The organism is Paenibacillus praedii (genome assembly GCF_049725345.1).
Classification (GTDB): Bacteria; Bacillota; Bacilli; order Paenibacillales; family Paenibacillaceae; genus Pristimantibacillus.
Genome location: NZ_JBMWAM010000008.1, coordinates 57,672 through 115,342, shown reverse-complemented (window position 1 = coordinate 115,342; position 57,671 = coordinate 57,672). Strand labels below are relative to the sequence as shown.

General features: G+C 48.3%; 47 protein-coding genes and 1 pseudogene (2 of these 48 cut by a window edge). 37 read left to right on the top strand and 11 right to left on the bottom strand.

Going from position 1 to position 57,671, the window contains the following annotated elements; genetic code table 11:
* Positions 1 to 224, bottom strand: partial view of a YtxH domain-containing protein gene (locus tag ACO9K6_RS09925; protein ID WP_424767402.1) — the 5' portion only. The gene continues 142 nt to the left of window position 1, outside the view; 224 of the gene's 366 nt are visible here — the first part of the coding sequence; it begins with the start codon at positions 222 to 224; its stop codon lies off the left edge, out of view.
* A 219-nt stretch (positions 225 to 443) separates the two neighbouring features.
* Here ACO9K6_RS09925 and ACO9K6_RS09920 point away from each other — a divergent pair, with 219 nt between their 5' ends.
* The 18 genes and pseudogenes from ACO9K6_RS09920 (at position 444) to ACO9K6_RS09835 (ending at position 25,150) form a co-directional block, all read left to right on the top strand.
* Complete coding sequence (locus tag ACO9K6_RS09920) at positions 444 to 938, top strand: sensor histidine kinase (RefSeq protein ID WP_424767401.1); 495 nt, start codon at positions 444 to 446, stop codon at positions 936 to 938.
* 201 nt (positions 939 to 1,139) lie between these two features.
* Positions 1,140 to 1,407, top strand: a pseudogene (locus ACO9K6_RS09915) (hypothetical protein); the annotation flags it as partial.
* 95 nt (positions 1,408 to 1,502) lie between these two features.
* Positions 1,503 to 3,614, top strand: a complete 2,112-nt coding sequence (locus ACO9K6_RS09910; protein ID WP_424767473.1) for an alpha-glucuronidase family glycosyl hydrolase — start codon at positions 1,503 to 1,505, stop codon at positions 3,612 to 3,614.
* A gap of 171 nt (positions 3,615 to 3,785) precedes the next feature.
* Positions 3,786 to 4,799, top strand: coding sequence for an endo-1,4-beta-xylanase (locus tag ACO9K6_RS09905; protein WP_424767400.1), 1,014 nt, complete (start codon positions 3,786 to 3,788; stop codon positions 4,797 to 4,799).
* Positions 4,800 to 4,803: 4 nt separating this feature from the next.
* Positions 4,804 to 6,921: a glycoside hydrolase family 52 protein gene (locus ACO9K6_RS09900; RefSeq protein WP_424767399.1), complete on the top strand. Its 2,118-nt coding sequence runs from the start codon at positions 4,804 to 4,806 to the stop codon at positions 6,919 to 6,921.
* Positions 6,922 to 7,177: 256 nt separating this feature from the next.
* Positions 7,178 to 8,932 carry an ABC transporter ATP-binding protein gene (locus ACO9K6_RS09895; RefSeq protein WP_424767398.1) on the top strand — a complete coding sequence of 585 codons (1,755 nt, stop codon included), beginning with the start codon at positions 7,178 to 7,180 and terminating at the stop codon, positions 8,930 to 8,932.
* Entirely contained in the window at positions 8,916 to 10,742 is a 1,827-nt protein-coding gene (locus ACO9K6_RS09890; protein WP_424767397.1) for an ABC transporter ATP-binding protein, read from the top strand. The genes ACO9K6_RS09895 and ACO9K6_RS09890 overlap by 17 nt, the downstream gene beginning before the upstream one ends.
* A gap of 159 nt (positions 10,743 to 10,901) precedes the next feature.
* Positions 10,902 to 11,834: an AEC family transporter gene (locus ACO9K6_RS09885; RefSeq protein WP_424767396.1), complete on the top strand. Its 933-nt coding sequence runs from the start codon at positions 10,902 to 10,904 to the stop codon at positions 11,832 to 11,834.
* 622 nt (positions 11,835 to 12,456) lie between these two features.
* Positions 12,457 to 14,043, top strand: a complete 1,587-nt coding sequence (locus ACO9K6_RS09880) for a spore germination protein (RefSeq protein WP_424767395.1) — start codon at positions 12,457 to 12,459, stop codon at positions 14,041 to 14,043.
* Between the two features lie 39 nt (positions 14,044 to 14,082).
* Entirely contained in the window at positions 14,083 to 15,294 is a 1,212-nt protein-coding gene (locus tag ACO9K6_RS09875; RefSeq protein WP_424767394.1) for a Ger(x)C family spore germination protein, read from the top strand.
* 5 nt (positions 15,295 to 15,299) lie between these two features.
* On the top strand, positions 15,300 to 15,521 hold the full coding sequence (locus ACO9K6_RS09870; protein WP_424767393.1) for a hypothetical protein: 222 nt from the start codon (positions 15,300 to 15,302) through the stop codon (positions 15,519 to 15,521).
* A gap of 42 nt (positions 15,522 to 15,563) precedes the next feature.
* The gene (locus ACO9K6_RS09865; protein WP_424767392.1) at positions 15,564 to 16,670 is read left to right on the top strand and encodes a GerAB/ArcD/ProY family transporter; all 1,107 of its coding nucleotides are present in this window, start codon (positions 15,564 to 15,566) and stop codon (positions 16,668 to 16,670) included.
* Between the two features lie 171 nt (positions 16,671 to 16,841).
* Positions 16,842 to 17,534: an ABC transporter ATP-binding protein gene (locus ACO9K6_RS09860; RefSeq protein ID WP_424767391.1), complete on the top strand. Its 693-nt coding sequence runs from the start codon at positions 16,842 to 16,844 to the stop codon at positions 17,532 to 17,534.
* The gene (locus tag ACO9K6_RS09855) at positions 17,518 to 18,543 is read left to right on the top strand and encodes an efflux RND transporter periplasmic adaptor subunit (RefSeq protein ID WP_424767390.1); all 1,026 of its coding nucleotides are present in this window, start codon (positions 17,518 to 17,520) and stop codon (positions 18,541 to 18,543) included. Before ACO9K6_RS09860 ends, ACO9K6_RS09855 begins: the two co-directional genes overlap by 17 nt.
* Before the next feature lie 62 nt (positions 18,544 to 18,605).
* Positions 18,606 to 21,488, top strand: coding sequence for an ABC transporter permease (locus ACO9K6_RS09850; RefSeq protein WP_424767389.1), 2,883 nt, complete (start codon positions 18,606 to 18,608; stop codon positions 21,486 to 21,488).
* Between the two features lie 3 nt (positions 21,489 to 21,491).
* A complete protein-coding gene (locus ACO9K6_RS09845) occupies positions 21,492 to 22,376 on the top strand; it encodes an ABC transporter ATP-binding protein (protein ID WP_424767388.1) in 885 nt (294 codons plus the stop codon).
* A gap of 172 nt (positions 22,377 to 22,548) precedes the next feature.
* Positions 22,549 to 23,757, top strand: coding sequence for an MFS transporter (locus ACO9K6_RS09840; protein WP_424767387.1), 1,209 nt, complete (start codon positions 22,549 to 22,551; stop codon positions 23,755 to 23,757).
* A gap of 316 nt (positions 23,758 to 24,073) precedes the next feature.
* Positions 24,074 to 25,150: a LacI family DNA-binding transcriptional regulator gene (locus tag ACO9K6_RS09835; RefSeq protein ID WP_424767386.1), complete on the top strand. Its 1,077-nt coding sequence runs from the start codon at positions 24,074 to 24,076 to the stop codon at positions 25,148 to 25,150.
* 82 nt (positions 25,151 to 25,232) lie between these two features.
* Here the strand turns inward: ACO9K6_RS09835 and ACO9K6_RS09830 are convergent, their stop codons facing one another.
* From ACO9K6_RS09830 to ACO9K6_RS09820, 3 genes are all read right to left on the bottom strand, one after another.
* Positions 25,233 to 26,402, bottom strand: coding sequence for a glycoside hydrolase family 130 protein (locus ACO9K6_RS09830; protein WP_424767385.1), 1,170 nt, complete (start codon positions 26,400 to 26,402; stop codon positions 25,233 to 25,235).
* 72 nt (positions 26,403 to 26,474) lie between these two features.
* Complete coding sequence (locus ACO9K6_RS09825; RefSeq protein WP_424767384.1) at positions 26,475 to 27,692, bottom strand: AGE family epimerase/isomerase; 1,218 nt, start codon at positions 27,690 to 27,692, stop codon at positions 26,475 to 26,477.
* A gap of 307 nt (positions 27,693 to 27,999) precedes the next feature.
* Positions 28,000 to 28,128, bottom strand: coding sequence for a hypothetical protein (locus ACO9K6_RS09820; protein ID WP_424767383.1), 129 nt, complete (start codon positions 28,126 to 28,128; stop codon positions 28,000 to 28,002).
* 65 nt (positions 28,129 to 28,193) lie between these two features.
* Between ACO9K6_RS09820 and ACO9K6_RS09815 the strand changes: the two genes are divergently transcribed.
* A complete protein-coding gene (locus ACO9K6_RS09815) occupies positions 28,194 to 28,679 on the top strand; it encodes a beta-galactosidase small subunit-related protein (protein ID WP_424767382.1) in 486 nt (161 codons plus the stop codon).
* Between the two features lie 57 nt (positions 28,680 to 28,736).
* Here ACO9K6_RS09815 and ACO9K6_RS09810 read toward each other — a convergent pair whose 3' ends face one another.
* The 4 genes from ACO9K6_RS09810 to ACO9K6_RS09795 form a co-directional block, all read right to left on the bottom strand.
* Complete coding sequence (locus ACO9K6_RS09810) at positions 28,737 to 29,468, bottom strand: AIM24 family protein (RefSeq protein ID WP_424767381.1); 732 nt, start codon at positions 29,466 to 29,468, stop codon at positions 28,737 to 28,739.
* Complete coding sequence (locus tag ACO9K6_RS09805) at positions 29,423 to 29,929, bottom strand: hypothetical protein (RefSeq protein ID WP_424767380.1); 507 nt, start codon at positions 29,927 to 29,929, stop codon at positions 29,423 to 29,425. Before ACO9K6_RS09805 ends, ACO9K6_RS09810 begins: the two co-directional genes overlap by 46 nt.
* A 342-nt stretch (positions 29,930 to 30,271) precedes the next feature.
* Positions 30,272 to 31,276 carry an aldose 1-epimerase gene (locus ACO9K6_RS09800; protein ID WP_424767379.1) on the bottom strand — a complete coding sequence of 335 codons (1,005 nt, stop codon included), beginning with the start codon at positions 31,274 to 31,276 and terminating at the stop codon, positions 30,272 to 30,274.
* Positions 31,277 to 31,420: 144 nt separating this feature from the next.
* Positions 31,421 to 31,783, bottom strand: a complete 363-nt coding sequence (locus tag ACO9K6_RS09795) for a LytTR family transcriptional regulator DNA-binding domain-containing protein (protein ID WP_424767378.1) — start codon at positions 31,781 to 31,783, stop codon at positions 31,421 to 31,423.
* 165 nt (positions 31,784 to 31,948) lie between these two features.
* Between ACO9K6_RS09795 and ACO9K6_RS09790 the strand changes: the two genes are divergently transcribed.
* From ACO9K6_RS09790 to ACO9K6_RS09770, 5 genes are all read left to right on the top strand, one after another.
* A complete protein-coding gene (locus tag ACO9K6_RS09790; RefSeq protein WP_424767377.1) occupies positions 31,949 to 33,091 on the top strand; it encodes a lactonase family protein in 1,143 nt (380 codons plus the stop codon).
* Positions 33,092 to 33,126: 35 nt separating this feature from the next.
* Positions 33,127 to 34,356 (top strand): MFS transporter, encoded by a 1,230-nt coding sequence (locus tag ACO9K6_RS09785; RefSeq protein WP_424767376.1) that lies wholly within the window; start codon positions 33,127 to 33,129, stop codon positions 34,354 to 34,356.
* A gap of 399 nt (positions 34,357 to 34,755) precedes the next feature.
* Entirely contained in the window at positions 34,756 to 36,033 is a 1,278-nt protein-coding gene (locus ACO9K6_RS09780) for an MFS transporter (RefSeq protein WP_424767375.1), read from the top strand.
* 276 nt (positions 36,034 to 36,309) lie between these two features.
* Positions 36,310 to 37,287, top strand: coding sequence for an S-layer homology domain-containing protein (locus ACO9K6_RS09775; protein ID WP_424767374.1), 978 nt, complete (start codon positions 36,310 to 36,312; stop codon positions 37,285 to 37,287).
* A 17-nt stretch (positions 37,288 to 37,304) separates the two neighbouring features.
* Positions 37,305 to 43,763 (top strand): Athe_2463 domain-containing protein, encoded by a 6,459-nt coding sequence (locus tag ACO9K6_RS09770; RefSeq protein WP_424767373.1) that lies wholly within the window; start codon positions 37,305 to 37,307, stop codon positions 43,761 to 43,763.
* A 150-nt stretch (positions 43,764 to 43,913) separates the two neighbouring features.
* Here the strand turns inward: ACO9K6_RS09770 and ACO9K6_RS09765 are convergent, their stop codons facing one another.
* Positions 43,914 to 45,104, bottom strand: a complete 1,191-nt coding sequence (locus ACO9K6_RS09765; protein WP_424767372.1) for an ROK family protein — start codon at positions 45,102 to 45,104, stop codon at positions 43,914 to 43,916.
* A gap of 178 nt (positions 45,105 to 45,282) precedes the next feature.
* Here ACO9K6_RS09765 and xylA point away from each other — a divergent pair, with 178 nt between their 5' ends.
* The 3 genes from xylA (at position 45,283) to ACO9K6_RS09750 (ending at position 48,667) form a co-directional block, all read left to right on the top strand.
* Complete coding sequence (gene xylA, locus ACO9K6_RS09760; protein ID WP_424767371.1) at positions 45,283 to 46,596, top strand: xylose isomerase; 1,314 nt, start codon at positions 45,283 to 45,285, stop codon at positions 46,594 to 46,596.
* Positions 46,597 to 46,616: 20 nt separating this feature from the next.
* Positions 46,617 to 48,113 carry a xylulokinase gene (xylB, locus tag ACO9K6_RS09755; protein WP_424767370.1) on the top strand — a complete coding sequence of 499 codons (1,497 nt, stop codon included), beginning with the start codon at positions 46,617 to 46,619 and terminating at the stop codon, positions 48,111 to 48,113.
* Positions 48,114 to 48,256: 143 nt separating this feature from the next.
* Positions 48,257 to 48,667 carry a hypothetical protein gene (locus tag ACO9K6_RS09750; protein WP_424767369.1) on the top strand — a complete coding sequence of 137 codons (411 nt, stop codon included), beginning with the start codon at positions 48,257 to 48,259 and terminating at the stop codon, positions 48,665 to 48,667.
* Between the two features lie 66 nt (positions 48,668 to 48,733).
* On the opposite strand, the gene ACO9K6_RS09745 is transcribed toward ACO9K6_RS09750, so the two are convergent.
* A complete protein-coding gene (locus ACO9K6_RS09745) occupies positions 48,734 to 49,990 on the bottom strand; it encodes a BaiN/RdsA family NAD(P)/FAD-dependent oxidoreductase (protein ID WP_424767368.1) in 1,257 nt (418 codons plus the stop codon).
* Positions 49,991 to 50,057: 67 nt separating this feature from the next.
* Here ACO9K6_RS09745 and ACO9K6_RS09740 point away from each other — a divergent pair, with 67 nt between their 5' ends.
* The 9 genes from ACO9K6_RS09740 to ACO9K6_RS09700 all read left to right on the top strand — a co-directional run bounded on the left by ACO9K6_RS09740 (position 50,058) and on the right by ACO9K6_RS09700 (position 56,460).
* Positions 50,058 to 50,900, top strand: a complete 843-nt coding sequence (locus tag ACO9K6_RS09740; RefSeq protein WP_424767367.1) for an alpha/beta hydrolase — start codon at positions 50,058 to 50,060, stop codon at positions 50,898 to 50,900.
* 122 nt (positions 50,901 to 51,022) lie between these two features.
* Positions 51,023 to 52,699 (top strand): ATP-binding protein, encoded by a 1,677-nt coding sequence (locus ACO9K6_RS09735; protein WP_424767366.1) that lies wholly within the window; start codon positions 51,023 to 51,025, stop codon positions 52,697 to 52,699.
* Positions 52,700 to 53,005: 306 nt separating this feature from the next.
* Positions 53,006 to 53,320, top strand: coding sequence for a hypothetical protein (locus ACO9K6_RS09730; protein ID WP_424767365.1), 315 nt, complete (start codon positions 53,006 to 53,008; stop codon positions 53,318 to 53,320).
* 19 nt (positions 53,321 to 53,339) lie between these two features.
* A complete protein-coding gene (locus ACO9K6_RS09725; protein ID WP_424767364.1) occupies positions 53,340 to 53,480 on the top strand; it encodes a hypothetical protein in 141 nt (46 codons plus the stop codon).
* 18 nt (positions 53,481 to 53,498) lie between these two features.
* Positions 53,499 to 53,891: a DUF3905 domain-containing protein gene (locus tag ACO9K6_RS09720; RefSeq protein WP_424767363.1), complete on the top strand. Its 393-nt coding sequence runs from the start codon at positions 53,499 to 53,501 to the stop codon at positions 53,889 to 53,891.
* A gap of 107 nt (positions 53,892 to 53,998) precedes the next feature.
* The gene (locus ACO9K6_RS09715) at positions 53,999 to 54,433 is read left to right on the top strand and encodes a BrxA/BrxB family bacilliredoxin (protein WP_424767362.1); all 435 of its coding nucleotides are present in this window, start codon (positions 53,999 to 54,001) and stop codon (positions 54,431 to 54,433) included.
* A gap of 15 nt (positions 54,434 to 54,448) precedes the next feature.
* Positions 54,449 to 55,258, top strand: coding sequence for an ammonia-dependent NAD(+) synthetase (nadE, locus tag ACO9K6_RS09710; RefSeq protein ID WP_424767361.1), 810 nt, complete (start codon positions 54,449 to 54,451; stop codon positions 55,256 to 55,258).
* A 521-nt stretch (positions 55,259 to 55,779) separates the two neighbouring features.
* Positions 55,780 to 56,178: a holo-ACP synthase gene (acpS, locus tag ACO9K6_RS09705; RefSeq protein WP_424767360.1), complete on the top strand. Its 399-nt coding sequence runs from the start codon at positions 55,780 to 55,782 to the stop codon at positions 56,176 to 56,178.
* A gap of 51 nt (positions 56,179 to 56,229) precedes the next feature.
* Positions 56,230 to 56,460, top strand: coding sequence for a hypothetical protein (locus ACO9K6_RS09700; RefSeq protein ID WP_424767359.1), 231 nt, complete (start codon positions 56,230 to 56,232; stop codon positions 56,458 to 56,460).
* A gap of 53 nt (positions 56,461 to 56,513) precedes the next feature.
* Here ACO9K6_RS09700 and ACO9K6_RS09695 read toward each other — a convergent pair whose 3' ends face one another.
* Positions 56,514 to 56,879, bottom strand: coding sequence for a c-type cytochrome (locus ACO9K6_RS09695; RefSeq protein WP_424767358.1), 366 nt, complete (start codon positions 56,877 to 56,879; stop codon positions 56,514 to 56,516).
* Positions 56,880 to 57,023: 144 nt separating this feature from the next.
* On the opposite strand from ACO9K6_RS09695, the gene ACO9K6_RS09690 reads away from it, so the two are divergent.
* Positions 57,024 to 57,671 carry the 5' portion of a helix-turn-helix domain-containing protein gene (locus ACO9K6_RS09690; protein WP_424767357.1) on the top strand. Its footprint extends 234 nt past the window's final position, so the window shows 648 of its 882 coding nt (coding positions 1–648); the start codon lies at positions 57,024 to 57,026; its stop codon lies beyond the right edge, outside the window.

Here is a 57,671-nt window from a genome sequence, read left to right as displayed (position 1 = left end):
TTGTTTGTAGTTTGACCAATGGTTGAAGCGATATCTTTTGTATTTTGGCCTATAGTGCAGGCGATTTCCTTCGTTTTTTGGGTGAGGGTTTGGCAGGTTGATGCCAGATCCTCCCTCAGAGCTGAACCGGATTTTGGAGCTAGCAGGAGTGCGGTCACTGCGCCAATGGCACCTCCTACAATTGCTCCCAGCAGAATGCCGTTACTTGATTGTTGCTCAGACATTTGACATCTCTCCTTTTCGATTTTCTTAGTTATAAATAAACGTTTTTTCTTTTTTTGAAACAAGAAGGAGAGAGGCAAGCAGGATAAGCGAAGGCGTGACCTTTAATTTTTTGGATAAAATATTAAATTATTTGGGTAAGCTTCGATTTGACTTCAAAGCTATAATCATTATGAAAGCGATTGTAAAAAAAGCACTTGTGAAATAGAGGAGGGCGGGACATGTATAAGGTGTTCCGCAATTCGATTTCCTGGAAGCGAAGCTGGGTCACCGTGCGGGAGGAGCTGGAGCTGATCGAGTGCTTCCTTGAAATTCAAAAATACCGATTCGGCGATAAGCTGGAGTATCAGCTTACGGTGGATGAAACGGTCTATGAGCATATGATTCCGAAAATGACGCTGCTCCCGTTCGTGGAAAACGCTAGCATACATGGCATCGAGAGCACGCCGGGTATTGGGCTCATTGCGATTCAAATTAGGTGCGCGGACAACCGTATTGTATTCCGACTGTCGGATAATGGCAAGGGAATGTCTCCTGACAAGCTGAGGGAGCTGCTTCATTCTTTGCAGGGAGATGACATGATTGGCGACAACGTCGGTATGAAAAATGTATATATCCGTCTAAAGCTACGCTACAAGGATGACTTCAGCTTCGATATTCGAAGCGAGGAGGGTAAGGGAACCGTCGTTGAGCTCCGGCTTCCACTGCAAGAGTAGGGCGCATAAGAGGATGTACGAAAGAAACACCGTGAACAAGCGTCAACGATGTTTCTATGCTTTTTAAAGTAGGAACTAAAGTTTGAGGGGTAAACAATGAACCATTTTCGTTTTATGATGAAAGTGCTTACAAATAGAGCGAGCGATAAGGATTAAGAGGGGATTACCAAGCATGTTTAAAAAGAGGATTTTGTCTATCGGACGATGTATTTCAGCGGGGGTCTAATTCCAGGCTACTTCCTTATTAAAGAGCTTCACCTTAGTAACTCTTTCTGGGTGTATATTATCCCCGCCATTATCGGCGTATTCAATATGATCGTCATTCGCTCCTTTATCGAGGGGCTGCCGGATGGCATTATGGATCCGCGCGACGATGGCGATTGTAGCCAGTCTGCAGATCATTATGACTTACCCGTTCCTTCAGAAGTATTTTGTCAAAGGGATGACGGTAGGCGGCGTGAAGGGCTAATGGAGACGTACGGAACAAAAACTAAGCAACTATAGATGCCGAGCCGCGTCCCTTGCGATGATTCTAGCAATCGGGCGGGAGCGTTTTCGCATTTGATGGGAGGATTTGATGTGGGCGATAACGGATATAAGAGCTGGCTGCGATGCGACAAGGTAACGGATGATGCTTTAAGCAAGGAATACGCGAGCTGGACGATGGAAATCATGGCTCCATCCGTTGTGCGGCAGGAGAGCGGGCAAGCGGCGCCGCTGAAGACCGCGGTTCGAGAGCTGGCGAAAGGCATCGGTTTACTGCTCGGCATGGAGCCGGCCATCGTAGAGGAAGCCAAGCAGGAGGGATATGTGGCTGTTGGTGTCATCGGGGAGTTCGGGCTTTTTGATCGAGAATTTCGTTCAAGAGAAGCGGAGTCGCTGACCGAGGAAGGTTATTTGATTAGAGCAGTCCGTCAGTCTGGTCAAAAACATTTGATCGTTGCAGGCAAATCGGAGAAAGGAGCGCTTTATGGCGTATTTCATTTGCTGCGATTGATGCAGATGGGCGCTTCCTTCGAGGGGCTGGAGCTAATGGAATCGCCAAAATACGGACTGCGAATGATCAATCATTGGGACAACCTCGATGGCAGCGTGGAACGAGGTTATGCAGGACGATCGATTTTTTTCAAAGATCATCAGCTCTTATCCGACTCGGAGCGAGTGCGGGACTACGCAAGGCTTATGGCTTCTATCGGAATTAATGGCATTGTGATCAACAATGTGAACGTGCATCGTCCGGAGACGTTTCTTATGACCGATTTACTGCTTCCTGAGGTATCGGCGATTGCCGGGGTATTCCGCGAGTACGGCATCAAACTGTATTTAAGCGTCAATTATGCGGGGCCGATTGAGCTTGGCGATTTGGATACAGCCGACCCTCTTGATCCAAGGGTAGGTCGGTGGTGGAAGGAGAAGGCGGCCGAGGTGTACCAGCACATGCCTGACTTTGGAGGCTTCCTAGTAAAAGCTGATTCGGAGAACCGTCCAGGACCGTTCACCTACGGACGCGATCATGCTGACGGCGCGAACATGCTGGCAGAAGCGCTGGAGCCTTACGGCGGCCTTGTGCTGTGGAGATGCTTCGTGTACAACTGCCATCAGGATTGGCGCGACCGCTCGACAGATCGGGCGCGCGCCGCGTTTGACCATTTTAAGCCGCTTGACGGACGCTTTAGGGACAATGTCATTTTGCAAATTAAGAATGGGCCGATGGATTTCCAGGTACGCGAGCCGGTATCGCCGCTGTTCGGGGCGATGAAGCAGACGAACCAAATGCTGGAGTTCCAGATTACGCAAGAATATACGGGCCAGCAGCGGCATGTGTGCTATTTGGTCCCGCAATGGAAGGAGGTACTGGAGTTCGAGACCGGCCATAAGGGAAAGGGGAACACCGTCTCAGGCAGTTCAATCAAAGAGATCGTTGCGGGTAATGTGCATCCTTATTCGCACTGCGGCATTACCGCGGTAAGCAATATTGGCGACGACAGCAATTGGACGGGACATCATTTGGCGCAGGCCAATCTGTATGGCTACGGTAGATTGATTTGGAACCCGGAATTGTCGGCTGAGGAGATCGCCAGCGAATGGGCAAGCCAGACTTTTGGCGGCAGCGGGAACGTCCGAGAGACGATCGTTGACCTGCTGCTGGAGTCGTGGCCGATTTATGAAAGCTATACGGCACCGCTCGGCGTGGGCTGGATGGTAAAGCCCCATTATCACTACGGACCCGACGTGGACGGTTATGAATATTCCAAATGGGGGACCTATCACTTTGCGGACCTGCACGGGATCGGCGTAGACCGGACACAAGCAACAGGTACCGGATACGCGAGCCAATATGAGGCGGAGAACGCGACTTTGTATGAGAGCCTGGACACTTGTCCAGACGAGCTGCTGCTATTTTTCCATCATGTTCCGTATACGCACCGCTTGAAATCCGGCCGTACGGTCATTCAGCACATTTACGATACTCATTTCGAGGGCGTGGAGCGCGTCGAATATGGGATCGCGCGCTGGACTGAACTAAAGGGCTTGATCGATGAGGAACGGTTCGAGCACGTATCGGCGAGATTGAACGAGCAATTAGAGAATGCGAAGCAGTGGCGCGATATCATTAATACTTATTTTTACCGCAAATCCGGCATCGCGGACGAGAAAGCGCGAGTGATCTATTAAGAGGCGGAGCATAACCGTTATTTCAATCGATTTTTGCCTAATTATTCGGCAATTTGATTTGAAATGAGGGCGATTAAGTTGATTTGCCCCAATTAATCGCACGTTTCTACTGTAGGGAATGAAAAGCCGGCAAATATGTTTTGTGAAATCGAACGAAAAAGGAGAATAACGATGACCTCTGAAACGAGAAACATGACGCCTAGACTTGGCGAGCAGTACCGCGATTATTTTGATATCGGCGCAGCCGTTAACCTGACGACGATCGAGACGCAGAAGGATGTGCTTTCTGCCCATTACAACAGTATTACAGCCGAAAATGATATGAAGTTTGAACGCATTCACCCGCAGGAGGGTGTATACACCTTTGAGGCGGCGGATAAGCTGGCGGCATTTGCCGGGCAGCATGGCATGAAGATGCGCGGCCACACGCTCGTCTGGCATAATCAAACGCCTGACTGGGTGTTTGAGGGCAGCGGAGGGGCGACTGTGGACCGGGAAACGCTGCTTTCCCGCATGAAGTCGCACATCGATACTGTAGCGGGCCGCTACAAAGGACGCATTTACGGCTGGGATGTCGTAAATGAGGCGATTGAGGACAAGAGCGGCGTATGGCTGCGGGATTCCCGTTGGCTGCAAATTATCGGCGAGGACTTTATCGCCAAGGCGTTTGAGTACGCTCATGAAGCGGACCCAGAGGCGGTGCTTTTCTATAATGACTATAATGAATGTTTTCCTGAGAAGCGCGACAAGATCATTCGTTTAGTACAATCGCTCAAGGACAAGGGGGCTCCGATCCACGGGATCGGCTTGCAGGGCCATTGGAATCTGAATGGGCCAAGCCTCGCGGATATCCGTGAGGCGATCGAGCGGTACGCGGCACTTGGCCTGCAGCTTCAGGTAACCGAGCTAGACATCTCGGTCTTTGATTTCGAGGATCGCCGCACAGACCTCAAGCAGCCGACTTCCGAGATGCTGGAGCTGCAAGCAGAGCGTTACGAGCAGGTATTCCGCCTATTCCGCGAATATAAGGAGGTCATCACGGCCGTTACGTTCTGGGGGGCAGCGGACGATTATACTTGGCTGGACGATTTTCCGGTGAGGGGCAGAAAAAATTGGCCGCTTGTTTTCGATGAGAAGCATCAGCCGAAGCCGTCATTTTTGAAAATAGCGAATTGGAGGGACTAATCCTATGCCAAAAAATATCTTTTTTAACGCGCATCACTCGCCGATCGGCGCATTCGCAAGCTTTACGCTTGGATTTCCGGGCAGCGGCGGCGGTCTGGATCTTGAGCTTGGCCGTCCCCCTCGCGAGAACGTATTCATAGGCGTCGAATCGGCTGATCGAGAGGGTATGTATGACACGCTGCCCTTCTTCGACGTTGTCGATGATGAAAGCAAACGCTATGATATCGAAAACCCGGATCCTGATCAGAACAAGCCGCGCATTTTGTTCCACTATGACAAGGCCGATATCGAACGAGACTTTCGTTTGTCGACGGATAAATGGACAGCAGGCGATTTGACATTCCAGATTTATTCCCCGGTTCACTCGGTACCCGATCCGGTAGCCTCGTCATCGTCGGAGCAGGAGCTGAAGCTGGCGCTCGTGCCTGCCGTTCTGGCAGAGCTGACGATCGATAATACGAAGGGCAGCCGGACACGCCGCGCTTTTTTCGGGTATCAAGGCGCAGATCCGTACAGCTCAATGAGGCGGATGGACGACACGCTGGATAGCATAGCCGGTGTTGGCCAAGGAAGGCTGACGGCAATCGTATCCAACGATCCGGACGTTCAATCGGCACAGCACTTCAGTATGGAAAACATTTTGACCAATCCGCTTAAGGAAAATTGGACATTCGGTCTAGGTCCGGTCGGCGCACTGATTATGGACGTGCCGGCAGGGGAGCGGCGAACCTACCGATTCGCGGTTTGCTTCCATCGCTCGGGCCTCGTCACAGCGGGCATGGACACGTCGTATTATTATACGCGTTACTTCCGGAGCATCGAGCAAGTTGCTGCATTTGCCTTGGACCATTACGAGGAGCTGGTTAGCCGGTCACTCGAGGCGAACCGGATCGTCGACGATGCCGCGCTGTCGGATGACCAGAAGTTTATGCTGGCGCATGCGATTCGCAGCTATTATGGCTCGACGCAGCTGCTCGATGCGGCGGGAGAGCCGTTTTGGGTCGTCAATGAAGGTGAGTACCGCATGATGAATACGTTCGATCTAACGGTGGATCAGCTGTTTTTCGAGCTGAAGCTGAACCCTTGGACCGTTCGTAATGAGCTGGACATGTTCGTGAAGCGGTACAGCTATGAGGATAAAGTGCGCTTTCCTAATGACGGGACGGAATATCCGGGCGGGATCAGCTTCACGCATGATATGGGCGTGGCCAATACGCTGTCGCGACCGCATTATTCATCCTACGAATTGTACGGCATCGACGGCTGCTTCTCCCATATGACGCATGAGCAGCTTATTAACTGGGTGCTGTGCGCATCTGTTTATGTCGAACAGACAGGCGATCGGGCATGGCTCCGCACTAACTTAGACGTGATGGAAGGCTGTCTAGACAGTATGCTGAATCGCGATCATCCTGATCCTGCGAAGCGCAATGGCATCATGGGGCTGGACAGCTCTCGCACGATGGGCGGGGCGGAGATTACAACCTACGACAGCCTCGACGTATCGCTCGGACAGGCGCGCAACAATATATATTTGGCGGGTAAAAGCTGGGCCGCTTATCTGGCCATGGAGAAGCTGCTTCGCGAAGAAGGCAAGACGGAACTTGCGGCAACGGCCGGCTCGCAAGCAGACAAATGCGCACGGACGATTGTCAGCCATGTAACCGAGGAAGGTTATATACCGGCTGTTATTGGAGAAGGTAATGATTCGCGAATCATTCCGGCAATTGAAGGACTCATTTTTCCTTATTACACGAATTTGAAGGAAGCGCTTGACCCGGAAGGCCGATTTGGATTTTATATTGAAGCTTTGCGCAAGCATTTGGATACGGTGCTTGTCGAGGGAAGCTGCTTGTTCCCAGACGGCGGTTGGAAAATTTCTTCTACGAGCAATAACTCGTGGCTAAGCAAAATTTATTTAAGCCAGTTTATTGCCCGCCAACTATTAGGCTGGGAATGGGATGAGAAGGGCGCGGCAGCTGATGCGGCGCATGTGGAGTGGCTCACTCACGAGACGTTGTCCATTTGGAGCTGGAGCGATCAGATCATTTCCGGCGAAATCACCGGCAGCAAATATTATCCGCGCGGCGTGACGAGCATCCTTTGGCTGGATGAGCATTAGCAATGGCTTAGCAATATATTCCACGCGGAAGGACAATCAAGTATTTTCCTATAAAGGCGCATGTCAATCGAAGCTCATTTCGATTGACGTGCGCCTGTTTGTCATTGCTAGATGCGTGTGCTTTATTCAGAATTGCGCGGATTTAACATTATTTTGCCAAAATTGTTGTATAATTTTACACAAAAGAAGTTAGCTGGAAGGAAGCGTTGGTCAAGGATGCTTGCGAATAATCGACTGAATAGGAAGTGATTATCTTTTGAAGTCAAAACGGTTATTGGTCGATTTCTTTAAAGAGACATGGCATATTTACTTTTTTTCGATTTTGTTTCATTTGATTGCAAACATTATTCATGTCCAATTTCCGAGGGTGCTGCGCGACTTTACGGATGAACTCCAGGCGGGGCATCTAACGCAGGAGGCAGTCGTAAACTACAGCTGGCTATTGCTCGGTATTGGAGCAGGTTTTGCGCTGATCGGCGGGTTGGCTCAGTACTTGGTTATGTATGTCGGGCGTCTGTTTGAATTTTTGACTCGGCGCAAGCTGTTTAATCATTTTACCGGATTAAGCGAGAGCTTTTATTCGAAGAATGGCGTAGGCAAGCTGTTGAGCTATTTTATGAACGATGTGACGGCTGTTCGTGAATCGATTTCGATGGGGGTCAATCAGACAGCCGGTGCGACAATCCTGTTAATTTCGGTCATTACGATGCTGGTATTAAGCGATATTCCGTACGACCTCATTATTGCTTGTATGCTGCCGCTTATTTTGATTCCCTTCATCGTTGTCAAACTTGGGCCAGTCATTCGCAAGCGTTCGCTTAAAGTACAAGAATCGCTTGCCCAGATGACTGAATCGGCGGAGGAGCAGTTTGGCGGCATTCGCGTGACGAAAAAGTTTGCGGTGGAGCCCATCATGAATCGCCGCTTCGGGGAGACGGTAGATCGGATTAGAGACAATCAGCTTAATCTCGTTCGCGTATCCTCCTTCTTCCAGGCTCTTATCCCATTTCTAGGAGCGTTGTCGCTTATCATCGCGCTTGCGCTTGGCGGCTATTTGACGATTGCGAAGGAGATTACGCTTGGCGGCTTTGTTGCTTTAACGTTATACATTCGAATGCTGATGAACCCCTTGCAGCAAATTGGCAACGTCATCAACACGATGCAGCGGTCACGCGCTTCACTGGAGAGACTGAACGATTTGCTCAGTAAGCAGCCGGATATCAAGCAGTTTAAGGATGCGCTGTCGCTAGACTTTCAACATGCTGGCATTCACATTCATCATTTATCCTTTTCCTATGAGGAGTCTTCCAAGGAGGCGCTTCGCAATATTAATTTGGATATTAAACCGGGGACGATGCTGGGGATTGTCGGAAGGACGGGCAGCGGCAAGACGACGCTCATGAAGCTGCTGCTGCGGACGTATGATCCTCCGGCAGGGACGATTTGGTTTAACGAGACGGATATCCGGGATTTGACGCTTGAGAGTCTTCGTCGTCAGATTGCTTATGTCCCGCAGGATGGCTTCCTGTTCAGCACGACCATTCGAGAAAACATTGCTTTCTATCGGCGGGAAGCGCTGCTTGAGGAAGTAGAGGATGCTGCTCAAAAAGCACAGATATACAGCAATATTATTGATTTTCCCGACCGGTTCGATACCAAGCTCGGTGAACGCGGTGTGACGTTATCTGGGGGGCAGCGACAGCGGACCAGCTTGGCAAGAGGGATTATTAAAAATTCACCAATCATGATTCTAGATGATAGTGTAAGCGCTGTCGATGCCGTGACGGAGACAGACATTATGGAATCGATTCGGGCAAGCAGAATAGGTAAAACGACGATATTGATCGCGAATCGAATAAGCGCATTGAAGCATGCGGACGAAATTATCGTGATGGATGAAGGAGAGATTGTACAGCGGGGCACGCATGAGAAGCTGCTTGCGCAGGAGGGGCTATACGCCACACTCCACGCCATACAGGAGGAGGGAAGTCATCATGCCGCAGGCCATTAAAAAAGGGGAATCGGATCGGAAGACGGAACTTAAGCAGCCCGAAGTCAAGACCAAATACCTTTCAACTTTCCGCGTTTTAACTGGCTATATTAAGCCGCATCGATTAACTTTTGTCGGCGTGTTTTTCTGTACGCTAATTGCCATTACAGCAGAGCTGCTGCAGCCCTTTCTTATTAAAATCGCGATTGATGATAATCTCATGGCAGGTAAAAATGATTTCAGCGGCCTGCTTGTCATTGGCGGCGTATATTTATTGCTGTCGCTGCTAAGTCTGGTCTTTACTTTTATACAGAACAATTTGCTGCAGTATGCCGGTCAAAGCATCGTGATGAAGATCCGCAAGCAGCTGTTCGAGCATATATCGAAGCTGTCGATGTCTTATTTCGACAAGGTTCCTAGCGGAAGCCTTATTACCCATGTATCAAGCGATACAGAGGCTTTGAACCAGTTTTTTAATCAGGTGCTGTTAAGCCTGCTGCGAGACGGAATGACGCTCATCTTCATTATTGTGCTCATGTTTCAGCTCGATGTTACGATGACGCTGTATTGTTTGATTTTGCTGCCGGTCATTGCATTAATTGCGATCTTATTTCGTTCATATATGCGCAAAACCTATCAGATGGCTCGTACACGCTTATCTCGGATGGTAGCCTTCGTCGCAGAAAATCTATCGGGTATGAACCTGATTCAAGCCTTTCATCAAGAGGAGGAGCAGGGCAAGCAGTTCACCGAGCGGAATCAATCCTACTTTCGGGCGAATGTGCGTGAAATCCGGACGAATGTACTGTTTAACCGGTCCTTTGAGATTTTGAGCAATTTATCCATTGCGTTCGTGACATGGATTGGCGGCACGGCTGTGCTGGGCTCCTCGCTTGAGTTCGGCGTATTGTATGCCTTTATTACGTACATTCGTCAATTTTTTCAGCCAATTAATACGATCACACAGCAATGGAATACACTTCAAGCCGCTACGGTCGCAGTGAATCGGATATGGGGAATTTTCGCGATCCGGCCAGAGGTCGAGGATAAGACAGTCACTCAGGCAGTGCGTGTATCCGAGGTTGATGGCAGAATAGAATTTAACAAGGTGTCGTTCGCCTATACGCCGGGAAGTCCTGTCATTCGCAACCTTAATCTTCATATTGAGGCAGGCCATATGATTGGTATTGTGGGTACAACAGGAGCGGGCAAAAGCTCATTAATCAGTCTGCTTTGCCGGTTCTACGATGTGCAGCAGGGAAGTATCCTTATTGACGGAACGGATATTCGCGATATTCCGCAGGCCGATCTTCACCGCATCGTCGGTCTTGTGCAGCAGGAGCCGTATTTGTATTCAGGGACGATTCTTGATAATGTGCGGCTGTTCGATGAGACGATTTCAAGAGAAACCGTGATGCGCGCATGCGAGTTTGTCGGTGCGGATACGTTGATTATGCGGATGAAGGGTGGTTATGACACCAGATTGTCCGAGCGGGGGAGCGGTCTGTCCGCCGGAGAGCGTCAATTGATCTCCTTCGCCAGAATTATCGTGTTCGAGCCGAAAATATTAATTTTGGACGAAGCGACAGCCAATCTTGATTCCCAAACGGAGCAGCTCATACAATCGGCGCTGCAGCTCGTATCTGTCGGAAGAACGACGCTTATCATCGCACATCGTCTGTCGACCATTATGCAGGCAGATCGTATTCTGGTCATGAAGAAAGGCGAGATTGTAGAGGAGGGTACGCATATCGAGCTGCTTGAGTATAAAGGCTGTTATGAGGAAATGTACCGGCACTCGCAAGGCGGTACGATGAACGAGGCCGGTTAAGACGTTACTAAACAAGCAAATGAGTTCGCCTGCGATAAACGAGCGGATTTCATATTTGAGACTTGATTATTGAACGGTTAAACTATTAAAATTAATGAGGCGTTCTACTAGAGTGCTTGACGTATACACTACTATTGTTAGAAAGAAGCAGATGCAGCTATGAACATTTTTCTCCATATTTTATTGACGAACGTACTTCCGATGGGCATTATGATTGCTTTGGGCATTATTATTCAACGGGCCTTCAAGCTCGATATTAAAACATTATCCAAGCTGAACTTTTATTTATTTTCGCCGGCGATTATGTTCGAGCTGCTTTACAAAACAAGCATTTCTGTCTCGGTATTCGGTAAAATCCTGCTTTTCTTCGTCCTGTTTATGATTATGCAGTATATGCTGGTTGAGATTGTTATTCGAATGAGAGGTTATGGGCCCAGCATGAAGAGCGCAATGCGCAACAGCGTCCTGTTCTACAATAGCGCAAACTACGGGATACCGCTAAACCAGCTTGCTTTTGCGGGCAATGAGAAAACGCTGGCGGTTCAGGTTATCATCATGATGACGCAATCGCTTGTGCCTAATACGTACGGAATTTACAGTGTAAACGCGCATAAAGCAGACATGAAAGCGATCATGCGCACGATCCTTTCGATGCCGGTCATTTATGTTATACCGCTTGCCTTTCTATTAAGAGGCTATAATATAACCATTCCGCAGCCGATTGCGACGCCAATCGAGTATTTGTCCACGGCCTTCATCGGTACGGCGCTTATTACGCTGGGTGTACAGCTTGGCAATATGGAGTGGAAAATAAAACGTTCGCTCCTCGTCGACGTAAGCTTGTCGGGCATGCTTAGGCTCGTTGCGGGTCCGCTGCTTGCCTGGCTGATCGTATGGCTGATGGGGCTCGACAAGCTGACAGCAGCTGCGCTTATCGTATCATCGGCTGTACCGACCTCGCTAAGCAGCGTGCTGCTTGCTGTAGAGTTTGACAATGAGGCGGAGTTCGCTTCGCAATCCGTATTCGTATCTACCATTATCAGTATTGTAACGGTCACGGCAGTTATTTTCTTTTTGCGGCTTAATGTTTAGGTTGGAATCGTAGATCTCAGTCATATCTTATGAAAAACATGATTTATAGTGACAGCCTCTGAGTTACACGATTAGTTCAAAATGATTGCTGAAAAGAAGTAGCATCGAGGATGAAACATTGAAAATTTTTCACCGTCAGAAATCAACCGAGCACCCTCTGCGATCAATTTCCTCAAAATATCAATTGGACAGTATGCTAACTTTTCTTCTCCATGCCCAACCTCTATTATGCGCATTCGCTTTTCCACAACCTTGTTGTGTGATTCATTTTCTACATCTTTTTACGTAATTGTTCCAAGTAACGGATCAAATGACGGTAACTCAATTCCAAGACCAGAAATCGTTTGCTGATAAGCTACCATTGCCATGTTTATCTACCTCCAAATGTGTAGCTCCTCCCCTTCATCCGTGTGTCGCAGCCTCCATAGCCCGATTTACCTGGATTTTTTTGTGCGGAGCAAGCCCAAAGGCATTCATTGTCTATTCGTTAAATTTTATTTGAAAGAGGGGTCAAGCCACATACCAGCAGATGAAGAAAAGTTGAGTATTTTTTCATTATTGTGGATATCCTAATTTTGCTAACATCTTTTATTTCATGCAATAGGCTGGGGGGCAGTTGTTCATGAGCTTGATTAATAAACCAACTACAAACAAGCAGCTTAGCTCCCAGGAGAGTATGTCTCCTCAGAATTGGGAAGAGGAAGCGTCAGCCATTGTTGTTACTGATCGCTTAGCTGACAATATAGAATGGATTACGGAGACGCTGGGAAACAGTACTGATCTGATCGTCAGGCGCTTTAAGATGGGCGAAGGTGTCTCACAGGATGCCGCTGTTTTGTGCATGGAAGGAATTTCGGATGCAAAGTCGATACTAGAGTCTCTGGTCTTTTCTATGCGCCAGCTGGGGGAACGGGAGATTCACTGGAATTTAATGGATGCTGAAGACTTCGTGGAGCGTCTTCTCGTTCCGGTGGGCTCGGTGAAGAGGGCTGAAAATATGAACGCTCTTCTCAAAGCGCTTTTATTTGGGGACACTGTATTTCTGTTCGATGGTCTTCCGTATGGCATTATTGCCGGCTCTCGCAAGCTGGAAGACAGAGGCATCCAGGAGCCAAGCAATGAGCCTGTCGTTCGGGGCCCTCGTGATGGCTTTATTGAAACGCTGCGCACTAATACCGGATTGCTGCGAAAAAGAATCAAAGACCCGAATCTATGGATGGAAACGTTCCAAATCGGCAGATCGACCCAAACCGATGTCGCTGTCATGTACATGAAAGGCATCGCGAGCATGAGGGTTGTGAACGAATTGCGTGAACGTCTAAAGGAGATAGATATCGACAGTGTGTTGGAAAGCGGCTATATCGAGGAGTTTATACAAGACAAAACGTTCACGCTATTTCCGCTTGTATACACGTCAGAGCGGCCTGATGTGATCTCGGCTGAACTATTGGAGGGAAGAGTTTCCATTCTCGTTGACGGATCTCCATTCGCGTTGGTAGTGCCTGCAATGTTTGCTCAATTTATGCAAGCCTCAGAGGATTATTACCAGCGATGGGATTTCGCTACTTTTATACGAATTATTCGTTATTGCAGCCTGGGCATTACTCTCCTTGCCCCAGCGATTTATGTTGCGATTACTACGTTCCATCAGGAGGTGCTGCCTCCCCAATTGCTGATGAGTCTAGCAGCTGCCCGGGAGGGAGTCCCGCTGCCTGCTTTGGTGGAAGCGATGATTATGGAGATTACGTTCGAAATATTGCGGGAAGCAGGGGTCAGAATGCCGAAAACGATCGGTCAGGCGATGTCCATCGTCGGTACGCTCGTTATCGGGCAAGCGGCCGTAGAGGCCGGATTTATTTCACCGGCTATGGTTATTGTCGTGTCGTTAACGGCGATTTCCAATTTTGTTTTGCCAACGTACAGTATTGCGATATCGTTCCGGCTGCTTCGCTTCGGCATGATTTTATTAGCGGGAACGATGGGGATCATTGGTATATTAATGGGCATTTTGGCGACTGTACTTCACCTGTGCAGTCTTCGGTCTTTCGGTATACCGTACATGAGCGGATTCGCTCCATTCGAAATGGACGATCAGAAGGATATCATATTGCGGCTTCCGCGCTGGATGATGAAATCCAGGCCCCGTTACACAAAAGACCGGAATTACGTTCGTAACAAATCCAAATCGAACCCGGCAAAGAAAAACTAAATCGATGAAAGAGATCCGGATAGGCTGGGAGGGGCGTCAATGGCATTAAAGGGCTGTAAATGGCTGTTGATTATCGCAGCCTTTGTATTGCTGACGGGATGCTGGAATCAGAGGGAGCTGAATGAATTGTCTATAGCGGTTGCGTTGGGGCTTGATGCGGCCAAGGATGGTCAATTTATCGTTTCTGTTCAGCTGGTAAACCCCGGAGAATTTGCTTCGAAGCGATCCGGAGGGTCTGGCGGCTCCCCGGTATCGACCTTTCAATCGCGAGGGTATTCCGTGTTTGACGCTCTTCGTCGATTAACGACCAAGCTAAACCGCAAGGTTTACTTGTCGCATTTGCGGATGCTGGTAATTGGTGAAGAATTGGCTAGAAGAGGGATTTCCGAACCGATTGACTATTTATCCAGAGATCATGAGATGAGGTCCGACTTTGCCATCGTCATCGCGAAGAAGCAAAAAGCTTCGGAAACGTTAGACATTTTGACTCCTCAAGACAAAATACCGGCAAACAAAATGTATTCCTCCTTGGAAATTGCCGAGACCGCCTGGGCATCCACCAGCAAGGTGACGCTTGACATGCTAATCGATGAATTGGAGAGTGATGGAAGAAGTCCTGTTCTAACCGGATTGGTGGTGAAAGGTTCGCGCAGTAAAGGAGAAAAATTGTCTAACCTGCAGGTCGCTGATCCGAAAGCGATTTTACAATACGATGGCTTTGCGGTGTTTAGAGAGGACAAGCTAATCGGTTGGTTGAACGAAAAAGAAAGCAAAGGCTATAACTTTATACAAGGAAAAGTGAAAAGCACGGTTATCGTTAATGAATGCCAAGGCCAAAGCGGTAAATTGGAGATCGAGCTCATTCGAACAACTTCAGCGATTAAGGCGGAGCTGTCGAATAGAGGTGAGCCGCAAATTACAGTTGACGTCCATGCAGAGGGAAATGTGGGTGAAGTAACCTGCAGGATCGATATGCTGAATCCCGCTTCCATCGCACAGATTGAGCAGATGACTGAGAAAAAAATACAGGATGCTATTTTGGATTCGGTAAAGACCACGCAAGCCAGGTACAAAACAGATATCTATGGATTCGGCGACACCATTCATACCGCGTATCCGCAAAAATGGAGGACTTTAAAGCATAATTGGGATGCTGCATTTACAGAATTAGAGGTAAAAGCGAAAGTTGACATTGAGATTAGGCGAGTCGGAACCATCAGCCAATCGATTAAATCTAGAGTAAGGAAATAGACAGTATGTGGCCCGTAATAGGAGTTTCGTTATTCACCCTTATCGTATTTATGTTAGAGCTGCCCAAGCTGAGCAAAGCTAAGCAATTCAAGGAGATCGTATTTTTTAGCTTGCTTGCGGTTGGAGCGTTGCTCATCTATGTCTTGCAAACACTGCACGTTAATTTGCCGAATCCTCTATTGCTTATTGAGTGGTTTTATATGTGGCTAGGGCTCGTAATCAGGTAACGGGGCAATCCCGCGACCAGAAGAAAAGGAGGTGCGATTCGTTTGAAGGAAAACAATAATAGTTGGATAAGCTTGCATCAATTTACTGTGCTTGTCATTATGTTTGGCGTAGGCTCATCCATCTTGGTCGCACCTGCGTCGCTGGCTGCCGCTGCTAAACAGGATGCTTGGATTTCAAGTTTTATCGGAGTTGTCGTTGGATTTCTACCGATCATTGTTTATATCGCATTAGCGAACCTCTTTCCCAGGCAGACATTGATCGAGATCAACGAATCGGTTTTTGGAAAATGGTTAGGAAAGCTTATTTCATTTTTGTACGTTCAGTTTTTTTTCATATTAAGCTTCATGCTGCTGGGAGACATCGGCTATTTCCTGACCACTGAGGTCATGCCGGAGACGCCGATCATTTTTATTATGGGAGGTGTCATGTTCATTGTTGTCATGGCGACCCGACTAGGCCCGGTAGTGTTCGCGGAGGGAGCGGAAATTTTTTTCCCTTGGGTCATGTTTATGATCGTGATGACCGTTGTCATGCTGCTTCCCAATATTGAATCGAGGAAGATCGAGCCGATTTTGGAAAATGGCTTTATGCCGGTTTTGAAAGCGAGCGTTCCCTTCGTAAGCCTTCAGGAATACGTCATCCTTTTGATGATTTATCCGCTTGTCAAAAATGCGAAACGAGCAGGAAAAGCATTTTATTCGGGTTCCCTTATTGCTGGCCTGCTGCTTGTAATCACGATATTAATCTGTATTCTTGTGCTGGGGTCAAGCCTTACACAGGTTAGTATGTACCCGACCTTTACCCTTGCCAAAAAAATTAGCATCGGCAATTTTCTTGAGCGTGTGGAGGTCATTGTTGGGGGACTCTGGTTTGTTACTATTATCTTCAAATTAATATTGACCTTCTTCGCCGCGTCCCATGGGATTAGTCAGTTATTTGGATTTAAATCGTATAGGTTTCTTACTATACCGTTGGGCATGCTGACTACCGTATTTGTACTGCCGGCATACACAAATATTGTTTTTGTTATGGATTTTATTCATCGGGTGTGGCCGGCATATGGTTTAACCTTCATGGTCGCGCTGCCTTTCTTAACATTGCTTGCCGCCTTGCTTCTAAAGAAAAAGAAAAAGCAAGAGCAAGCTTAAACTATAATTAGCTTTATACGAATCAAAGGAAGCCAGTCCGGGGATGGAATGGTTCTTTTTGTTATGTTTTTTATGTCTTGAACATAAGGGGAGTCAAGGTTAGAATGGAAAAGATAGACAAGGAAAAGGTTTAATGGAAAAGTAATGCTAGAAATGGAGGGCTAGGTCTTCATGCAACCATCATCGCATGATATTATTCGTGCAAGCGCTTTAAAAAGAACGTTCGGTCGTGGTAGCGGTGCGGTTACCGTACTAAAGGGTGTCGATCTATCGATACCGGCAGGACATCTAATTGCTCTGAAGGGAAGGTCCGGTTCCGGAAAAACGACACTTATTAATTTACTCAGCGCGCTGGATCGACCGACGGAGGGAGAAATTTCGTTTGCAGGGCGAGAATTGACAGCGTTGTCAAACCTGGAGAGAGATATGGTGAGACGGAAGGAAATGGGTCTTATTTTTCAATCGTTTGCGCTAATTCCACTCATGTCCGCCTATGAAAATGTAGAGTTTATATTAAGAGTAGCAGGCATGAAGGCTGCGGGCCGCAAGGAAGCAGCCGTTCATGCGCTTGAGCAGGTCGGCTTGAAGAGCCGCATGCATCACAGGCCTTTCGAAATGTCGGGCGGCGAGCAGCAAAGAACGGCGATTGCAAGAGCGATTGCGCACAAGCCGAAGCTGCTGCTGGCCGATGAGCCGACGGCCGAGCTGGACAGCCGTACAGGGCTGCAGATTATGAAGGTATTCCGCGATTTGGTAGAAACGGCAGGCATGACGATTATAATGACGACCCATGATCCCGCCATTATGGAAATAGTTGACCATGTATATGAATTGGAGGATGGACAAATTGTCGCACAAGCTTAAACCAGTGCTGGGCTGGTCTTTTGCGCTGCTCATCAGCGCTTCACTTACGGGATGCTCCCTGCTCCCAGCGGAGGAGAACGCTCTAAAGCCGCCACTCGTCAAGCCGGCACAGGAAAATTATCGAACCGTTAATGTAGAGAGAGGAACGATATCGCAGGAAATTATCGGAAACGGAAGCCTTGAATCGACACGAACGGAAATTGCCCAATTTACGGGACAAGGCGGTCGTATCACGAAAATGCTCGTCACGGCCGGAAATCGAGTAAAGAAGGGGGATGTTCTTGTACAGCTTAACGTCGAAGGACTCGATATACAGCTGAAGGAGCAGCAGCTGTCAGTTGCCCGAGCCAAGCTTTCGCTTAAACAAGCCAGAGCAGGCGGCGATTCCGATGCCATTAGCATCGCTCAGCTTCAGCTGGATATTGAGAATCTCAAGCTGGAGCGATTAATGACATCCTTTAACAGCAAACAGCTCGTTGCCGGAATGGACGGCCAGATCACGTTCGTTGAGGATTTGGAGGAAGGCGATTTTGTCGAGCCTTATCAGACGCTTGTCATTATTTCTGATCCATCGCAGCTGCGTGTTGCGCTGCGCGTTGAAGCGAGCGCGGAAATCAGCAGCGTCGACGTTGGTTTCCCGGCTAAGGTTGCCTTTGGCTCGGAGGAGCTGGAGGGTAAAGTAGTTCAGACGCCTTCTTCGGCTCCGGTCACGATGAATGAGCAATTGCGAGACCGTTATTCCAAGACGCTGTACATAGAAGTGCCGAACGTACCGGCCGATGCGTCAATCGGGGCATTTGCAGATGTGAAAATAATATTGCAGCAGCGTGAGGATGTATTGAAGATTCCGCGCAGCGGCGTGCGCAACTTCTTGGGCAGAACCTTTGTACGGACGCTCGAGGAGGGCAATAAAATTCGGGAGATCGATGTTGAGACAGGCATTAAGGGATCGACTGAATTTGAAATTACGAAGGGCTTGGAAGAAGGAGCGATTGTTGTATTGCAATAGTGGTGGTCTAAGGCTATCATATAGTCGGCCATATTAGCCGTTTATGCTTGGGAGGTTTTTAAGTGGCTTTGTTTGTCATGATTATTCGTAAAATGGTTCAAAATAAATGGCTGGTCGGAAGCTTATTTATTGGTTTGGTTATGTCAGTTGCTTTGGTTAGCAGTATGCCGATCTACTCGGAGGCCGTCCTATCGAGAATGCTCGTGAAGGACCTGGAGACGATGCAGGAGAATAGGGGCATCTATCCCGGCTCGCAATATAATAAGCTGTTTTACACAAAGGAAACGCCTGAGCAGATTAATCAGATATTCGGGAAAGTGGATGGTTATATCCGTAATCAGGCCGCGGCGAGCTTTCAAATCCCTGTTCAGGAGCTCGTGACCGATGTTCAATCGAAATCGCTTAAGATCAGAGCAACGAATGATCCGGAGACGAATACCAATAAGTCAGTGAAGACGATGTCGCTGCGCTCGTTCTCTGAGCTCGAGGAGCATATCCAGCTGATAGACGGCAGAATGCCTGCCGCTGAACAGCCGGTTGACGGCGTTTACGAAGTATTGGTAACTGAACGTGCTCTAATACAGTTTAAAGCAGTCATTGACTCGGAATTTGTCGTAGTCGATGAGAAAATTGCCGGGGAAATAAAATTCAAGCCAGTTGGCGTATTTGCGAAAAAGCAGGATGATGATCCCTATTTCCGCGATTCGGATTTAAGCGAGCTCAGCAATAGCTTCGTGATCAGCGATAAAGTTGCCAACCAGTATCTGCTTCAGGAAGCGCGTATACCGGTTGCTTCGGTTGGATGGTTCTTCGTGCTGGACTATTCGAAGCTAGAGCTGCGATACGTGGATGATTTTGTTAATACGACGAATAAAATCAAAAACGCCATGCTGCAGCATGTCACGCTGTATCAATCCGTTTCGGAAACACCTGCTCTCGATACGATCGTGAATTACCTCGATCGGGCTGAGCAGCTGCGAACGTTGATGTGGTCGCTCAATGTTCCGGTGCTTATTATGCTCGGCTTCTATATGTTCATGGTATCGAATCTGATTGCCGAACGGCAGAAGAACGAGATTGCCGTTCTCCGCAGCAGAGGGGCCGCGCGCTGGCAGGTCGTTACCTCGTATGCGGTCGAGGGAATTATTTTATGCGGTCTGGCCTTCGGAATAGGACCGCTGCTGGGCGTCGTTTTAACTGAAATTCTCGGCGCGTCCAACGGCTTCCTTGAATTCGTGCAGCGTGTCCGTCTGCCGGTCAGACTGACGGAAGAGGCTTATCAATATGGCGCAATTGCTGCAGTTGCTTGTTTCGTCATTATGCTCATTCCGATCATCATGGCGACGCGAGTTACGATCGTCGGATATAAGCAGCAGCTGGCAAGACTGCTGAAATCACCGCTATGGCATAAAATGTTTCTCGATGTCATTGCGCTGGCTCTCGCGCTATATGGTCTATACACCTTTAGAAAAAGACTTGCCGATTTGCAAAGCTTAGGGCTGAATGCGACCGATCTTAATATTGATCCGCTGCAATTTGTTGTGCCGGCCTTATTTATTATGGGAGCTGGCTTGCTGCTGCTGAGACTCTACCCTTGGATTCTTAAGCTCGTCTATTGGATCGGAAAGAAATGGTGGCCGCCTTCGATTTATGCAACGTTAATTCAGGTAGGCCGTTCAAGCTCACAATATCAGTTCTTGATGATCTTCCTTATTATGACGATTGCTACAGGTGTATTTAGCGCCTCGGCGGCAAGGACGATTAATAATAATACGGAGGACCGGATTCGCTATGGGAATGGCGCGGATATCGTCCTGACCTCGCAGTGGGTCAATGATGCGCCGCCTCCAGCACCGCCAGGCGCGCCGGTACAGGAGCCTGCTCCATTAACACCATCGGTCATTCATTATTTGGAGCCTGCATTTGAACCGTTCAAGAGGATAGAAGGCGTTGAAGCCGCGGCTAAAGTGTTTACAAAGGATGCGGCTTTCAGCGCGAATGAAGAAAACGGAGCAGCGACCTTGATCGGTATCGATACCGACGAGTTCGGGATGACAACCTGGTTCCGGGACAGCTTGTTGGATTATCCGCTAAATGACTATTTGAATCTAATCGCATCGGATTCTCAGGCGGTTCTCGTATCGAGAACGCTTGCCGAGCAGAAGCAAGTAAAGGCTGGAGATACGATCTGGATTGGCTGGAGCGATGTGCCGCAGCAGCCCTTCAAGGTGTTCGGTATCATTGATTACTTCCCGACCTTCAATCCAAATCCCGCTATAGGCAGTGTTAATGCAAGCGATGAGGATTCGGTTCGCAATGCTCCGATGTTAATTGTCGGGCATCTGCCGCGTATTCAAGTACAGCTTGCTCTAGAGCCTTACGATGTATGGATTAAATTGAAGCCGGAAACAACGACAGCGGAGTTTTACGAGAGTCTTACTGAATCTAAGCTCCCGATCACGAATATCGTCAATACGAGAGAAGAGCTGGTTACGGCCAAGAATGATCCGTTCCTCATGGCATTAAACGGAATTCTAACGCTAGGTTTTGTCCTCTCTATACTCGTAAGCTTCATCGGCTTCCTGCTGTATTGGGTATTGTCGCTGCGCGGCCGAACGCTGCAAAATGGTATTTTGCGCGCCATCGGCTTATCTTTAAAGCAGCTAATCGGCATGCTGGGCATCGAGCAATTGCTTACTTCAGGGGTTGCGGTGCTGATTGGTATCCTTGTCGGCAACGTTGCCAGCCTGCTATATGTGCCTAACTTTCAAATTGCCTTTAACCCGAGCAGCCTTGTCCCGCCGTTTAAGGTTATGTTTGATGCGGATGATCTGATGCGTATTTATGTGCTCGTTGGCTTTATGCTGCTAACCGGTCTTGGCATATTGGCTTACATGCTGTCGCGTCTGCGCATTCATCAAGCGATTAAGCTAGGGGAGGATTAACGGATGATTCATTGCGAAGGATTAGTCAAAATATATAAGACAGCCGATTTGGAAGTATTTGCTCTGCAAGGCCTCGATCTCCAGATCGAGAACGGCGAGCTGATGGCCATCATCGGCAACAGCGGCAGCGGCAAGTCAACGCTACTCAATATGCTGGGCGGCTTAGACCGCCCAACAGCCGGCAAGCTGACTGTCGATGGCAAGGACATGCTTAAGTTTACGGAGCGTGATTTTGTCCGCTACAAGCGCGAGAGCGTAGGCTTCGTCTGGCAAAACAACGCGCGAAATCTGATTCCCTATTTAACCGCTCTTGAGAATGTGGAGCTTCCTATACTGCTGACAGGAAGCCGGAAGCGTTGGAGAGCGAAGGAACTGCTCGATGCGGTTGGACTCAGCCACCGTGAATCCAATAAGCTGTATGAGCTGTCCGGCGGCGAGCAGCAGCGGGTGGCCATCGCGATTGCTTTGGCGAATCATCCGAAGCTGCTTCTTGCCGATGAGCCGACGGGCTCTGTGGATTCGCGGATGGCGAATCAAATTTTGGATCTGTTCCGCGAGCTGAACCGAACGATCGGCATTACGGTCGTGATCGTAACGCATGACCCTGAGCTGGCGAAGAAGGTCGACCGCGTCGCGGCGATACGCGACGGCAAAATTTCATCAGAGATGCTGCGGAGACGCTCGTACGCCGAAGAGCTGGCGGAGCTGGAGCAAGCGGCAGAGGAGGAGGAAGGCACGCATGTCGAGTATGCCATACTCGACAAAGCAGGGCGCCTTCAAGTGCCAGCCAATTACTTAGAATCAATCGGCGTCAAAAACTCCAATAAACTGCGAGTAGAGCTTAGCGAGGGCAGGATTGTGTTACTTCCTCCTGAGGAGAAGAAATAATGAATAGAACGAAGAAGGGTACCCTAAGCTCCTCGTAGCCTAGGGCGCCGTTCTTTTTTTGCTCAAGAGCTCTCATTTTATTGACATCTTGCGATCGCGGCGATTGGCTTTGCCTGCTCGCTATCAAAGGCATACTTTAACTAAAAATTAAAATAAGGCGGTCGCCCGTACAATGGCTACATTTTTTTTGATGATTATTTATCTCGCATTCATTAGCTTAGGCTTGCCCGATTCTCTGCTGGGAGCAGCATGGCCTGTGATGCAATCGGAATTTGACGCGCCGCTGGAGACTGCGGGCATGCTGTTCATGATTATAGCTGGCAGTACGATCGTCTCAAGCCTAGCAAGCGGCCCGATCATTAAGCGGCTTGGTACCGGAAATATTACATTGATAAGCTGTATTATGACCGCAGGCGCATTATTAGGTCTTTCGTATGCTCCATCGCTTTTGTGGCTAATTTTATTTTCAGTACCGCTTGGTCTGGGAGCAGGAGCTGTCGATGCAGGCTTAAACAACTATGTCGCAACCCATTATAAAGCCCAACATATGAGCTGGCTGCACTGCTTCTGGGGGGTCGGTGCTACCCTTGGTCCAATCATCATGTCCCAGCATATTGCGAATGAAAATGGTTGGAGAGATGGTTATATTGTTATTTTCGCTGTTCAAGTTGCACTCGTTGTGCTGCTGTTCTTCACGCTTCCGCTTTGGAAGCGGGTAGCTAAAACGAATTCGACAGATCTGATTGAAAATCAGGAGGATACACAAGTAGCGCTGCACGATGAAGCAAATAAAAAAATAAAGCCATTGCAGGTTAAAGGCGTTAAGCTGGCACTCGTTACTTTTTTATTTTATTGCGGCGTGGAAGCAACAATGGGCTTGTGGGGCAGCAGTTTTTTAGTAAATGTGAAGTTATTGCCGGCGGATGTGGCGGCTAGGTGGGTTTCTATGTTTTATGCCGGCATCACAGTTGGCAGATTGGTGACCGGATTTATTGCCTATAAGGTGAGTAACCGTACACTAATCCGTGTGGGACAAGCGACAACGCTAGCTGGAGCCTTGCTACTCGTATTGCCGCTCCCGACCATTTGTGCATTTGCCGGTTTTATTATGGTTGGTCTAGGCTGCGCGCCTATATTCCCGTGCATGCTGCATGAAACGCCTGTCCGTTTTGGAAAAGAGCATTCTCAAAGCATTATGGGCTATCAAATGGCTGTCGCATACACCGGCAGCACCCTTTTGCCGCCGCTGCTTGGATGGTTTGCGGCTCATACCACAATAGCGATTTTTCCTTTTTTTATAGCAGCGTATGGGATCGTTATGCTGGTGAGCTCAGAGAAAATAAATGCATTCATGAAAGCGCGGCTGCTGCAAAACAGCTAAATGGATTTCAAAAAAGATTATCCCTGAAGCCAGTGAGGGCTGAAAGGATAATCTCTTTTTATATGGATTATGCTTGCACCCGATCTTCCTGAGCAAGCTTAAGCTTTGCTCTGACAGCTCAATTTTTAATGGTTGATCTCCACATTAGCGATAAGAAGATAACCATTTTATAAATTAATTTGCCATTTATGTGTGTGCTAATGATTGAATATTTTACATTGCCGATGGATAAAACAGTTGAGTTTTTTGGTAGCATAATTAATAATAAAATATATAACAAAACTCCCATTACCAAAAGCTAAGGTGGAAAACTTTAATGTCAAAGAAAGTCACGATGCAGCAAATTGCTGATTATTTGGGCGTTTCCAAGTTTGTTGTCTCCAAGGCGCTCTCCGGCAAGGGCGGCGTCAGCGAGACGACCAAGGAGCGTGTTATTCAAGCGGCTTCTCAGCTCGGTTATTTTTCACAAAAGAACGCGTATGTCAAAACGATGAAGCTGGAGCAGCTGCCGAAGCTGCCTTCATCAGGCAAGCAATCCGTGCTTGTGCTGATGCCTAACATTCGGTTCCAGACGAAGGAGTCGCTTTACTGGGGACGCATTCTCGATGGCATTTCCGCCCGGCTGGAGGAAGAAGGCTGCGGTATGGTTATCGTCTCTGAGCAGAGCGTTGACCATTTCCTGCATTTCCTTAACCCGAACGGCATATTAGGGCTTATTGGCGTTGGTGAAATTTCGACTCCGTTGCTGCTGGAGGTGCATCGGATCGGCCTGCCGATGGTGCTCGTCGATCATGAAGACATGCTCATTCCGAGCGATACGGTGTTTACTAACAACTATGAAAGCATGTACCGGCTGACGAAGCATTTGATCGGGAATGGTCACAAGCAGTTCTCCTTTATAGGGGATATTGGCTATTCCAGAAGCTTTAAGGATCGTTTCCTTGGCTTCCGCAGCGCACTCGAGGAGTACGAGGGGATAGAGGCCGGCATCGGCAGCAAAGGGGAATGGCTGCTCACGGTGGAGGGCTTCGAGCATGAGCATTTCGAGGAGCCGATTAAGCAGTGGCTGATGAAGCGGATAAAGGCAAAGACGCTGCCTACCGCGCTCCTCTGCGCGAACGATATGATTGCGATCGGAGCCGTTCATGCCCTTCTGAAGCTTGGTATTTCAGTTCCGGGAGAAGTATCCGTAACCGGCTTTGACAACATCGATAACTCTTACAAAATATCGCCGGCCTTGACGACCGTTCACGTGCCGAAGGAGGCGCTTGGCAAGCGCGCGGTGGAACGGCTCTTTAGCCGAATTGCGAGCAGGCAGGAGCCGATGGAGAAGCTGCTGTTGGCAGGTGAGCTGCTCTATAGAGAGTCGACTGCGCCGGCGAAGGGCGTATAAGCACGCAGGGCTGTCACAGACAGGTAACAATGACCTGCTTGGACAGCCCTTCGATAAGATGCCTCAATTAAAATGATCTTTCTTACAGCTGGAGATTGCGGTCGATCAAAGCAATGCGCTGCTCTACGCAGGCGTATGAACGAAGCGGATCCTCCGGCGTATTGATGCAGTAGTCGAGCAGTTGATCAACCGATGTTACGGCTACGTGGCAGCGCGTATCGGATGATGCATAGTAGATGAAGACGTCGCCGTTTTCCTTCGCGATTACACCGTTACAGAATGCGACGTTGGAAACGTCGCCGACACGCTCGATGCCTTCCGGCGCGAGCAGATGCCCGCCTGGGCGGTGTGTCACTTTGCTGGGCTCCTGGAGATCAGACAGGAATGCATACAATACATAGCGCAAGCCCGCTGCTGTATTGCGCACGCCATGCGCGATATGAATCCAGCCTTCTTCTGTTTTGATTGGTGCCGGTCCTTGGCCGTTCTTCACTTCTTTGATCGTGTGGTAATGACGTTCGTCAATAATTATCTCTTGCTCTACAACCGCATTCTCGATCGTCTCTGATAGTCCCCAACCGATGCCGCCGCCAGAGCCCGTATCGATAAAGCCGTCTTGCGGACGTGTGTAGAAGGCGTATTTGCCGTTGATGAATTCAGGATGCAGCACGACGTTGCGCTGCTGGTTGGAGGCTGTCTTCAGATCGGCAAGGCGCTCCCATTGCTTCAAATCTTTCGTTCTCACGATACCGCATTGTGCGATGGCGCTGGACAGATCGCCCTTTGGCGCATTCGGATCTTTTCTTTCCGTACAGAACAAACCGTAAATCCATCCATCCTCATGCTGAACGAGTCGCATATCGTATACGTTGACATCCGGTTCGCTTGTTTCGGGCAGCAGAATCGGATAGTCCCAAAAGCGGAAGCCGTCCACGCCGCTGTCGCTTTCCGCGATGGCGAAGAACGATTTACGGTCATTGCCCTCCACGCGGGCAACGAGATAGAACTTTCCGTTTAATGAAATAGCGCCTGGATTGAATACGCAATGAACGCCAAGGCGCTCCATGAAGAAAGGATTTGTTTCCGGGTTGAAATCATATTTCCAGATCAGCGGCGCATGCTCCGCCGTTAGAACAGGGTGAACATAGCGGTCGAAAATACCGTTTCCTAATTGTACTGGCTCATTTTTGCGCTGGATCAGCGCCTCGTAGCGCTCGGTAAGCTGCTGCTTGCGTTCATTGAATCTATTCATTCGTGTGACCTCCGTAAGATGATTTATAAGCTGCTTTCTGAATGTGAAAAAATGAAATGATGCGGTTAAACGTTAATGTGAAGAAGCTGCGCCGTTTAGACGCTCGATCATTTCGAAGCATGCGCGTCCGTTATGATAAGGACATTTCCATGGGCTTACCTTCTCGATATTGTCGCTGGGCGCGCCATCGCGCGTGACGCTCCAATGCCATTCGCCATGTTCCTTGTCCACGATGAAGCTTTCGATAAATTGCCAAGAGAGCAAAGCGGCATTGCGGTATTTCTCGTCACCCGACAATTGATAGGCATTGTAGAAGCCGACAACCGCTTCGGCCTGCGGCCACCAGTCCTTATGGGTATCGATTAATCCTTCAGGACCAGCCTCGTTAAACAAGCCGCCGTCTTGATCGACACCCTCGTTATAAGTAGCTTCCGCCATACGCAGCGCTATCGCCTTCGCTTCCTCAAGCAGCTTGGCATCGCCAAGAACCTCTGCAGCCTCTACAAGCAGCCAACTGCCCTCGATATCGTGACCGTAAGAAATATGCTCCGATTTGCAGGTCCATTTCTCATCGAAGAAAAGAATAAAGTGCGCATTTTTTGCGTTGATAATGTGTTTAATCGTAATTTCAATGAGCTCCTTCAGCTTTGCGTGAAGCTCCTCGGATTTCCATACGCGATATAGATTCGTATAGCCCTCCATGACGTGAAGATGCGTATTCATCGATTTCTTCTCGTTCAAATCCTTTTCGCTCAAGCTGTTGTCATCTGTCTCCTGCCATTCACGGGTTAAAGCCTCGAAGTAGCCCTTATACTCCTTATCATAGCTGTAGCTCTCCAGCGTATGAAACAGCTCGATTGCCTGCTGAAGCACCGCTTCATTTCCGGTGGCGCGGTAATACTCGGCGAAAGCGTAGATAGCGAAGGCTTGACCGTAAACCTGTTTCTTCGTTTCAGCCGGCTTCCCTTCCGCATCGACCATCCAGTACAATCCGCCGTATTCGGGATCGGTAAAATGCTGATTCACGTAATTGTAAGCACGCTTTGCTATGTGCAGATAAGCCTCATTCCCAAAAATCCGATAAGCGGAGGCAAAGGTCCAAAGGATGCGGGTATTGAGCACCAGGCTTTTGCCCGCCTCGGGATTTACCGTTAAATCCCGGCTAATAAAACCATAGAAGCCGCCGTTTTGTTCATCGATCGTATGCTGCATCCAAAAACCGAGAATGTTCGTTTTCAGCTCATGCTCAATACGTGTCAGCCACTGCTGCTTGTCGTTAAGATCACTCATTTAGGAGCACCTCCTTTATTTTAGACGCATAATAATCCCGAACCGTTTGCTCCGCTTGCTTGCCATACATGCAACATCATGAGAGTCGTCTAACTTCACTTAAGATAGGTTTGTTATTACTAATAAATACTTTATTATATAACAAGTAAACATGATTTTAATGCTGTTTGCAATAGATTTCTTCAAATTGGCAATGGTTATCGGAATTCACATTATGATTGCAAGGAAAAATGTTAGCGTTATTATTTGCAAATATGCTAACAACGTTAGCGGTGTGTAAATGTCCTCTGCTGATCGTTAATCCGGACTACTTCTTGTGCTGCAGGTCGGCTTCATCTGGGATTGGATCGATCAGTCGATTCGCGTCACGGATAAGAACGGTACGGTGAAAATGCTGCGCGCTTACACCGATAACGACCGCGGCTGCGGTCAGCATGAACGGTCTGCCACATGGCGGGAAGCGGGAGCCGGACGCGAGCTCCGCGGGATGCACAGACGAGCATGGCGACAGAACGTGTTCATTACAGCCTTCTCACCACTGCTGAATCCTTGCTGCTCATTATCTACACGGTACATGGCAGCGGAGAGGTCGAGGTATATCAGGAGCTCCGGCCTAGAGCGGGACCGGATGAAACGTATTGGGATCGTCAGACTGGAGGCAAGCTTGGGGTTTACACCGGCAAGGTGCAGGAACAGATGGTGCCTTACATTCGCCCGCAGGAGTGCGGCAACAAAATGGATGTCCGTCGTGCGACGATAACGAATGCGCAGGGCGAAGGTATTCTGCTGAAGGGCGCGCCGTATTTTGAGCTGGAAGCGCATGATCATATTCATCTGCTCCCGACAAGCGATAAGACAGTCGTTCGCGACAATCACAAGCAGATGGGCGTAGGCGGATATGACAGCTGGGGACAACGGCCGGAGAAGGAATATATGCTGTATGCGAATCGCGTATATTCGCATCGCTTCACTTTGCAGGGCATGTAATTTAAAGAAGCAAAAATAGGCTGGTCCACCGTACGAAGACGGGGTCCAGCCTATTTATTATTTGATATAGATACCGCCAAAGGGAAGCACCTCGCGCAAAATCCTTCTAATAAAACCGCCGTTCTGAAGCTGCTCCTCGAGCTCCGAATCGCGTGAACCGGTTTGAATCAGCACGGGCCCGCTGCCGCGTATTTCCCACTGCACGTTCATATGCTGGCTGGCGAGCTTATTGCCGTAGACCGAGAGCTGGATGGAGGCATTCTCAGGATAAGCGACAAGCGCGCCGGTTTCCACATAGAGGGGCCGGTCCGGCTGAAGCTCAATCGCCTTCATATCGCCAGCGGTGATGATGCCGAGCGAGCCTGGTCCGGAGAAGCGCATACGAACAAACTCCTTCGTGATCCAAGCGTTTTTAAGCTTCTGAATAACCGACTTGAGCTTCATCCCATCCGAGAAGAAGATAACATGGCGGAAGTCGAACAGCAGGTCGCTCTTCTCGTCAATATGTACCGTTTCTAGTGAGCAGCCCGCTGGAAGACCAAGAATGAACTCGGAAGGGCCGGATAGCAAGGAGCGAATCCAACGCTTCTTGCGGTACATGCCTGCCAAATCCATGAACCGGTCCTCGCGGCTTTCTGGATCGCCCTGATAGGCGATGATCGACTTCGGATGCAGCACATGAAGCTTGTCCGATTCTTCAAGCGCAATATGGACATGTCCAGTCTGAACAGGAACGGTGATGTTCATCTGCTCATCCCTCTTCTTCCAGCCGTTCGGTGCTTTCGCCACACGATATAGCGCCACACCCGGAGCGATACGAAATAGGCGATGATGAGGAGAGCGATGATAATAACGGTATTAATAAGCTTGCTGATAAAAGATTGTCGATCCTGCTTCATTTGCTCCATCTCAGCCTGCAGGCTGGCATTTTGTGCAATGAGCTGCTCATTTTGCTGGCGGAACTGCTCGCTCTGCTGACGAAATTTTTCGTTCTGCTCGAGGAGTTCCTGCTGCTTAAGCAAAAACTCTTCCGCTGCTTGGCGCGACTGCTCTAGCTGCTCCTGCTGTTCAGCCAGCGCGGCCTCTGCTTCCAAATATTGCGATTCAAGCTCGCTTATTTTCACTGGCGTGTTGTAAATGTCCTTGATCCGGTCAAAAAAGCCTGCATGAACGGTTGAATACGGGGCTGCTATAAAAAGAATTGAGAAGAAGCATACAAGTACGATTGCTTTCGATAACGACTGTCGCATCATATTCTCCCTTCGAATTTCGACATATGAGGGACTGGTACTTCCATTTTAACCCCTTTCTCGACAATAGTCACCCTCGTCCTGCGCTTCGGTTAAGCTTAGCCTTAAAAAGAATGCTTGCTTCCAAACACTCGACCGTGCTGCCACGCCGATCGCCCTGCTGTAAGAACACATTTGTTCTTACGGCGCCCACTCGACCGTGTTTTCAGTTTCCGTCGTACATCGCTTCCTATAGAAATCAATAAAAAACCAGCCAAGCAGAAATAGCTTCTGCTCGGCTGGTTTGTGACAAACGCCTTAAATACAAATATCCTAAATACTAAAGCCGCCGCGCCGACAAGCCTACCCTTGCTTTCTTACGTACAGTCGGCTCGTTTCTTCCCAAATGCCGCCAGGCTCCAGCGCAACAAGTCCGGTTTGCTCGGCCGGCAAATCCACGTTCGGTGCGTTAACCAGGTTCAGCTGTGGCTCCGGGCAGAAGAAGCCAGGAGTACAGAAGTTGTTCCAGATCATCCATTGCTTGTAAGCTGTGCCGACATCATAAACTAGCGTGACGCCGTTACGGGTATCGGTCAGCTCCATGGCATTGCGGCCGTTTTGCGGCTCGGCGGTGTAGTGGTTGTCCATCGCTTCCCAGAACGGCGAGATGCCTGTTGTTCTCATCGCTTCCTCGTCGGCAACAAACGGCTGATATTTGCCTGTAGGCAGCATCCGCTCGTTCAGCTCCCAGCGCTTGCCGGTCGTGAGCGTGAAGCGATAGTCATCCGCCGTGCTGTTTGCAGCAAATGGCGCATTAATCGCTGTGTGGAAGGCAATCATGCAAGGCATCGCGTCGGTGCCTTCGTTATGTACGGACACATGCTGCAGCAATCCAGATTCATTTAACGAATAGCGAAGCTTGATCGTGAAGCGGTGAGGCAAGTACGTATAAATAGGATGAGTTTCATTGATTGAAATTTTGAGAGATACATAGCTTTCCGTATTGTTCGTCCTGAAATCCTCTACGCTCCATGCTGCGGTGTGGAAAAATCCGTGCAAATGGTTGCCGGTCTTTTCTTCATTTACCGGGAAGGTATATTTCCGGCCATTCCAGGTGAATACGCCGTCCTCATAACGGTTAGGTGGGAATAGAACGGGAATGCCATGTACACCTGGATTCGCTCTGAAGCTATCCATCTCCTCAGCAGCCGGCTCGCGCAGAAACGTATAATCATTTTCTTTATCGCGGAAGGCGATGAGGTTCGCGCCTACGTTAGGCAATACGACTGCTTCATAGGCACCCCATTGCAGCCAAACGGCCTGCTCATCATGAAAATTTTGTTCAAATGTTTGTCCTTGCTTAGTCATAAGAATCCTCCTTATTGTGCTGCACATATAAAATGAGAGCGTATGCATTTCGGTGTGATGCTGTTCCACCTAAGAATAGCAGGGCGAAGCCAAACAAACAACCGCCCCATTTCGCGATTTGCGAAAAAAGAGCGGCTCGGTTTATTATCTTATTATTCGCTTATCCTTGTTCGCCGAGCGTTGTGAGAATAGCTGCTCGATCACGTATTGCTTGCGGCGATTCACGGTTAACCGTTTCGATTCAGAAATGTCTGACCCGAAGTAGATTGTGCCGCCTTCAATTGTTTTGATTTTGCCAATGTTAATGTAACAATTGGAGCTGATCTGATAGAAGCTGCTTTTGTTCGTTAGTTCTTTGAGCTGTTCGGCAGTCATTCTCTTCTTTATGTTATAGTTTCTGCCATGGAAGCTTACGAGACCTTGAACACCAACCTTAAAGTAGAGCACATCCGACTCCAGATCAAAATCCTCATACACGTTCCGCTCGCTCAACATTACATTCACCATCTTAATTCCCCCTTTAGAAAAGTGAATCACTGAACTGTTAGCGCTTACATTGTAACATATCACAATAACTTTTGTGAAGTATTTCATACAAAAAAGCCATTGTTTGCTGCTGCACCATGTGCTATGGTCTGTTTAATGATAAAAAGATGGAAAGGTTGGGAGCAAATGAGTAATGAGAGCAGCAGATTGCCCGCATACAGTGGAGTTCTCTATATAGGATCGTATGGATCGGCTGAGGAGGCGACCATTCATACTTGTACATTTAACGGCGTTACGAATCAGCTGGAGATTATTCAGACGATGACTGGTGTAGAAAATGCTTCCTATTTGGCGGTCCATCCGAACGGCAAGCAATTATTTGCAGCTAGTGAAACGGAACAATCGGGTGATGCTGACGGAGGGGCGATTGCTGTCTATGAAATAGATGCATTATCGGGCTTGCTTCGTACGACCGGCAATCGGTCGCTTACGCATGGAGCGCATCCGTGCTACATAAGTATGGATAGCACGGGTAAGGCGCTGTTCGCGGCCAATTATTCGGGCGGAAACGTTGCCTTGCTGCCGATAACGGAAGCCGGCGAGTTGGAGGCCGCTGCATCCATTCAGCAGCATGAGGGCGAGCTGGGACCGAATGCCTCTAGGCAGGACGCCCCGCATGCTCATTGCATTACGCCGTGGGGGGACACCGGCTATGTATGCGCAGTAGACTTAGGCATCGATGCGATCGTCATTTACCGGTATGATGATCAGCTTCTCACGCTGACTCCGCATAGTGTATGCAAGGTGCATCCTGGAGCCGGACCGCGTCACCTTGTTTTTCATCCTTCACTGCCCTTCGGCTATGTGATGAATGAGCTTGATTCGACGATCACAATATTGAAGGCAGACGTAGAGCGAGGTACGCTTGCAGTTGTAAAGGCGGTATCGGCGCTGCCTGCAGAATTTGTAGGGTATAATGACGCTGCGGACATTCATCTGGCACCATCGGGGCGTTATTTGTACAGCTCCAATCGCGGTCATAACAGCATGGCCGTATTTGAGGTGGATCAGTCAAGCGGAGAGCTTACGCTCATCCAGCATATCGATTGCGGCGGCGAGTCGCCGCGTAATTTTGCCATTGCACCAGGCGGTAGGCATTTGCTCGTCGCGCATCAGAAGTCGGGGACTGTAGTTGTATTTAACGTTGACATCCAGAGCGGTCTACTATCGCCGACGAGCACGGTTCTTCCGTTGAAGAGTCCGGTATGCATTATGTTCGGCCGAGGGAATAACGTCCGCATTCGTTTGAAAGGGATCGAACAGGAATAATTTTTTTTGGAAAAGCGAAAGGCAGGTCCTGTTAAATGTCAACACCGCTTTCGACCGCAAATGCGAAGTCCGAAACTATGAAATCGGCAACGGTTTATGCCATTCTAGTCGCTATTAGCTCAGTTCATCTGATAAACGATATGATGCAATCGGTCGTAACGGCCTTATTTCCCGTTCTTAAGGATTCCTTAAAGCTTAGTCTTGCTCAGATCGGCTGGATTGCATTTACGCTGAATATGACCTCGTCCGTAATGCAGCCTTTCGTTGGACTCATTTCGGACAAAAGACCAGCTCCTTGGATGCTTCCGGTCGGGATGTTCTCCAGCATGCTGGGGATGATTGGACTTGCTTTTGCACCGAATTATTATCTCTTGCTGCTTTCCGTCGTATGCGTAGGGATAGGCTCAGCCGTGTTCCATCCCGAAGGCTCACGAGTGGTCCATTTGGCAGCGGGCAACCGGCGCGCATTCTCCCAATCGATCTATCAGGTCGGGGGCAATTTTGGACATATGCTGGGGCCGCTTATGACGATGGCGATTTTCATTCCATTCGGTCAAAAAGGTGCCATATGGGGCGTGGCGCTGGCGGCGACCGCGATTGCCATTCTCATGAAGGTCGTGCCTTGGTATAGAACGCAGCTTGCTATACATAACGGCCGAATGCAGCAGAAGAAGGCGGCAGGCGGCGCGAAGCCCGAGCTTGCGCCCAAAATCGCCGCATTTGCGATTGCCATTCTGGTTGCAATCGTCTTCGCGCGTTCCTGGTATGCTGCGGCTATTGGAAACTTTTATCAGTTTTATGTCGTGGAAGCGTATGGGATATCGATAAAGGCCGCTCAGGTGCCGTTGTTTCTGTTCCTTGCGGCAGGTGTTGCCGGGACGTTCCTAGGTGGCATGCTGGCAGATCGGATCGGCCGCAAAAAAATGATGCTCATCTCGATTCTTGGCGCTGCTCCATTCGCGCTCATGCTGCCGCATCTGCCGCTGGCATGGGTATATCCGTTAATCGTCGTGCTGGGCTTTATCCTGCAATCAGGATTTTCGGTAAGCGTTGTTTATGCACAGGAGCTCATGCCGGGGAAGGTCGGAACGGCGTCGGGGCTTATTACCGGACTTGCTTTCGGTATGGGCGGTTTGGGTGCGGTCGTTCTTGGTTACATGGCGGATGCAACTACGCTTAGCTTCGTAATGGCTTTGTGCAGCGTTTTGCCGCTGATCGGACTGCTTGCTATCCTGCTGCCGAAGGATCAAAGGGAATCGGAGTAAACAGCACTCGTAAGGAAAGGAGAGCTGCTTGTAGGTATTCCTGCAGGCGGCTGTCTTTTTTTGCGGTGGGCGTTTCGAGGATGGAGAAAGCTTTCACCATGAACGTAGCGAAAATTTTATTATCTCGTTCTCGAGACCGTTAAATTCGATCATCAGGTCCGGTATGATTATAAAGATATTTTTGATACGGAGGGCGTAAGCCGGCTGACATGGTGCGTCAGTACAATAGGGAGGTCGCGGTTTTAAAAGAGAAGTGGATAGAGAAGCTGCAGCCATATGGCGAAAGGGCTACCATCTCCTCTCAGGGAATAGCAGGAACAATAATACGATGGTGAAACGGGTGCTGAGCCGCAAACAATGGGGGTCAGCCGTTTACGCTAGGGGAGAGTGCCATTTGCAATGTCTGCTGAGGCTATAAAAGGAGTGGGCGGGAGCTTGTTCCGCAACACGTTTTTTCAAACGATTTTGTTATCGAATGTATTGCTGCAAATCGGGATTTGGGTGCGTAACTTCGCGATTCTAATGTATGTCACCGACAAGACGAACGAGGATTCGTTCGCAATTGGCCTGATGGGCTTTGTCGAATTTTTGCCGATATTCATATTTTCATTTATCGGCGGGACATTTGCGGACCGTTGGAAGCCGCGCTTGACCATGATTTGGTGTGATTTTTTATCCGCTATTTCCGTGTTTGTCGTACTTATAACGCTGCATTACGGCTCGTGGCATATGGTTTATTTTGCAACGTTCGTTTCAGCTATTTTGTCGCAGTTCTCACAGCCTTCGGCGATGAAGCTATTCAAGCAATATATCCCTGCCGAACAGCTGCAGTCGGCAATGGCAATGTTCCAATCGCTGATCGCGATCTTTATGGTGCTTGGACCATCGTTAGGCGTTATTTCGTATCAAAGGTTCGGCATTGAGATATCTATCGCTGTGATGGGTGTCGCTTTTTTATTATCTGCTGTCGTATTGTTCAGGATTCCTTCAGATCGCGAAGTCGAAAGAACAGAGCAGGCCGCCGATCAGAGGTTTTGGAAGGACCTTAAGGACGGGTTTGGTTATGTATATCGCAGTCCGGTGCTGAAATCATTAGGAGCGACCTTCGCGTTAGCCGGGATAGCAGTCGGCATTGCGCAAACGCTAGGCCTGTTCATTGTATTGGAGCGGCTTGGCCAGCCTAAGGAATTTTTGCAATTCATGTTGATGGTGAATGGAGTGGCGATGCTTGTTGGAGGCGGCGTTGTCATGGCGGTAGCCAAAAAGGTTCCTCCTCAGAAGCTGCTTGCCCTTGGATTTCTGCTCAGCTCACTCTGCATGATCGGAGTAGGCTTGTCAACGAGTATTCCACTTACCCTCGTGCTCCAGTTTATAAGCGGGCTTGGTTTCCCGATGATTCAAATCGGAATTAGCACCATGATTTTGCAATGGACGAAAGAATCTTTCATTGGACGGGTGAACGGCGTGCTTACGCCAATGTTCATGGGGACGATGGTTATCATGACGCTCGTTGCCGGACAGCTTAAGAAGGTGTTCCCGCTTGTTGGGATCTATTGCACAGCCGGACTAATCATGTTTGCAGGCATGCTGCTGCTCATTCCGTTGTTCAAGTATAAGCCGCTAGCATCCGAGGAAGAGGGCTGCTCTTCTGAGCTTGCTATGGGTTCGAGTAAATAAGTTAACTAGTATATATTGACAGAATAATAGTCGTGAAGTAACATTTATTTAGTTGAAACGAAGTGTAGCGAAGCACGCTTATACCCTCGCAGGAGGGGAGAGGCGTGTTTTTTTGTGTTGTTTCGGTTGTGTCGCTGGGGGAGCGGCGTGCTGGAGTGGAAGGGGATGTTGTCGAAAATAAGAAAATGATGTAAGAAGACTCACTCAAAAGAAGGAAACAGCAGCTTTTTGCAAGAATTGTAAAGGCAGGAAAAATTGAAACGGGAGAGGTTTAGAATGAAAAAAACAGGGAAAATATTTATCATGTTAGCCTTGATGGTCTCCATGCTAATGACTGCTCAAACGGCTTCGTCTGCTGCTTTTACAGATACGAAGTCCCATTGGGCGAAAGCAGATATTGATAAGGCCGTTAATCAAGGCTGGATTAATGGCTACAGTGCAACGAGCTTTAAACCGAATGAAAACATAACTCGTGCCGAGTTTTTGAAATCGCTGGTTGTAGCCTTGAAGTATAAAGTAGAGAACACGGATACGCCGTTTGAGGATGATGCCGGCTGGTATCGTGCCCACATTGCAACTGGCTTGAAGCAGTCGATTATTAATGTTGACGAATATGCTGATGCCAATTTCGAGCCTAACCGCAAAATTACACGCGAAGAAATCGCTCGCATGACCATACGCGCTCTCGGCAAAGACGCAGAAGTCGTGAAGTCCGGCTATCTGGCTGTGGCGAAACAGCTGGAAATCATGAAGGGCTACCCAGACGGCACGATGGGCGGCGATAAAAACGCAACTCGTGCTGAGGCGGTTGTGATGATTTCGAACACGTTGACAGTGAAGATAGGTAAGCCGGTGGCTTATCCGAAAACGAAAGAACAGTTGAATACAATGATTCAGTCGCTTCCTAGTTTTAAGGGAAATACGACTTATGGAAGGAATCAAATAGTGTTAATTAACCAAAAGGGTACAGATGTTTTTGAGGATAACACTCTTGGAATTGAATATGACGCTGCTAGGAACACAACTTACGTTAACCTATTTGATTCTTCCGCAGATAATAAAGCTTTAGTTAAAGACATTCTAAAAAACTATTATCCAAAATCTTATGAAAAAGCATACAGTAGTTATATCAAGGTTGATGGAATGAAGTTTGTAGAAGGCCGAAATTTTATTTCTACAATGTATGACGGTATTAGTTTCAAAGCCTATAAACCAAATAGTAATAAAGGTGCGGTTATTTGGATCGGGGAGTGAACGAGTTGCAACGGTCAATGAAAAAAAACCTCTTACTTGTTTTAACTTTAGTACTTCTAATCTCATCTATTCCAATTCATAAAGAGATTAATGCTGCTGGGAGAGCAGATTGCGGAATGCCCGGTACTTTTACCGAAGCTGAAAATTTAAAAGCTCAAAAATTAATAGAGCAAAATGATATTCCAACAACAAATGGAAGCAAGGAATTAAACATTGGCTTTCTACTTAATAAATGTAATATTGGAAAAGCCACAGTTGTTTATGGTTCTCCTTTAGAAGTTGAAAGATTGTCTGGAAATGACTTTAATGCTGGCGTGGGGCAATGGCGTTATCTTGGCTGGGATGAAACTGGCTCACTTTTTAGAAACTGGATGTTCCCGAGTGACTCACGTGCAACCTTACATGTAGCTAAAAATTGGGTTAAAGAACCATGGAAAGAAGTGACTGGTTTTTTAAAAGGCATAGATCCATCATTCGCTTTAAGTAGCAATCCAGCAGCAGCAGGCTGGCTTGAAAAAATGGTTGACCCATATAAAGAATCAGCTACTTTTTTAGAAAGCTATAATAAACGTAAAGATCCAAATTGGACTGGAGATACGTTACTTGACTACGCGATCATCCAGCAAAGACCAACAGACTTTAGTCCGGGCGTTGTGCAGATGTGGAACATATGGCAGCCTGACGGTTCTTGGTGGTACGAAATGTTTATTATTCCACCACTCAAAAAAATTGAAATAAAGGAAGAACCCGACCTTATCATTAAAACAATAGTTAATGCACCTGATGCTTTGGTAGGGGATTCCGTACCTGTGAAAATCACAACAGAGAATCGAGGCCAAGAAAACAGCGGCCCCTTCACTGTCGGCATCGTAGGAACCAATATCAAATCAGAAGTAATCACCAATTTGCCTCCAAATCAAATCAAGACTGTTACTGTCAATGTCACGTCCAACACAACGGGAATAAAAAGTTTCATAGCCATGACAGACTTCGGCCTAGCCGTCAAAGAGTCAAACGAAGATAACAACACCAAGCCCTTTCAAATCGCATTTAACAGAAAAAACGAACCAACCTCCCCCATCGCAATTATTAGCCACTTCGATGGCGATCACCGAACTGAACCTGAAATTACAATTCAACCCTTGTCCGACCCTCAACTCAATGATGAATTATCTTACTCCCCAGGTGGAGAAGCAATTACGGTGAAAGAATGGCAGTACACACCGCCGGAAGGTACATTATCCACTGGAAAGCCGAGCATGACTGATTTTGTGCAGACAGGCGACTATCTCATTAAGCTGCGCGTGATGAACAGTGCAAATAGATGGTCAGAGTGGGCCCAACTGAAAATTAAGGTCGAACCTGAAGTTGTTATTCTTCCTGATCCAGCCATTCGCTTAGACATTGAATTTGATCCACCCCGCATTATTACAGGAGAGAAATCTTCATTAAAAAATAATAGTGATGGTGTTGAAACCCATTCGTGGGTATTCAGTGGAAACCTGGAAGACGTATTATCAAATCGAACTGATTTTGCTTATCCTGATATTACATTTACAGAGCCTGGTATTTATAGAGCGGAGTTTACGGGCTATAATGGAGCGCTGACAGGCAAGGAAACCGCTTATTTAGAGGTTATTGACCCTAAACCAGTAGCGGTTGTCACGGGTATAACACGGGTTATACAAGGAAGGGATTTTCCGTTTCCACATCATTTGCTTAACTCATACACACCACTCGCAGACCGCGGCGTAACCATTGATTTTACAAAATCAGAGATCCGCCACAAACTAATATCGAATCATACATATACCGCTGCTTGGCCAGATAAAGCTCCGATGGAACTTGGCAAGTACAGCATCGAAGGCAAGGTACACGATTCGGAAGGGCGTATTAGTGAGTGGGGTACACTCCAAATGGAGGTTGTTCCTGACTTGCCGCCAACGCTTACTGTAATTGCTCCTGAAGAAGCTTATCGGAACAGCTTTTTAACGCTTTATATGCAAGCCGATAGTCCTGACGGTGACATCCTGCAGCACTTGCTGCTAGAAGAACGTTACGATCAAGACGATGATGGTAATTTTGATGAAGAGGCTTGGACAACGCTATATGATGGCGATTTTAAGTGGACGCATAAAATCGAGAATTATCCTACAGTCGGCAAGCGCCAGTACAAAGCAACCGTTACTGAGCACTACGGACAGCAAGGGAATTCACCCCCTGTTGTAACCAACATCCTAAACCATGCGCCACAGACGAATTTTAATGTCTCTGGTGTCATTCAGCAGCCGGATCAAGGAGAGGATAGCGCACCCCCTATTACTGCCTATACTCCTGAATCCATTTTTCGTTCTTGGACTGCAAAAAAACCGTATATCGGCGGCACAGCAAGCAAAATTGGCTGGAAGGCGGATTCGAATGCCATTTCCACTAAAAACGCCATTTTAGCAGATTTTAAAATTAGTTATCCCAATATGGGGCAAGGCTCTAATGCGCGATCGCTTTATGATCAGGCTTCGGATCTAACGCCTCAAAACCTTTGGCGAAGTCCCGACAAGCTCATTGAAGCTGTCTTTGCAGGGCATAGAATGTACACGATCAGCGAGAGTACGGCAAGCGATACCATCACTGAACGAAATGCCGTGACCGGTGCAGCGAATAGGAGTTTTGTGATCAACAAAGAGGGGTATACCTATAGACAAATCGATAAAAAAGAAAATTTTTATTACTTTTTATCCACTGCTTCTAGTCTCGAAGTCAAAGTCATAAATAAAAATGGCGAATCAACACAAACGCATACACTGCCTTTCAGCTCGAATCCGGGCCTGCGTTACAGCGAGGTATCGGCAGACGGGAGATACTTGTATGTTATCGCATCGATTCGCATCGATTCGTATATTCAACTGCTTTTTGTGAAATATGATTTATTGAATCGGGCTGTAGTATGGAATTCACCCGGAGCATTAGAGGTTTATGCGCCTTTGTTCTATGAGCAATTAAAAGCGACCATAAATACGAACGGCGATCTGGTAGCTTCGTATAGCGCAACTGAAGGTGTGTACGGTCCCGATACCGGCTGGGTCGTCAGAGCAAGAAATAACGGTGTCATCAGTTATATTGATATAGGCGGCGCCACAGATGTTTCTTATCCTGTCGTATCCAATGACGGTCAATTTATTTACGTGGCAACCTCTGCACAATCGTCCAATAATAAAAGATTTTCATCCAAGCTGACTACGATACGCACTACTGACACGAGCCTAAGCTTACATCGCAGCGCTAATATGGAAACTTGGGATGCAGGATCTTTACTTTTTGATAATGATGATAGATTCGGAATTGCAACACCGATCGTTCGTCCTGATGGATCGGTGTACGCTACGACGAAAGTAAATTACGGCGACTATCTCTTTAACCATGAAGGATCTCCGATACAGGGCCAAAACACAAATGGCAACAAAGCAGGCAACTATCGTCTTTATCAACTGCCAAATGGCCGAATCGCATTTCCAACTATGGGCTTCTATGATAATGGAAATTTGTATGCGGCATTAACGAGTACGGTGTGGGCAGGGGGGACAAGCACCAACTATATCAGGACCGTAGTGAGTAAAACATATCCGAACACCTCTGGAGGCGGATGGTCGAATTCGACGAATATGACAAGCTCATCTATCTTGCCAGATGGATCGCTTTATTTCTTTTATAGGGTGAATAATAATAATACAGTCGTTCCTTTTGTTTCTCCAACGGCCTTAAATGGGACATCGAGTGTATATCCTAAAGTAATTGATCCTGAATCGGTAGAGATTGTGGATGATCATTGGGCAGGACTTCTCTATGACGCTGGCAGCGTCATGAAGAACTATAATTTTGAGTTTGATGTTAGCGTGAATAACCTTGAAAACGCCAAAACAATAGGAACAGCGTTGAACATTCAAAACGAAAAGAACATGTACTCGGTAGAGTGGGAAAAAAACAAATTAATTTTATTCCGAGTTGTTAATGGTTTAAAAACAGAACTGAAATCCATTACACAGCCACGAGCTTCATTCACACCTTATACAGTAAAGGTTGAATCGGTAAATGGGACTTTACGAGTGTTTATCAACAATGTGAAAAAGCTTGAAGCAGTAGACACAACTTTTCTAAAGGGAGCAGCAGGGATTATGTCCTTGGGCCAGCCGCAAGCAACCTTCAGCAAGGTAAAGAAAAATAATTATGGCGATACGTACACAGAAGAGGTTTACGAATCGGTTCTCGTCAATGATCCAGTTCTCTACGATAAAATCTTCAAGGATATTGAGAGTGACCTGATGGCAGCAGAGCAATGGAGCTACAGCCATAATCCAAACTTCTTTGAAAATCCGGAAGGGTTAAGCATGTATCATGGCCAATCCTTCAGCAGCACGATCAATGCACTCGAAAAGCCAGGCGTGTACTCGATTACGTTTAAAGCAGAAGATAATCCTGGATTGCCTGCTTATCGTAAATGGTCGGAGCCCGTAGAAAAGCTGCTCTATGTTCATCGAAGACCAGTTGCGATGCCGGATGTTCGCTTTACTGGAAGAGTTTTCGCGGAAGGTGAAGCGCTCGATTATGAAACGCATGACGCTTCCTACGATCCGGATATTGCGCATATTCTTTCGGACAGGCTGTTCCGCACACGCTGGGCAGACGAAACGACTTGGACAACAGGCAAACGGCAATTCTATAATCGCCCTGGTGTAGAGCTGATCGTGCAGGAGCAAGTAAGGGATATACATGGCGCATGGTCGTATTGGGGACAGAGTATCGTGTACAAGGATTCGTTGCCGCCAATCAACCAAATTAAGCCAGTTATGACCATTACGTATCCTGGTGGAACGACTGCAACCACACCAACCGTTTTAATAAAAGAGCCAACGATTACATGGACCTATGCAGATGCAGAGAACGATCCGCAGGAGATGTATCGTTTAACATTTACCTATGTGGACACGAATGAAATTGCCCTTCATATTGAACACGAAGGCGCAGCGTTAAATTATGCCATGCTGCCTAACAGTATCGTTCCCGGACGGGTAGTACGGGTGCAAGGCCAAGTCTACTCTAAGGGCGTATGGTCTAATCTAAGCAATATTCGTTATTTTCTAATAAACCGTGCTCCTAACACCCACTTGCTCTCCTATAACGGTCTGGATGCCACCAATCCGATTTATACGAACAGCAACCGGCCGCTTCTTCGCGTGTTTACCATTGATCCGGAGAATCACCCGATTACCGCCATTGATTATGAAGTATATCGGGCAGTTGACGGCGCAATGGCAGCAGATACAAACACGGCCACAGCGTTAGCAAGCTATGCGCCTTCCGCTCTTGCGGAAGGGCTGCATTACTGGAGGGCAAGGGCAGCGGACCGTTTTGCATGGGGGCCGTATTCCAGCAACGGATTTTTCTTCGTAGACACCATCAAGCCCGCCGATGTCGTTGAGCAGCTGGAGATTGAGCCGACGGCTGTAAAGGTAACATTCAATGCGTTCAGCGATGCTGCGCCCTCGTCGGGACACGCTTCAAGAACCTTCTATTTGCAAAAGGTGAACACGAACGGGAGCGTGACGAATATCGATCTGAACGGCGATGGATCAGCCGAGTATAGTGTGCCGCTGGCGCTGACCAGGCAGTCTTATCGGGTAACAGGTCTAATTCCGGGACAGCAATATAGGCTGACTATTCTGGATGATGATATCGCAGGCAATGAGGGGAGCTATGCCTATATCTATTTCTACACGAATCGACCGCCAACTGCGGATTTTGATTGGCTGCCAATGCCAATTTATGAAGGGGATACGGTCACTTTTACTTCGGAGGTGGATGATCCCGACGGGAGTACGGTTGCTGTCACTTATGAGCTGACGAACCCTGCAGGAGTGAAGAAAAGCTTTTCCTATACGTTAAATGGCCCGGATTATCCGGTCAGAGGACCATCATTAAGGATGTCCGAGACAGGAATATGGAGCATGCGTTTGACGGTAAGCGACGGCATTGCCGATCCGGTTGTCGTGACCAAATCGGTACAGGTGCGCTCACTCGGGGTTGCAGGATATGTGATGCATACCGAGCTGTGGGATCAGCACCGCAAAGCCTATAATTTGAAAACATCAGGAGATGAGAATTCTCCGCGCGGTTTTTCGGTATTCTGGGCTGGAGAGAAGTTTGTACTCGTAGCGGATACGACTCTAACGGGAACGGCTACAAAAGCGGACCGGGTTGAGGTGCAAATGGGCGCTTACACAGCATCGTTAGTTCCGGCAAGCTCTTCTAAAACAAGCTGGAGCGGCGAGCTGTGGGATGCTTCTTTTACGCAGCTGGCAAGGGGAAGGCTTACCTTTACTTTCACGGCTTACTACAATAACGGAACGGTCAGAACAGTGATTGCTGAAGTGACGATCGATGGCCAGACGTTAGAAATCGTAGGCGTACACAGGGTTCAATAAGGGTTGTAAGAAGAAAAAAACGAGGCTTGGCTCATTCCCATTCGAGCCTGCCTCATTTTTTGTATTAGTGGTAAGCAGGAGACGTTTCGATTTTTGTAACTATAAAAGTATATCATTCTGATGGTTCAGTGGAGCCGTACATTTCATAAATCACTGCCCACTCTTGATCTTCACAAAAAACTTGCTGATCGCGTAATACGCCGCGCCTCGAACGGCCGATTGCTCCTGCAGCTCGGCGAACATAATTTGCATCCGCTCGCGGTGATACGGCAGCGTGCGCCGATCGACTGCGGCCTGTACAGCAGGCTCAAGCCACGGCGCGGCAAGGCTCATCCGGTTGCCGATGATGACAACGTTCGGATTGAACACGTTGACGATATTTGCAATTCCAGCGCCTAAATAGTCTCCGATTGACCGGATGAGCTCCCGCACGCGCTCATCGCCGGCCGAAGCGGCGTCCAAGAGCCCTTCCAGACTGTCGAAACCAAGCTCCACAGCCTGCTCAAGCAGCGCATTTTCCGATGCATAAAGCTCCCAGCAGCCCCGGTTGCCACAGCTGCACGGCTTCCCGTCATACTCGATCGACAGATGTCCCAGCTCGCCCGAGAAGCCGGATGCCCCTTTATAAAGCTCCTTGTTTAAAATAATCCCGGTCCCGATTCCGATCCCGACGCTAACGTAAATTTGATTCGGAATTCCGCGGCCGGCACCGTACTTCTGCTCGCCCTGCGCGCCAGCGTTCGCTTCGTTGTCGATCGTAACCGGCACGCCGAAGCGTTCCTCCAGCTGCCGCTGCAGCTCTATATTTCGCCATCTCAGATTCGGAGCAAACAGAATAGCGCCGCGATCATCTACAATACCCGGCACCCCGACGCCGATGCCGACGATGCCATAGGAGCTTTCAGGCGCTCCGTTCATCAAGCGTTCAATACACTCAGACAGCTGCTCTAGCGCAAACGCCGCGTCATGCTGCTTCAAGCTGCGTTGCTGCTCCGCAATAACATTGCCCTCCAAGTCTACAAGCTGACCACGTATATAGTTAACGCCCAGATCGATGCCGATCGCATAGCCTGCTGTTCCTTTAAAGAGGAGCATTACCGGCTTGCGCCCGCCGCTCGATTGCCCAGGTCCGATTTCGAGCACGAGGTCGCTGTCAATTAGGTCTTGAACAAGACTGGACACGGTCGCTTTATTAAGTCCGGTAAGCTCGGATATTTGCGCCCGCGACAGCGGAGCATGCTTAATCACCGCTTCAAGCACGATGGAAGTGTTCATTTTTTTGATTAGCGCTAAATCTCCGGTTGTTTTTAATTTCAAAAGAAGGCCTCCGTCCAGTCGCATTAACGAACATTATAGCATGGATATGATTTCTCTACTTTATCATAAAAAACTTAGTTTGTTTAGTAGACAAACTAAGTTTTCTCGTGTTATTCTGTCACTATAAGATCGCTTACATAACTTATTCGGTCTTGTAAAACTAATAAAATTATCGAATTCCGTGAAGGAGGATTATGTTATTATGAGTTATTTCAAAAACATCGGCGCAATCCAATTTGAAGGTAAAGGCTCGGACAATCCTTTTGCATTTAAGCACTACGATCCAAAGCAAGTCGTTTTGGGCAAAACAATGGAAGAGCATCTTCGCTTCGCGGTTGCTTACTGGCATACGTTTAACGCTAATGGTACAGACCCGTTCGGTACAGCCACAATGGTTCGCGGATGGGATCAATATAGCGGCCTTGACCGCGCGAAAGCGCGCGTTGAAGCCAACTTCGAATTTCTGAACAAATTGAATGTTCCTTTCTACGCCTTTCACGATGTGGACATTGCGCCAGAAGGAGACACCTTGCAAGAAACGAATAAAAACCTTGATGTCATCGTAGCTATGCTGAAGGACAATATGAAAGCCTCCGGCAAAAAGCTGCTTTGGAACACGGTTAATATGTTCTCGAACCCACGTTTCGTACACGGTGCTGGAACGACTTGCAACGCCGATGTCTATGCATACGCTGGCGCGCAATTGAAAAAAGGTCTTGAGGTTGGTAAAGAGCTTGGCGCAGAAAACTATGTATTCTGGGGCGGCCGTGAGGGCTATGAGACGCTTCTGAACACGGATATGGGCTTCGAGCTCGACAATCTGGCCCGTTTATACCACATGGCGATCGCTTACGCGAAGGAAATCGGCTTTGACGCTCAATTCCTGATCGAGCCTAAGCCAAAGGAGCCAACGAAGCACCAATACGACTACGATGCGGCTACAACGATTTCTTTCTTGCAAAAATATGGCTTGAAGGACCACTTCAAGCTGAATCTTGAAGCGAACCATGCCACGCTTGCTGGTCATACGTTCGAGCACGAAATTCGCACGGCAGCAATTAACGGCATGCTGGGATCTCTTGATGCGAACCAAGGCGACCTGCTTCTTGGCTGGGATACAGATGAGTTCCCTACAGACCTTTACTCGACTACACTGACTATGTTTGAAGTGCTTAAAGCTGGCGGCATCGGCCGCGGCGGCGTGAACTTCGATGCGAAGGTTCGCCGTGCTTCATTCGAGGCAGATGATTTGTTCCTTGCTCATATTGCTGGTATGGACAGCTTCGCTTGGGGACTAAAAGCGGCAGCGAAATTGATCGACGAGAAAATTTTGGATAATATCGTTGATAACCGCTACCGCAGCTTCAAAGAGGGCATCGGCGCGGAAATCGTGTCCGGCAAAGCGACGCTTGCATCGCTTGAGCAATATGCGCTTCAAAACAACGCGATCAAGAACGAGTCCGGACGCCAAGAGCGTATCCGCCTCATGCTTAGCGAAGTTATTTTCAGCGTTTAAGTTAGGAGGTTCTGTACGAAATGAGCTACGTTATTGGAATAGATTTAGGAACGAGCGCGGTCAAAGCGCTGCTCGTTGACCGTAATGGTACGGTAGCTGCAGAAGCATCGCGCAGCTACCCCCTGTTCCACGAGCATTCCGGCTGGAGCGAGCAAAGGTCGGATGACTGGGTGGGTGCTACAATTGAAGCATTAAGAGAGCTTGCTTCAACAGCAGGTATTAACACCGCAACTATCGAAGGGATCAGCTTTTCCGGTCAGATGCACGGTCTTGTGCTGCTGGATAGCGAAGGTAATCCGGTCCGCAATGCGATATTGTGGAACGATACCCGCACGACCGAGCAATGCCGCGAAATCGAGCATACGCTTGGCGATAAGCTGCTAAGCATTACGCGCAATCCTGCTTTAGAGGGCTTCACGCTTCCGAAGATATTATGGGTACGCAAGCATGAGCCGGAAGCTTTCGCGAAGGCAAAGCTGTTCCTACTTCCAAAGGATTACCTGCGTTACCGTCTTACCGGCGAGCTTCATATGGACTATTCCGATGCGGCAGGAACACTGCTGCTGGATGTGGCGGGCAAGAAATGGAGCGAAGACGTGCTGAAAGCGTTCGAGCTTCCGGCTGGCTTCTGCCCTCCACTGGTAGAGTCGCACGGTCTCGTTGGAACAATACTGCCGAATATTTCTGAGCGCGCTGGCCTGCCTGCTTCGACAAAGGTATTCGCCGGCGGAGCGGATAATGCATGCGGAGCGATCGGATCAGGCATATTGTCCGAAGGCTTGACGCTTTGCAGCATCGGTACCTCGGGCGTTATTCTCTCCTATGAGAATGACAAATCGAAGGATTTTGCCGGCAAGGTGCATTTCTTCAACCATGGCAAGGAGGATTCCTTCTACGTCATGGGCGTTACGCTTGCAGCTGGCTACAGCCTTAGCTGGTTCAAGAAGACGTTCGCGCCGAACGAGTCTTTTGATCAATTGCTCGATGGAGTAGGCGACGTACAGCCTGGAGCAGGCGGTCTTCTGTTTACGCCTTACCTCGTAGGCGAGCGTACGCCGCATGCCGACTCCGTCATCCGCGCAAGCTTCATTGGTGTAGACGGCTCGCATGAACGTATCCACTTTGCGCGCGCGGTAATGGAGGGCATCACCTTCTCGCTCAACGAGTCGGTTGATATGTTCCGCCGTGCCGGAAAGACGGTCGATACTATTATATCGATCGGGGGAGGCGCGCAAAATCCGGTTTGGCTGCAAATGCAGGCGGATATTTTCAACGCGACTGTCGTGGCGCTCGAGAACGAGCAGGGGCCAGGTCTTGGCGCCGCAATGCTAGCTGCTTATGGTGCTGGCTGGTTCGACAGCCTCGAAGCATGCGCGGACAAATTCGTGAAGCATGCGGATTCCTATAAGCCGCAGCCTGAAGCAGTGGCAGCGTATGAAGGCATTTTTAAAGTGTACCAGCAGGTTTATGAGCAAACACGCAGTCTGAATGAGGCGATTGCGCCTTATCGCGGTTAATCCCCCTATAGAAAGAAAGAGCTGTTATCCTCTCGGGAGGGCGACAGCTCTTTTTCTATTATTTAGACGCCGTGTTCAATACGCTTAACATGATTTTCGCCAAATTTGGCATGCTATACAAAAAGCTGAAAGGAGGAGTAGAGATGTCTTATAATTCTGCGCTGCTGTTTGACTTTAATGATGCCCAGAGTGCTGCGCTTGCCTGCGAGACGCTTCAGGAGCTTGGTTATGAGACCGTTCTCCATGATGGAAGCCGCATGCATGTGCATTTGGCGGGCAGTGACCTGACCTCGGCGCTCGAAATTGCACAATCGCATGGCGGACAGCTTGTCGAGCAGACTCAAATCGCAGACAATACGCTGACGGACAGTGCCTATGCGCTGGATGCGATACCGATCCCGGCACATATGGTCAACGAGGATTGGCTGTCAAACTTTGGCGGGCCTGAGGAGCAGGAAGGCCTGCATAATCGTGATGAAGATGATGAAAACCAGGATGAGTTTTTACCTGATTCGGGGACGTATGACCGTTTCTCTGGTGATGTGCATATTTAGGGCAGCAGGAGCATAAAAACACAATGAGGCTGTCCCTTTGTCAATTGACATCAGAACAGCCTCGTCTTATTTCTGCACGGCGTGCTGGCCAGCGGTGTAACCTGTTGAGAAGGCTGCCGTAATATTGTAGCCGCCGGTGTAGCCATGTATATCAAGAATTTCCCCGCAAAAATACAGTCCATCCATCAGCTTCGATTGCATCGTCTTCGGATCTATTTCCTTCAGATTAATACCGCCTCCAGTTACGAACGCATCCTCAATTGATAATGTGCCATAAACTCTAATTGGAAAATGCTTGATCAGCAACGACAGCGCTAACCAGTCCTGCTTTGGAATATTATCGTAAGTAAGGTGCTCCGGCAAACCGGATTTCTGAAGAAGGATTGGTATCATTTTCTCGGGCAAATAGCTCTTCAACACATTTTTAATTGTCTTCTTGGCATCAAGCTCTGCAAGTCTAAGCGTCTCGAGATAAACCTCGTCCTTGCTCTTATCCGGCATTAAATCAACGGCTGCCTCTATGTTGCCAGCGGCGAATTGCTTCAAGGCTTTTACGACAAATTGGCTGCACCTGAGCGCGATAGGGCCGGATATACCGAAGTGGGTGAAGAGCATGTCGCCCCGGTGCTCGATCAGCTTCTTCCCTTTCGGGCTCCAGACGGAGAGGGTGACATCTCTAAGAGAGAGTCCTTGCAGCTCCTTGCTCGTTATGAAAGGCTCGTTCGAGGTCAGCGGCACCTCAGTCGGGAACAGCTCGGTTATCGTATGTCCTGCTTTCTCGGCCCAGGCATAGCCGTCGCCGGTAGATCCGGTCTGCGGTACGGATTTGCCGCCTACAGCAACAATAACGCTTTCTGCTCTATAAATATCGCCTGATTTTAAGCGGACCCCCGCGACTTTTCCATTCGAAAACATCATATGATCAACGGGAGCATTCAGCATAATCTTTACACCTTGCTTGCGAACTTGATTGATGAGTGTGTCGACTACCGTTTTGGCTTTGTCGGACACCGGGAACATGCGTCCGTTATCCTCTTCCTTCAACGCAATGCCAAGCTTCTCAAAGAAAGAAATAATATCTTTGTTATTGAAGTTAGAGAAGCTGCTGTGCAGAAACCGCCCGTTGCCGGGAATATGACGGATTAGCTCGTCCAGCTCCTTGTTATTCGTTACATTACATCTGCCGCCGCCCGAAATGCCGAGCTTGCGGCCTAATTTATCACCTTTATCAAGCAGCAGCACGTTTGCTCCATGCTTGCTGGCGGCAATGCTGGCCATTAATCCAGCGGAGCCTCCGCCAATTACAATTGCATCATATTGCATCCATATCCACCTGACCTGCTATATTAGTAGTAAGAATATCATACCACAAAAGAAAGGCGGTGTTTTTATGCAAATGCAACGGAAAGAATGGGAATTTAGCGGAACTGAGGATGCCGTGTTATTTGTTAGAGAATGGAGGCCGCTGGATCGTGAGGTGAGGGCGGTGGTATGCCTCTTGCATGGGTTGGGAGAGCATGGCGACCGTTATGGTCATGTAGCCGAGCATATGACGGAGGCGGGCTTTGCGCTGATCGCATTTGATCAGCATGGCCATGGGCGCTCATCGGGCAAACGCGGCCATCTGCTTTCGTTGGAAGCGGCAGCGAGTGACGCGGCTCGCATCATAGAAGCTGCGGGCCAGAGGCATCCTGGCGTGCCTGTCTTTCTGTACGGTCACAGCATGGGCGGGAATGTGGCTCTGAACTGTGCGCTGCGTTTCAAGCCGCCGATTAGAGGACTGATCCTTACAAGTCCGTGGCTGCGGCTGGCGTTCAAGCCAAACCAGGGGATGGATTGGATCGGCCGAAGGCTCGTGAAATGGATGCCGATGTTACAGCTGCAAACCGGCCTGAAGCCAGAGGATTTATTCCGGCCAGGCTATGCGAAGGCATCTCCGATTAAGGACGATCCTTTTTCCCATACGAATACTACGCTTCGAACCTATATTGAAGTCGGAGCCGGAGGCGAATGGGCACTCGCTCATGCAGATCGTCTCCAGGTGCCGATGCTGCTCCTTCACGGCTCTACGGACAGAATTACTTCATTTGAAGCAAGCCGCCAATTGGCCGATCGGCTAGGCCGTCAGTGCGAATGGAGGTTATGGGAGGGCGGCTACCACGAGCTTCATAATGATGTCCAAGGCGAACAGGCCATTTTGGAAATAATAGATTGGTTAGAGAGACAATTGTAAAAACATGTCGTTTATGTTTTAATCGAATTAATAGTTTAAGAGACGAGATATCGGTGTAAGACAACAGAGATACTACACATGTGGCATGCATTCGAAACGCGAGTAGGGGGAGCCGATCGTCCGTGTTGAAGGAATTGCTGTTACAATTTATTTTATCCTTGATGCCGGTCTTCGCCTTTCAGCTTTGGCATGATAAAGAGCAAGGCTGGAAGGGAACATCGTCGTTTATGATCGTTTTTTGCGGTATCTCGATGGTGCTTTGTATGCTGACGGCCCCTAATTTTTTTGGTTATGAACTGGATTTCAGAATTATACCGTATTTAATTGGGTCATTATACGGAGGGCAGCCTGCGCTCGCCATATTGTCGCTTTTGAACATCGGGATGCGAATCCCCATGCTTGACAGCAGTTGGGAAACGATTAGCTTCCTTTTGTTATTCATTGGGTGTATACCTCTTATATGGGCTGCGATTCGTCCATTCCAACGAGCTTCCGCACTTCGTAAGGAACGAAGCGTTCTGCTTCTCATGTCAGTCATTTTGCTTTATTTCGTTGTGATATTTACTGGCTTCAATACATGGAGAGATGTGACATGGAACATCAATATGACACTGATACTTATTCTGGCGGTATCGGCTGTCTTGACGGCAACCTGGCTGTGCATTTTCATGATTGAGAGCGTAAGGGAGAAACAGCAGCTTCATGATGAGGTTAGACGCGTATCAGCAAATTATCGCAAAGAAGTGGAGAAACTGCAGCAGTTTATTGATGAGACCACCTTCGCCGTCATTCTGGTAGATCGTGAGGGCAGAATCACACATTTTAATGAGTTAGCTACTATGCTGCTTAACCTGAAATCTGAATATAGCGAAGGAAAACAGCTGGTAGGATCTTCCTACCAGGAAGTATTTACGCTAGATCATGGCGCTGCTTGCGTCAGCATGCTTCATCAGGCGCTGAAGGGGACGAAGACAGCCCTTGTCCCATTCACCGATGGTGAAAAAACGCTGCTAAAAACAACCTTCTCGCTTCGAGGCTTGGTTAGTAATGAGATTGCGGGTGCAGCTTTAATAGCGCATGACGTAACCGAGGTAAGCCAGCTCAGAAATGAAGTAGGACGCATGGAGAGGCTTAGCCTTGTTGGTCAGATGGCGGCAAGCATTACGCATGAAATTCGAAATCCAATGGCTGTCATACGCGGCTTTGTTCAGCTGATTCAGGAGAGAAGTCCGAGCAGCCAGCAGGAATATTTTCGAATTGTGATGGAAGAGCTTGATCGCGCTAATATGATTATTAGCGATTTTTTGTCGCTTGCCCAAAATAGAGCGCTCACAATGGAGCGGTTATCGCTGAATACAATTATTAATGAGCTTGTTCCGCTTCTGAACGCCGATGCGAATTTGCGGGGGCAGACAATTGAAGTAAGCTTTAGCGAAGAGCTGCCGCTAATCATGTTGAACGACAGAGAAATTAAGCAGCTATTGCTTAATCTGGCACGCAATGGGATGGAGGCAATGGGCGACAAGGGTATTTTGCGAATCAGCACCCGATACTTAAACGACAAAATCGAGCTTCGTATTGCCGATTCAGGAGTAGGCATTTCGCCGGAACAGATGAAGCATTTGTTCGAACCGTTTTTTACGACGAAGACACGCGGGACAGGGCTGGGACTACCGTTGTGCTTAAGCATTGTCGAACGTCACAATGGCAGAATCGACGTGGAATCCAAAGAGGGCGAAGGTACAACCTTTGTCATTAGCTTCCTCTTGAGGCAGGAGAGAGCGGCTAATGCAGGCTGAGGAAAAAAATTATGCAATAAAACGGTGAAACCATTTATCGTAGAGAGGAAAGGATCATTCTGTGCGCAACTGACAAATAGGAGGTTCCATGAAATATATATTTTTGACTTTCTGTATTTCCTTCATTGCGTCTGCTGTTCTGTATTACATCATGTTGAATTTGGTTGGTTCTACAAATGATGAACAAATGATTCTTGCAGCCACCTATATTATAATCATACAACTATGCGCGGTCATTGGAATCTTGTATTACATTACACAACAAAGAAGAAAATGAGATTAAAAAGACGGCAAAGAAGCAATTGAATGCAGAACGGGTTGATGGTATTGATACAAGCGGCAAAAACGCAGGGCCTAGGCTTCCTGCGTTTTTTGTTTTTCCAAGAATTCACCAGTGTATTACAGACGTTTGAGGGTGGTAGGGCAAAGGAAAGAGGCAAGGAAAACGCCATCGATCTGAAACGTTCGATGCTCGAAGAACTGGAACGAGTAACCGGGAAGAAATATTTCATCGGTGAGGAAAAGAAGAAATCAATGGATCTAAAACATAATCCGTTCAGCGTTAGTGCATACTACCATAGGAGAGAGAAAGCTGCAGGTCGAAGGCGGCAGAAGTCTTAATAGGAAGGAGGATACACCTATGACACAGAACAAAGGGCAGCAAGGCAGCTCAGAGGAGCAGGCTCGGCAAGCGGCGAGAAATGCGGCTGGCAAAGGAAAGGCGCCAGAAACAGAGGGCTTCGACAAAAAGCTGGATGGGCCTAATCGACCTTCTACATAGCGGTAAGGAGGTGTTCAATTGACTGATAAGGCTAACAATAGCGCAGACAAAAAAGCGCTGTCTAAAGACATGCTGCCTACAGGCGATCCGGCGCTGGATCCTTATGAAATTGCGTTTTTGCCTCAGTTTCGGGAAGGGCGAGGCAGCCGGGCGCCATTTGTGAATAATTATGGGGTTATCATTGGCGATCACAAGTATGAGTCAGCGGACTCGCCTTTGTCGCAATGGAGCACGGAGACGGACCCGGCTGTGATGGCCGGGGAGGAATGGGTGCATCCGTTCAAGGACGTTGGCTTTCAGACGGCTGAGAACCGAGATATCTTCGAGAAGGGACTGCCTCCGCAGGGCGGTATATTCATGCATCCCGACAAAAATGCTGCTTATGGCGCCGGTGATCCTGACGATACATGAGAATAGTTGAAATTTAGCAACCGGAGTGAATCTGCTCCGGTTGCTTTATTTTGATTCCTGACGGTATAATAGTAGCTAAAATAAAGTAATTAAAGGAGTGTGTTTCGATGTCGATGTCATTCGAACGATACATGTTAGATATGGTGCAGCCTATGCGGGATGATCTTACCCGCATCGGTATCCAGGAGCTTCGCACACCTGAAGAAGTAGAGCAAGCATTGCCAACTGCAACAGGTACAGCGCTTGTCGTTGTAAACTCGGTTTGCGGCTGCGCAGCAGGTCAAGCTCGTCCAGGCGTTGCAGAAGCGCTTAAGCATGACATTACGCCGGATCATTTGTTTACCGTATTTGCTGGTCAAGATAAAGAAGCTACTGCAAAAGCACGTGAGTTTTTTGCGCCTTACCCTCCATCCTCCCCTTCTATCGCATTGATGAAGGACGGAGAGCTTGTTCACTTTATCGAGCGCCATCAAATTGAGAATCGTTCCGCAGCGGACATAGCTGCTGACTTGACCGACGCTTTCAATCGGTTCTGCCGATAGTCGGGAAGGCAGCCTATGAGCTTACAACAGCAAATTATAGAGCGGCTCGGCGTGAAATCGGAAATTGATCCGGAGACGGAGATCCGCAATAGAGTTGATTTTCTGAAGCAATACGTGAAGCAGTCGGGGACCACCGGGCTGCTGATCGCGATTAGCGGCGGCATCGACAGCGCAGTAGCAGCTGGCCTGTGCAAGCGCGCAACGGATGAGCTTAGCGCTGAGTCAGGCCGCGAATATATGACGCTCGGCGTTTTCCAGCCTTATGGCGAGCAGTCCGATATTGCGGACAGCTACGCGGTTGCGGAGGCTTTTCAACTTCAGCATACCGTGGAGACGAATATTGGGGAAGCGGTAGACGAGATTGCGATCGAGGTAGAGCATGGCTTCAAGAAGCTGGGCATTCCGCGCCATTTGAGCCGCGGCGGCAAAGGCAATATCAAAGCGAGAACGCGTATGGTTACCCAATATGCGCTTGCTTTTGACCTGAACCTGCTTGTTGTGGGCACTGATCATGCATCCGAGGCGATAACCGGCTTCTACACGAAATGGGGCGACGGCGCCGTAGATATTACACCGCTTAGCACGCTGAATAAGCGTCAGGTTCGTCAATTAGCCGCCCATATCGGCGTTCCTCAGAGTGTCCTCGACAAAGCGCCAACTGCAGGTCTATGGGACGGACAAACCGACGAGGATGAGCTGGGCATTACTTACGGCGATAACAGCGACTACCTCGAAGGCAAAGAAATCAGCGAGGAAGCGCGCGAGAAGCTTGAGAAGCAATACTTGAAAACCGAGCACAAGCGTTCCCCGATTCCAGGCATTTAGCAGCTGCTAAAGCTAGAAGCGGGAGACCGTATGGAAAATCAATAGTCGTACAAAAGCGAAGATCCCTTATTTTTAGAGGGTTCTTCGCTTTTTTTTTGCGTATCACACCGCATCCAGTATTTTTTCTTATTATATGACGAAAAGGCTTTCTAAATAATGGATAATTATTATAATAATAAGTAAATAGAAGCACCCGTGGCTTTTATTTTTAGAGTGATGAGTGGTATCGCTTTCATTGTTGAAATGCTATGATTCGGGTAAAACCTATCGAAGATACCTATAAGGCCAAGAGCAACAAGCCAGACATATCAAGCCTCGATCAAAATATGGGTAGAGCTGCAAGCTATTATATAAGCAAGCCAGTATTGGCAAAGCAGTTGAGAAGCTTCTTGCTTAAGATGGAAAAAAGCTTATAGTCACCTATCCTTCATAGCTTGAGAGCTTTATTGAGTCATCGTAAAAGCTTGACTTCAACCGGACCTTCTGCTAATCTCACCTTCAGAGAAAAGGCGGGTGTTACCATGATCATCGGCATCGGACATGATATATCAGATATAACAAGGATTGCAAAGGTGCTGGAGGGCCGTACGAGCAGGCGTTTCCTGGAGCGGGTGCTGACAGCCGGAGAAAGGGAGCTTGCCGCACAATATGCGGGCGAGCGGCTGAATCAGTTTACGGCGGGACGTTTCGCGGCAAAGGAAGCGGTCGTAAAGGCTTTTGGCTGCGGAATCGGGAATATTATGGGGTTTACAGATATCGAAATATTGCGGGATGAGTGCGGCAAGCCGGAATGCTTCTTATCACAAGCGGCTTGGAGCCGGCTCGGCCTAGACCAAGGCGCGGTGCGCATTCATATCACGATTACGCATGAGCGCAAGCTGGCTTCTGCTTTTGTTATAGCGGAGCGGATAATATCGTAACCTTTTGCCTATACTTGGCATGTAATATACCAAGCGCATAGGCGAGAGGGGATGACGGCTTTGAGAGAGCAGCTGGGAAAGAAGCGTCGGTTTAAAACGGGACAATGGGTAGAATACGACGGCTTGTACACGGATGATTGGGGCGATGACCTGGTGCTCGTGCAGGGTGATCTGTTCCCGATACATCCACAGATGGGCGATACGCATTGGACCTATGGGGGACAGCCTGCAGTCCATTATAATAAATCTCCGAAGTATAACGGTCATCATATCGGCTATTAAGTCATGAAATAACAAAGGATGTCTGCGCAGACATCCTTTGTTTGTTAGGCGCATTATTTTTTCGTTGCCAGCCAGTCAGCTAATCCGGCAATTTCCTCGGATGTAAGGCGATCCTTGAAGGGAGGCATCGTGCCTTCTCCTCCTTCGATTTGCCGCATGATGTCGGCTGCGCTCAGCTTTGCGCCGATTTTTTGCAAATTCGTGATGGATCCGACTCTCCCCTGCAGCTCGCTGCCGTGGCAGTTTACGCAATTGGCTTTATAAATCGTCATCACCTCTGCAGGGCCGTCGAGAGCGATTGCGCTTTCCTTGACGCCTCCGCAGCCTGTCAAAGCGAGCAGCAGCCCGGTGCAAGCGGCTAATCGGACACTTCTACCTAATAACCGAGGAACAAATATGAAATCACGATGTTTTATCATTTCAACCTCGCTTTCTGCCCTTTCACAACACTTCCATATGAATTTATATTAATAGTCCGTATAATAGTATGGTTAACTTTACGTGTACTAGTGGACTCGAAATATACTTTTATTATACCGCAGTTTTACTATACAGGAGACTTCATGAAACCAACATTAGAACGAATTATGCAGCACCAATTGAATCAAATTCATGCTGAAGTCATTATGACGGCTTACTCAGAAAGCAAGCCGGGCTGGATCGACCAAAGGTCTGAACCGAACTTTTATCGTTTCTGCTATACTGATAGAGGACAAGCATGGTTAGATATGAATAATGAAAGATATATCGTAAAGCCTGGGACGCTTTATTTTCTCCCTGCAGGCACCAATCAAGCCTTTGGTACAGATGGAGATGAGCTTTTCGGCCGTTATTGGTGCCATTTCCGTATGGACCTTGGCGATGTTCAGTTTATTCAATCCTTGAAGCTTCCTCCTTTCGTTCAAGTAGATGACGCGAAGATGATGAAGCAGCTTTTTGATAAAATGGTATCGTATCAGGATTTCACCTCGATCACGCGAGTGCTTAGACTGAAGGGCGTGCTGCTCGAGCTGCTTGCTTATTATTTGGACGCGAGCCAAGTGCAGCAAGTGATGGAGAACAATTTAGGCCTTGAGGTGAAATGGAATGAAGTAATCACTTATATCGAAGCGAATTTGCATGTCAATATCCAGATAGAGGAGCTTGCTAAATTTGCATATCTGCATCCGAATTATTTCATTACGTCCTTCACAAACATAATGGGCTGCTCC

Excerpts from the sequence above, each read along its gene's own strand:
- ACO9K6_RS09920 (WP_424767401.1), top strand. The coding sequence starts at position 444 with ATGTATAAGGTGTTCCGCAATTCGATTTCCTGGAAGCGAAGCTGGGTC.
- ACO9K6_RS09910 (WP_424767473.1), top strand. The coding sequence starts at position 1,503 with ATGGGAGGATTTGATGTGGGCGATAACGGATATAAGAGCTGGCTGCGA.
- ACO9K6_RS09905 (WP_424767400.1), top strand. The coding sequence starts at position 3,786 with ATGACCTCTGAAACGAGAAACATGACGCCTAGACTTGGCGAGCAGTAC.
- ACO9K6_RS09900 (WP_424767399.1), top strand. The coding sequence starts at position 4,804 with ATGCCAAAAAATATCTTTTTTAACGCGCATCACTCGCCGATCGGCGCA.
- ACO9K6_RS09890 (WP_424767397.1), top strand. The coding sequence starts at position 8,916 with ATGCCGCAGGCCATTAAAAAAGGGGAATCGGATCGGAAGACGGAACTT.
- ACO9K6_RS09885 (WP_424767396.1), top strand. The coding sequence starts at position 10,902 with ATGAACATTTTTCTCCATATTTTATTGACGAACGTACTTCCGATGGGC.
- ACO9K6_RS09880 (WP_424767395.1), top strand. The coding sequence starts at position 12,457 with ATGAGCTTGATTAATAAACCAACTACAAACAAGCAGCTTAGCTCCCAG.
- ACO9K6_RS09875 (WP_424767394.1), top strand. The coding sequence starts at position 14,083 with ATGGCATTAAAGGGCTGTAAATGGCTGTTGATTATCGCAGCCTTTGTA.
- ACO9K6_RS09870 (WP_424767393.1), top strand. The coding sequence starts at position 15,300 with ATGTGGCCCGTAATAGGAGTTTCGTTATTCACCCTTATCGTATTTATG.
- ACO9K6_RS09860 (WP_424767391.1), top strand. The coding sequence starts at position 16,842 with ATGCAACCATCATCGCATGATATTATTCGTGCAAGCGCTTTAAAAAGA.
- ACO9K6_RS09845 (WP_424767388.1), top strand. The coding sequence starts at position 21,492 with ATGATTCATTGCGAAGGATTAGTCAAAATATATAAGACAGCCGATTTG.
- ACO9K6_RS09840 (WP_424767387.1), top strand. The coding sequence starts at position 22,549 with ATGGCTACATTTTTTTTGATGATTATTTATCTCGCATTCATTAGCTTA.
- ACO9K6_RS09835 (WP_424767386.1), top strand. The coding sequence starts at position 24,074 with ATGTCAAAGAAAGTCACGATGCAGCAAATTGCTGATTATTTGGGCGTT.
- ACO9K6_RS09830 (WP_424767385.1), bottom strand. The coding sequence starts at position 26,402 with ATGAATAGATTCAATGAACGCAAGCAGCAGCTTACCGAGCGCTACGAG.
- ACO9K6_RS09825 (WP_424767384.1), bottom strand. The coding sequence starts at position 27,692 with ATGAGTGATCTTAACGACAAGCAGCAGTGGCTGACACGTATTGAGCAT.
- ACO9K6_RS09820 (WP_424767383.1), bottom strand. The coding sequence starts at position 28,128 with ATGCTGACCGCAGCCGCGGTCGTTATCGGTGTAAGCGCGCAGCATTTT.
- ACO9K6_RS09815 (WP_424767382.1), top strand. The coding sequence starts at position 28,194 with ATGGCGACAGAACGTGTTCATTACAGCCTTCTCACCACTGCTGAATCC.
- ACO9K6_RS09805 (WP_424767380.1), bottom strand. The coding sequence starts at position 29,929 with ATGCGACAGTCGTTATCGAAAGCAATCGTACTTGTATGCTTCTTCTCA.
- ACO9K6_RS09800 (WP_424767379.1), bottom strand. The coding sequence starts at position 31,276 with ATGACTAAGCAAGGACAAACATTTGAACAAAATTTTCATGATGAGCAG.
- ACO9K6_RS09795 (WP_424767378.1), bottom strand. The coding sequence starts at position 31,783 with ATGGTGAATGTAATGTTGAGCGAGCGGAACGTGTATGAGGATTTTGAT.
- ACO9K6_RS09790 (WP_424767377.1), top strand. The coding sequence starts at position 31,949 with ATGAGTAATGAGAGCAGCAGATTGCCCGCATACAGTGGAGTTCTCTAT.
- ACO9K6_RS09785 (WP_424767376.1), top strand. The coding sequence starts at position 33,127 with ATGTCAACACCGCTTTCGACCGCAAATGCGAAGTCCGAAACTATGAAA.
- ACO9K6_RS09780 (WP_424767375.1), top strand. The coding sequence starts at position 34,756 with ATGTCTGCTGAGGCTATAAAAGGAGTGGGCGGGAGCTTGTTCCGCAAC.
- ACO9K6_RS09775 (WP_424767374.1), top strand. The coding sequence starts at position 36,310 with ATGAAAAAAACAGGGAAAATATTTATCATGTTAGCCTTGATGGTCTCC.
- ACO9K6_RS09770 (WP_424767373.1), top strand. The coding sequence starts at position 37,305 with ATGAAAAAAAACCTCTTACTTGTTTTAACTTTAGTACTTCTAATCTCA.
- ACO9K6_RS09765 (WP_424767372.1), bottom strand. The coding sequence starts at position 45,104 with ATGCGACTGGACGGAGGCCTTCTTTTGAAATTAAAAACAACCGGAGAT.
- xylA (WP_424767371.1), top strand. The coding sequence starts at position 45,283 with ATGAGTTATTTCAAAAACATCGGCGCAATCCAATTTGAAGGTAAAGGC.
- xylB (WP_424767370.1), top strand. The coding sequence starts at position 46,617 with ATGAGCTACGTTATTGGAATAGATTTAGGAACGAGCGCGGTCAAAGCG.
- ACO9K6_RS09750 (WP_424767369.1), top strand. The coding sequence starts at position 48,257 with ATGTCTTATAATTCTGCGCTGCTGTTTGACTTTAATGATGCCCAGAGT.
- ACO9K6_RS09745 (WP_424767368.1), bottom strand. The coding sequence starts at position 49,990 with ATGCAATATGATGCAATTGTAATTGGCGGAGGCTCCGCTGGATTAATG.
- ACO9K6_RS09740 (WP_424767367.1), top strand. The coding sequence starts at position 50,058 with ATGCAAATGCAACGGAAAGAATGGGAATTTAGCGGAACTGAGGATGCC.
- ACO9K6_RS09730 (WP_424767365.1), top strand. The coding sequence starts at position 53,006 with ATGCAGAACGGGTTGATGGTATTGATACAAGCGGCAAAAACGCAGGGC.
- ACO9K6_RS09725 (WP_424767364.1), top strand. The coding sequence starts at position 53,340 with ATGACACAGAACAAAGGGCAGCAAGGCAGCTCAGAGGAGCAGGCTCGG.
- ACO9K6_RS09715 (WP_424767362.1), top strand. The coding sequence starts at position 53,999 with ATGTCGATGTCATTCGAACGATACATGTTAGATATGGTGCAGCCTATG.
- nadE (WP_424767361.1), top strand. The coding sequence starts at position 54,449 with ATGAGCTTACAACAGCAAATTATAGAGCGGCTCGGCGTGAAATCGGAA.
- acpS (WP_424767360.1), top strand. The coding sequence starts at position 55,780 with ATGATCATCGGCATCGGACATGATATATCAGATATAACAAGGATTGCA.
- ACO9K6_RS09700 (WP_424767359.1), top strand. The coding sequence starts at position 56,230 with ATGACGGCTTTGAGAGAGCAGCTGGGAAAGAAGCGTCGGTTTAAAACG.
- ACO9K6_RS09695 (WP_424767358.1), bottom strand. The coding sequence starts at position 56,879 with ATGATAAAACATCGTGATTTCATATTTGTTCCTCGGTTATTAGGTAGA.